The sequence below is a fragment of the Streptomyces sp. 4F14 genome, assembly GCF_048159485.1.
Classification (GTDB): Bacteria; Actinomycetota; Actinomycetes; order Streptomycetales; family Streptomycetaceae; genus Streptomyces.
Genome location: NZ_JBLRVY010000052.1, coordinates 1 through 51,058 on the forward strand (window position 1 = coordinate 1; position 51,058 = coordinate 51,058).

General features: G+C 71.9%; 43 protein-coding genes and 1 pseudogene. 12 read left to right on the forward strand and 32 right to left on the reverse strand.

Annotated elements, in window-relative coordinates:
• Positions 1–298: 298 nt before the first annotated feature.
• Positions 299–1,984 (reverse strand): ribonuclease J, encoded by a 1,686-nt coding sequence (locus ACLZOT_RS48260; RefSeq protein WP_416975678.1) that lies wholly within the window; start codon positions 1,982–1,984, stop codon positions 299–301.
• 149 nt (positions 1,985–2,133) lie between these two features.
• On the reverse strand, positions 2,134–3,033 hold the full coding sequence (gene dapA, locus ACLZOT_RS48265) for a 4-hydroxy-tetrahydrodipicolinate synthase (protein ID WP_416975679.1): 900 nt from the start codon (positions 3,031–3,033) through the stop codon (positions 2,134–2,136).
• Positions 3,034–3,313: 280 nt separating this feature from the next.
• On the opposite strand from dapA, the gene ACLZOT_RS48270 reads away from it, so the two are divergent.
• On the forward strand, positions 3,314–3,559 hold the full coding sequence (locus ACLZOT_RS48270) for a hypothetical protein (protein WP_416975680.1): 246 nt from the start codon (positions 3,314–3,316) through the stop codon (positions 3,557–3,559).
• Positions 3,560–3,646: 87 nt separating this feature from the next.
• On the forward strand, positions 3,647–4,186 hold the full coding sequence (locus ACLZOT_RS48275; RefSeq protein ID WP_416975681.1) for a hypothetical protein: 540 nt from the start codon (positions 3,647–3,649) through the stop codon (positions 4,184–4,186).
• On the opposite strand, the gene ACLZOT_RS48280 is transcribed toward ACLZOT_RS48275, so the two are convergent.
• From ACLZOT_RS48280 to rpsO, 5 genes are all read right to left on the reverse strand, one after another.
• A complete protein-coding gene (locus ACLZOT_RS48280; RefSeq protein WP_416975682.1) occupies positions 4,187–4,627 on the reverse strand; it encodes a hypothetical protein in 441 nt (146 codons plus the stop codon).
• Between the two features lies 1 nt (position 4,628).
• On the reverse strand, positions 4,629–5,381 hold the full coding sequence (gene dapB / locus ACLZOT_RS48285) for a 4-hydroxy-tetrahydrodipicolinate reductase (RefSeq protein ID WP_416975683.1): 753 nt from the start codon (positions 5,379–5,381) through the stop codon (positions 4,629–4,631).
• 26 nt (positions 5,382–5,407) lie between these two features.
• Complete coding sequence (locus ACLZOT_RS48290; protein ID WP_416975684.1) at positions 5,408–6,787, reverse strand: M16 family metallopeptidase; 1,380 nt, start codon at positions 6,785–6,787, stop codon at positions 5,408–5,410.
• Positions 6,784–9,003 carry a polyribonucleotide nucleotidyltransferase gene (locus tag ACLZOT_RS48295; protein ID WP_416975714.1) on the reverse strand — a complete coding sequence of 740 codons (2,220 nt, stop codon included), beginning with the start codon at positions 9,001–9,003 and terminating at the stop codon, positions 6,784–6,786. Before ACLZOT_RS48295 ends, ACLZOT_RS48290 begins: the two co-directional genes overlap by 4 nt.
• A 297-nt stretch (positions 9,004–9,300) precedes the next feature.
• Positions 9,301–9,591: a 30S ribosomal protein S15 gene (gene rpsO / locus ACLZOT_RS48300; RefSeq protein WP_187746869.1), complete on the reverse strand. Its 291-nt coding sequence runs from the start codon at positions 9,589–9,591 to the stop codon at positions 9,301–9,303.
• A gap of 269 nt (positions 9,592–9,860) precedes the next feature.
• On the opposite strand from rpsO, the gene ACLZOT_RS48305 reads away from it, so the two are divergent.
• A complete protein-coding gene (locus tag ACLZOT_RS48305) occupies positions 9,861–10,160 on the forward strand; it encodes a DUF397 domain-containing protein (RefSeq protein WP_050369391.1) in 300 nt (99 codons plus the stop codon).
• A gap of 56 nt (positions 10,161–10,216) precedes the next feature.
• Here the strand turns inward: ACLZOT_RS48305 and eccD are convergent, their stop codons facing one another.
• Positions 10,217–11,704, reverse strand: coding sequence for a type VII secretion integral membrane protein EccD (gene eccD, locus ACLZOT_RS48310; protein ID WP_416975685.1), 1,488 nt, complete (start codon positions 11,702–11,704; stop codon positions 10,217–10,219).
• A gap of 274 nt (positions 11,705–11,978) precedes the next feature.
• Here eccD and eccCa point away from each other — a divergent pair, with 274 nt between their 5' ends.
• A complete protein-coding gene (gene eccCa / locus ACLZOT_RS48315; RefSeq protein WP_416975686.1) occupies positions 11,979–15,950 on the forward strand; it encodes a type VII secretion protein EccCa in 3,972 nt (1,323 codons plus the stop codon).
• A gap of 186 nt (positions 15,951–16,136) precedes the next feature.
• Here the strand turns inward: eccCa and ACLZOT_RS48320 are convergent, their stop codons facing one another.
• The 8 genes from ACLZOT_RS48320 to eccB all read right to left on the reverse strand — a co-directional run bounded on the left by ACLZOT_RS48320 (position 16,137) and on the right by eccB (position 22,611).
• Positions 16,137–16,436: a WXG100 family type VII secretion target gene (locus ACLZOT_RS48320; RefSeq protein WP_319735344.1), complete on the reverse strand. Its 300-nt coding sequence runs from the start codon at positions 16,434–16,436 to the stop codon at positions 16,137–16,139.
• 34 nt (positions 16,437–16,470) lie between these two features.
• Positions 16,471–16,809 (reverse strand): WXG100 family type VII secretion target, encoded by a 339-nt coding sequence (locus tag ACLZOT_RS48325; RefSeq protein WP_416975687.1) that lies wholly within the window; start codon positions 16,807–16,809, stop codon positions 16,471–16,473.
• Between the two features lie 376 nt (positions 16,810–17,185).
• Positions 17,186–17,722: a hypothetical protein gene (locus ACLZOT_RS48330; RefSeq protein WP_416975688.1), complete on the reverse strand. Its 537-nt coding sequence runs from the start codon at positions 17,720–17,722 to the stop codon at positions 17,186–17,188.
• Positions 17,700–18,974 (reverse strand): WXG100 family type VII secretion target, encoded by a 1,275-nt coding sequence (locus tag ACLZOT_RS48335; RefSeq protein WP_416975689.1) that lies wholly within the window; start codon positions 18,972–18,974, stop codon positions 17,700–17,702. The genes ACLZOT_RS48330 and ACLZOT_RS48335 overlap by 23 nt, the downstream gene beginning before the upstream one ends.
• Positions 18,974–19,270: a DUF6317 family protein gene (locus ACLZOT_RS48340; protein WP_416975690.1), complete on the reverse strand. Its 297-nt coding sequence runs from the start codon at positions 19,268–19,270 to the stop codon at positions 18,974–18,976. Before ACLZOT_RS48340 ends, ACLZOT_RS48335 begins: the two co-directional genes overlap by 1 nt.
• The gene (locus ACLZOT_RS48345) at positions 19,270–19,689 is read right to left on the reverse strand and encodes an SAV_915 family protein (RefSeq protein ID WP_416975691.1); all 420 of its coding nucleotides are present in this window, start codon (positions 19,687–19,689) and stop codon (positions 19,270–19,272) included. Before ACLZOT_RS48345 ends, ACLZOT_RS48340 begins: the two co-directional genes overlap by 1 nt.
• A 166-nt stretch (positions 19,690–19,855) precedes the next feature.
• Positions 19,856–21,088, reverse strand: a complete 1,233-nt coding sequence (gene mycP, locus ACLZOT_RS48350) for a type VII secretion-associated serine protease mycosin (RefSeq protein WP_416975692.1) — start codon at positions 21,086–21,088, stop codon at positions 19,856–19,858.
• Positions 21,089–21,093: 5 nt separating this feature from the next.
• The gene (gene eccB, locus ACLZOT_RS48355; RefSeq protein ID WP_416975693.1) at positions 21,094–22,611 is read right to left on the reverse strand and encodes a type VII secretion protein EccB; all 1,518 of its coding nucleotides are present in this window, start codon (positions 22,609–22,611) and stop codon (positions 21,094–21,096) included.
• Positions 22,612–22,839: 228 nt separating this feature from the next.
• On the opposite strand from eccB, the gene eccE reads away from it, so the two are divergent.
• The 4 genes and pseudogenes from eccE to ACLZOT_RS48375 all read left to right on the forward strand — a co-directional run bounded on the left by eccE (position 22,840) and on the right by ACLZOT_RS48375 (position 28,877).
• Positions 22,840–24,102, forward strand: a complete 1,263-nt coding sequence (gene eccE, locus ACLZOT_RS48360; protein WP_416975694.1) for a type VII secretion protein EccE — start codon at positions 22,840–22,842, stop codon at positions 24,100–24,102.
• Positions 24,099–24,833 carry a hypothetical protein gene (locus ACLZOT_RS48365; RefSeq protein WP_416975695.1) on the forward strand — a complete coding sequence of 245 codons (735 nt, stop codon included), beginning with the start codon at positions 24,099–24,101 and terminating at the stop codon, positions 24,831–24,833. The genes eccE and ACLZOT_RS48365 overlap by 4 nt, the downstream gene beginning before the upstream one ends.
• A gap of 459 nt (positions 24,834–25,292) precedes the next feature.
• Positions 25,293–25,421, forward strand: a pseudogene (locus tag ACLZOT_RS48370) (SCO5717 family growth-regulating ATPase); the annotation flags it as partial.
• Positions 25,422–26,195: 774 nt separating this feature from the next.
• On the forward strand, positions 26,196–28,877 hold the full coding sequence (locus ACLZOT_RS48375) for an AAA family ATPase (RefSeq protein ID WP_416975715.1): 2,682 nt from the start codon (positions 26,196–26,198) through the stop codon (positions 28,875–28,877).
• A gap of 62 nt (positions 28,878–28,939) precedes the next feature.
• Here ACLZOT_RS48375 and ACLZOT_RS48380 read toward each other — a convergent pair whose 3' ends face one another.
• From ACLZOT_RS48380 to rimP, 9 genes are all read right to left on the reverse strand, one after another.
• Complete coding sequence (locus ACLZOT_RS48380) at positions 28,940–29,893, reverse strand: bifunctional riboflavin kinase/FAD synthetase (RefSeq protein WP_416975696.1); 954 nt, start codon at positions 29,891–29,893, stop codon at positions 28,940–28,942.
• Between the two features lie 119 nt (positions 29,894–30,012).
• Positions 30,013–34,587 (reverse strand): hypothetical protein, encoded by a 4,575-nt coding sequence (locus ACLZOT_RS48385; RefSeq protein WP_416975697.1) that lies wholly within the window; start codon positions 34,585–34,587, stop codon positions 30,013–30,015.
• 295 nt (positions 34,588–34,882) lie between these two features.
• Positions 34,883–35,788: a tRNA pseudouridine(55) synthase TruB gene (gene truB / locus ACLZOT_RS48390; protein ID WP_416975698.1), complete on the reverse strand. Its 906-nt coding sequence runs from the start codon at positions 35,786–35,788 to the stop codon at positions 34,883–34,885.
• Positions 35,785–36,231 carry a 30S ribosome-binding factor RbfA gene (gene rbfA / locus ACLZOT_RS48395; RefSeq protein ID WP_416975699.1) on the reverse strand — a complete coding sequence of 149 codons (447 nt, stop codon included), beginning with the start codon at positions 36,229–36,231 and terminating at the stop codon, positions 35,785–35,787. Before rbfA ends, truB begins: the two co-directional genes overlap by 4 nt.
• Before the next feature lie 48 nt (positions 36,232–36,279).
• The gene (locus ACLZOT_RS48400) at positions 36,280–36,573 is read right to left on the reverse strand and encodes a DUF503 domain-containing protein (protein ID WP_355883534.1); all 294 of its coding nucleotides are present in this window, start codon (positions 36,571–36,573) and stop codon (positions 36,280–36,282) included.
• Between the two features lie 133 nt (positions 36,574–36,706).
• The gene (gene infB, locus ACLZOT_RS48405; protein WP_416975700.1) at positions 36,707–39,820 is read right to left on the reverse strand and encodes a translation initiation factor IF-2; all 3,114 of its coding nucleotides are present in this window, start codon (positions 39,818–39,820) and stop codon (positions 36,707–36,709) included.
• Positions 39,821–39,967: 147 nt separating this feature from the next.
• Entirely contained in the window at positions 39,968–40,264 is a 297-nt protein-coding gene (locus ACLZOT_RS48410) for a YlxR family protein (RefSeq protein WP_416975701.1), read from the reverse strand.
• A 100-nt stretch (positions 40,265–40,364) separates the two neighbouring features.
• Complete coding sequence (gene nusA, locus ACLZOT_RS48415; protein WP_416975702.1) at positions 40,365–41,363, reverse strand: transcription termination factor NusA; 999 nt, start codon at positions 41,361–41,363, stop codon at positions 40,365–40,367.
• A 2-nt stretch (positions 41,364–41,365) separates the two neighbouring features.
• Positions 41,366–41,875: a ribosome maturation factor RimP gene (gene rimP / locus ACLZOT_RS48420; RefSeq protein WP_416975703.1), complete on the reverse strand. Its 510-nt coding sequence runs from the start codon at positions 41,873–41,875 to the stop codon at positions 41,366–41,368.
• A 196-nt stretch (positions 41,876–42,071) separates the two neighbouring features.
• Between rimP and ACLZOT_RS48425 the strand changes: the two genes are divergently transcribed.
• From ACLZOT_RS48425 to ACLZOT_RS48435, 3 genes are all read left to right on the forward strand, one after another.
• Positions 42,072–42,611, forward strand: coding sequence for a hypothetical protein (locus tag ACLZOT_RS48425; RefSeq protein ID WP_416975704.1), 540 nt, complete (start codon positions 42,072–42,074; stop codon positions 42,609–42,611).
• Positions 42,608–43,066, forward strand: coding sequence for a ferritin-like domain-containing protein (locus ACLZOT_RS48430; RefSeq protein WP_416975705.1), 459 nt, complete (start codon positions 42,608–42,610; stop codon positions 43,064–43,066). Before ACLZOT_RS48425 ends, ACLZOT_RS48430 begins: the two co-directional genes overlap by 4 nt.
• Positions 43,067–43,173: 107 nt before the next feature.
• Positions 43,174–44,070: an aminoglycoside phosphotransferase family protein gene (locus tag ACLZOT_RS48435; RefSeq protein ID WP_416975706.1), complete on the forward strand. Its 897-nt coding sequence runs from the start codon at positions 43,174–43,176 to the stop codon at positions 44,068–44,070.
• 81 nt (positions 44,071–44,151) lie between these two features.
• On the opposite strand, the gene ACLZOT_RS48440 is transcribed toward ACLZOT_RS48435, so the two are convergent.
• The 4 genes from ACLZOT_RS48440 to ACLZOT_RS48455 are packed head-to-tail and all read right to left on the reverse strand — an operon-like array spanning position 44,152 to position 47,139.
• Entirely contained in the window at positions 44,152–44,361 is a 210-nt protein-coding gene (locus tag ACLZOT_RS48440) for a ferredoxin (protein ID WP_416975707.1), read from the reverse strand.
• Positions 44,361–45,551 (reverse strand): NADH-ubiquinone oxidoreductase-F iron-sulfur binding region domain-containing protein, encoded by a 1,191-nt coding sequence (locus ACLZOT_RS48445; protein WP_416975708.1) that lies wholly within the window; start codon positions 45,549–45,551, stop codon positions 44,361–44,363. The genes ACLZOT_RS48440 and ACLZOT_RS48445 overlap by 1 nt, the downstream gene beginning before the upstream one ends.
• Positions 45,548–46,123 (reverse strand): ferric reductase-like transmembrane domain-containing protein, encoded by a 576-nt coding sequence (locus tag ACLZOT_RS48450; RefSeq protein ID WP_416975709.1) that lies wholly within the window; start codon positions 46,121–46,123, stop codon positions 45,548–45,550. The genes ACLZOT_RS48445 and ACLZOT_RS48450 overlap by 4 nt, the downstream gene beginning before the upstream one ends.
• Complete coding sequence (locus ACLZOT_RS48455; RefSeq protein ID WP_416975710.1) at positions 46,120–47,139, reverse strand: FAD:protein FMN transferase; 1,020 nt, start codon at positions 47,137–47,139, stop codon at positions 46,120–46,122. The genes ACLZOT_RS48450 and ACLZOT_RS48455 overlap by 4 nt, the downstream gene beginning before the upstream one ends.
• A 12-nt stretch (positions 47,140–47,151) precedes the next feature.
• Here ACLZOT_RS48455 and ACLZOT_RS48460 point away from each other — a divergent pair, with 12 nt between their 5' ends.
• Positions 47,152–47,565, forward strand: coding sequence for a hypothetical protein (locus ACLZOT_RS48460; protein ID WP_416975711.1), 414 nt, complete (start codon positions 47,152–47,154; stop codon positions 47,563–47,565).
• Between the two features lie 40 nt (positions 47,566–47,605).
• Here the strand turns inward: ACLZOT_RS48460 and ACLZOT_RS48465 are convergent, their stop codons facing one another.
• The 3 genes from ACLZOT_RS48465 to ACLZOT_RS48475 are packed head-to-tail and all read right to left on the reverse strand — an operon-like array spanning position 47,606 to position 50,795.
• Entirely contained in the window at positions 47,606–49,306 is a 1,701-nt protein-coding gene (locus tag ACLZOT_RS48465) for a proline--tRNA ligase (RefSeq protein ID WP_416975712.1), read from the reverse strand.
• A gap of 41 nt (positions 49,307–49,347) precedes the next feature.
• On the reverse strand, positions 49,348–49,914 hold the full coding sequence (locus ACLZOT_RS48470) for a GNAT family N-acetyltransferase (RefSeq protein WP_416975713.1): 567 nt from the start codon (positions 49,912–49,914) through the stop codon (positions 49,348–49,350).
• 32 nt (positions 49,915–49,946) lie between these two features.
• Entirely contained in the window at positions 49,947–50,795 is an 849-nt protein-coding gene (locus tag ACLZOT_RS48475; protein ID WP_416975716.1) for a GNAT family N-acetyltransferase, read from the reverse strand.
• Positions 50,796–51,058 lie beyond the last annotated feature (263 nt).

Consider the following 51,058-nt stretch of genomic DNA (forward strand, 5'->3'; position numbering starts at 1 on the left):
AGTTCTCAAGGAACGGACGCTTCCTTTGTACTCACCCTCTCGGGCTTTCCTCCGGGCTTTTCCCTTCGGTCTTGCGTCTCCGACTCTATCAGATCTTTTTCCGATCCGATTTCCTCGGCGCTTTCCAGGTTTTCGCTTTCGCGTTTCCCTTTCCGGCGGTTCCGACTTTATCAGAAGTTCTGAGCCGGATTTCCCACCCCCTCGGGACCCAGGCGGGTTCCCTGCGAGGCGGAGTCGTAAACGTACTGGAGCGGGGCGCCCCGATGCAAATCGAGGTGCCCCGCTCCCAGTTCGGTCCTCAGACCTCGACCACGACCGGAAGGATCATGGGCCTGCGCCGGTAGTTGTCGGAGACCCACTTGCCCAGCGTCCGGCGGATGAGCTGCTGGAGTTGGTGGGGTTCGACCACCCCGTCCTGGGCCGAGCGCTCCAGGACCTCGTTGATCTTCGGGAGGACCCCGTCGAACGCCGAGTCGTCGATGCCGGAGCCCCGTGCCTGGATGTGCGGACCGGCGGTGATCTTGCCGGTGGACGCGTCGACGACCACGAAGACAGAGATGATGCCCTCGTCGCCGAGGATCTTGCGGTCCTTCAGCGCCGGTTCGCCGACCCCGCCGACGGAGAGGCCGTCGACGTAGACGTATCCCGCCTGGACCTTGCCGGAGATCTTGGCCTTGCCCTCGATGAGGTCGACGGCGACGCCGTCCTCGGCGATGACGATGCGGTCGTGGGGGACGCCGGTCATGGCGCCCAGTTCCGCGTTGGCGCGCAGGTGGCGCCATTCGCCGTGGACCGGCATCAGGTTCTTCGGGCGGCAGATGTTGTAGAAGTACAGCAGCTCGCCGGCCGAGGCGTGGCCCGAGACGTGGACCTTGGCGTTGCCCTTGTGGACGACGTTGGCGCCCCAGCGGGTCAGGCCGTTGATCACGCGGTAGACCGCGTTCTCGTTGCCGGGGATGAGCGACGAGGCCAGGATGACCGTGTCGCCGTCGACGATGCGGATCTGGTGGTCGCGGTTGGCCATCCGGGAGAGGGCGGCCATCGGTTCGCCCTGGGAGCCCGTGCAGACCAGGACCACCTGGTGGTCCGGCAGGTCGTCGAGGGTCTTGACGTCGACGACCAGGCCCGGGGGGACCTTCAGGTAGCCGAGGTCGCGGGCGATGCCCATGTTGCGGACCATCGAGCGGCCGACGAAGGCGACCCGGCGGCCGTACTCGTGGGCCGCGTCCAGGATCTGCTGGATGCGGTGGACGTGGCTGGCGAAGCTCGCCACGATGATCCGCTTGCCGGCGTTCGCGAAGACCTGGCGCAGGACGTTGGAGATGTCCTTCTCGGGCGGGACGAAGCCCGGCACCTCGGCGTTCGTGGAGTCGGCGAGGAGCAGGTCGATGCCCTCCTCGCTGAGCCGCGCGAAGGCGTGCAGGTCGGTGAGGCGGCCGTCCAGCGGGAGCTGGTCCATCTTGAAGTCGCCGGTGTGGACGACCATGCCCGCCGGGGTGCGGATGGCGACGGCCAGCGCGTCCGGGATGGAGTGGTTGACGGCGACGAACTCGCAGTCGAAGGGGCCGATGCGTTCGCGGTTCCCCTCGGCCACCTCAAGGGTGTACGGGCGGATGCGGTGCTCCTGGAGCTTGGCCTCGATGAGGGCGAGGGTCAGCTTGGAGCCGATCAGCGGGATGTCCGGCTTCTCCCGCAGGAGGAAGGGGACGCCGCCGATGTGGTCCTCGTGGCCATGCGTCAGGACGATGCCCTCGATGTCGTCGAGGCGGTCCCTGATGGACGAGAAGTCCGGCAGGATCAGGTCGATCCCGGGCTGCTCCTCCTCGGGGAAGAGCACTCCGCAGTCGACGATCAGCAGTCGGCCGCCGTACTCGAAGACGGTCATGTTCCGGCCGATCTCGCCGAGGCCGCCCAGCGGGGTGACGCGCAGGCCGCCCTTCGCGAGCGGCGGGGGCGAGCCCAGTTCGGGATGCGGATGACTCAAAAGACTCTCCTCACCACGACACGCCACGTGCCAGGGGCACGTGGCGCGTGTGACGTTCGTGCTTTCGCGGTTTTCGGGGATGACGGTGGGCTCTCGTGGCCCGTTCCGTTTTCTGTTCGGTTATGAGGATTCAGTTGTGAAGTCCGTTGTCAGAGCTGTACCCCGCCCGCGGCAAGATCGATCTTGAGCTGGGCGATCTCTTCGGGCGAGCACTCGACCATGGGCGGGCGCAGACCTCCGGCGGGCAGGCCCTGGAGGGCGAGCGCGGCCTTCGTGGTCATGACGCCCTGGGTGCGGAAGACCCCCGTGAAGACGGGGAGCAGGCGGTGGTGGATCTCGGCCGCCTTCTGGACGTCGCCCGCGGTGTACGCGTCGACGAGCGCGCGCAGTTCGGGGGTGACGAGGTGGCCGACGACGGAGACGAAGCCGACGGCGCCCACGGAGAGCAGGGGGAGGTTGAGCATGTCGTCGCCGGAGTACCAGGCGAGGCCGGAGCGGGCGATGGCCCAGCTCGCGGCGGCGAGGTCGCCCTTGGCGTCCTTGTTGGCGACGATCCGGGGGTGCTCGGCGAGTCTGACCAGGGTGTCCGTGCTGATGGGGACGCCGCTGCGGCCGGGGATGTCGTAGAGCATGACCGGCAGGCCGGTCGTGTCCGCCACGGTGGTGAAGTGGCGGTAGAGGCCCTCCTGCGGGGGCTTGTTGTAGTACGGGGTGACGACGAGGAGGCCGTGGGCGCCGGTCTTCTCGGCGGCCCGGGCCAGTTCGGCGCTGTGGTGGGTGTCGTTGGTGCCGACGCCGGCGATGACGTGGGCGCGGTCTCCGACGGCCTCCAGGACGACTCGTACCAGCTCCGATTTCTCCGCGTCCGACGTGGTCGGGGACTCGCCGGTGGTGCCGTTGACGACCAGGCCGTCGTTGCCGGCGTCCACCAGGTGGGTCGCGAGTCGCTGCGCGCCGTCGAGGTCGATCGCGCCGTCCGCCGCGAAGGGCGTGACCATGGCGGTGAGGACCCTCCCGAAGGGGGTCTGCGGAGTGGAGGTCGGAGCCATGGGTTACACGCTACTCGGTGTACATCGCGTGGTCTGCCCTCGGTCCGGGGAAAAGTCATGACAAAGGTGGAGCCCGGCACTGCCTGCTCGGGGGTTCAAGCAGTGCCGGGTCCGTTTGATCAGGCTAGATGAACTTCGCTAAATGCCGCAATACGGACACTTCGCTCGGCTGATCCGCACATCTGTGCCCGCGTGCGTCAAGAGGGCACCTTTCGGGCGTCCCACGCGTCCTACTTGATGACGGGAGTTCCGTCCCGAACCAGGAAGGAGCCGTACCACCATGGTCCGCCGGAGTGAGTCCGTACCGTTCGCCTTCGTCGCCGAGGCCGAGCGCTTCCGCAGCGATGTCACTCCCCCGCCCAGGCGTCGCGCGTCCGTGAGCGAGGTGGCCGGGCGCTGGCTGCTGGGGGTCACGATCGTCGCCGCTCTCGTGGGGTCGCTCGTCATCGGGATGCCGGCGCTGACGCTCGATCACTCCGCCCCCGCGCAGCAGTCGCAGGCGTCCGAGGTGTCCCAGGGGGAGTGACGCGCGCGGGCCGATGGTGGTGGGCGGGGAGCGCTGCGGATAGCCTCACCGGCACAGCCCCCTGTGCACAGCGAGTGAGGACCAGTCGTGCCCCTGCCCTTCCTGACGGCCGACCGCACCTACGACCTGGTCGAGGAGCCGCTGCCCTTCGTCGACCGGGAGCGGTGGCGGCGGCCCTACCGTCCCGGGCCCTGGCGGGTCGGGGTGGCCGCGGTGTGGCTGCTCGTCGCGTCGTTCGTGCTGTTCTCGGCGGTGCTCATCGCGCTCACCGGGTCCGTGTCCGAGGCCGGCGCGGTGTTCGCCACCGCCGCGGTCGTCGTGCTGTGCGCGCTGAGGCTGCTGCGGATGGGGGTGTGGGTGAGCGCGCGGGGGCTGCGGCACGTCGGGTTCCTCGTCACCCGGACCGTCGCGTGGAGTGACGTGAGCGAGGTGCGGACCGTGCAGCAGCCGGTGCGGTGGCTGGGAGTGCCGCGGACCGTTCAGGGGCAGGCACTGGTGTTGTCGCGGCAGGGGGGCGAGGCCGAGACGGTGTTGCTGACCAGCCACAACGCCGACTTCCTGGCGCGTCCGGAGGCGTTCGAGCGGGCCGCGGACACGGTGGAGGCGTGGGCGGCGGAGAACCGCTAGTCACGCCGCGTCGTGCAGGGCTATCGCCCGCTGCATCGCCTTCCTCGCCCTCGGGGTGTCGCGCGCGTCGTGGTACGCCACCGCCAGGCGGAACCACGTACGCCAGTCCTGCGGCGCCGCCTCGGTCTCCGCCTTGCGTTTCTCGAAGACCTCGTCCGCGGAGTCGCGGTCGATACGGCCGGACGGGGTGCGCTTGAGTTCGTCGACCGGGAGGCCGCCCTCCGCCTCCAGTTTCGCCGCCAGGGCGTTGGCCTTGCGGACGAACTGGGTGTTCTTCCACAGGAACCAGACGCCGATGACCGGCAGGATCAGCACGGCCACGCCGAAGGTGACCGTCAGGAGGGTGCCGGTCTGGATGAGCATGACGCCACGGCTGCCGACCAGCGCGAAGTAGAAGAGCAGGACGGCGGCCGTGACGGCGTAGGAGAGTTTGGCGCGCATGTCAGCCGAGGTCCAGGAAGTGCTCCAGGCCGAAGGTGAGGCCCGGTGTCGACACCACCCGGCGGGCGCCCAGCAGGATGCCCGGCATGAAGCTGCTGTGGTGGAGGGAGTCGTGGCGGACCGTCAGGGTCTCCCCCTCACCGCCGAGCAGGACCTCCTGGTGCGCGAGCAGGCCGCGCAGCCGCACCGAGTGGACGGGTACGCCGTCGACGCTGGCGCCGCGCGCGCCGTCCAGGGCCGTCACCGTGGCGTCGGGCGCCGGGGCCGTACCCGCCTGGGCGCGGGCCTCGGCGATGAGCTGGGCCGTGCGGGCGGCGGTGCCGGAGGGAGCGTCGACCTTGTTCGGGTGGTGAAGCTCGATCACCTCCACCGACTCGAAGTACGGCGCCGCGAGCTGGGCGAACTTCATGGTGAGGACCGCGCCGATGGAGAAGTTCGGGGCGATCAGGACACCGGTCTGCGGGGACTGGGCGAGCCAGGTGCCGAGCTGTGCGAGGCGGTCGTCGGTCCAGCCCGTCGTACCGACGACGGCGTGGATGCCGTGCCGGACGCAGAAGTCGAGGTTGCCCATCACCGAGGCGGGGGTGGTGAGTTCGACGGCGACCTGGGCGCCGGTCTCGGCCAGCGTCTCCAGCTTGTCGCCGCGGGCGAGGGTGGCCACCAGCTCCATGTCGTCGGCGGCCTCGACGGCCTTGACGGCCTCGGAGCCGATGCGGCCACCGGAGCCGAGGACCGCCACGCGCAGCTTGCTCATGTTCTTGCTTCCTTCAGCCGGGAGGGTTATGCGACGGCGTCGTGCAGACGGGCCGCCTGTTTGTCCTTCAGCGGGCCGATGACCGACAGCGACGGGCGCTGTCCCAGGATGTCGCGGGCGACCGCGCGGACGTCGTCCGGGGTGACCGACGCGATGCGGTTCAGCATGTCGTCGACGGACATCTGGTCGCCCCAGCACAGCTCGCTCTTGCCGATACGGTTCATCAGCGCGCCGGTGTCCTCCAGGCCGAGGACGGTGGAGCCGCGGAGCTGGCCGATCGCGCGGGTGATCTCGTCGTCCGTGAGACCGTCGCGCGCGACCAGGTCGAGCTCGTCGCGGCAGATCTTCAGGACGTCGTGGACCTGCGAGGGCCGGCAGCCCGCGTACACGCCGAACAGTCCGCAGTCGGCGAACCCGGAGGTGTACGAGTAGACGCTGTACGCAAGGCCCCGCTTCTCGCGGACCTCCTGGAAGAGGCGCGAGGACATGCCGCCGCCGAGGGCCGTGTTGAGGACGCCGAGCGCCCAGCGGCGGTCGTCGGTGCGGGCGAGGCCCGGCATGCCGAGGACGATGTGGGCCTGCTCGGTCTTGCGGCCGACCAGTTCGACGCGTCCGGCGGTGCGGATCGTGCGCTTCCCGTCCCGCGGGTCGATCGGCGTGGCGTCCGGGTTCCTGAGGGCGCCCGCCTTCTCGAAGGCCGAGCGGACCTGCCGTACGACCTTGTCGTGGTCGATGTTGCCGGCGGCGGCGACGACCAGGTGGGTGGGGTCGTAGTGCTTCTTGTAGAAGCGGCGGATGCGGTCGGCGGTGAGGGCGTTGACCGTGTCGACCGTGCCGAGGACGGGGCGGCCGAGGGGGGTGTCGCCGAACATCGTGTGGGCGAAGAGGTCGTGGACGCAGTCGCCGGGGTCGTCCTCGGTCATCGCGATCTCTTCGAGGATGGCGCCGCGTTCGACGTCGACGTCCTCCTCACGGATCAGGGAGCCGGTCAGCATGTCGCAGACGACGTCGATGGCGAGGGGGAGGTCGGTGTCGAGCACGCGTGCGTAGTAGCACGTGTACTCCTTCGCCGTGAACGCGTTCATCTCGCCGCCGACCGCGTCGAGCGCGGCGGAGATGTCGAGGGCGCTGCGCGTCGTCGTGCCCTTGAAGAGGAGGTGTTCGAGGTAGTGCGTGGCGCCGTTCAGGGCCGGGGTCTCGTCGCGGGAGCCGACGTGCGCCCAGATGCCGAAGGTCGCGGAGCGGACCGAGGGGAGGGTCTCGGTGACGATGCGCAGGCCGCCCGGGAGGGTGGTCTTGCGGACCGTGCCGATGCCGTTCTCCCCGGTGATCAGGGTTTGGGTACGGGCGACGGCCCGCGCCTTCGAGGAGGCGCGGGCCGTCGTCGCTGAACTGCTCGACGTCACTTGTCGGTGTCGTCCTTCGTGTCTTCGGAGGCGTCTTCGCCCTCGATCACGGGGATGAGGGAGAGCTTGCCGCGGGAGTCGATCTCGGCGATCTCGACCTGGACCTTGGCGCCGACGCCGAGGACGTCCTCGACGTTCTCCACGCGCTTGCCGCCGGCGAGCTTGCGGATCTGCGAGATGTGCAGCAGGCCGTCCTTGCCGGGGAGCAGGGAGACGAACGCGCCGAAGGTGGTCGTCTTGACGACCGTGCCCAGGTAGCGCTCGCCGACCTCCGGCATGGTCGGGTTGGCGATCGAGTTGATCGTGGTGCGGGCGGCCTCGGCGGCCGGGCCGTCGGAGGCACCGATGTAGATGGTGCCGTCGTCCTCGATCGTGATCTCGGCGCCGGTGTCCTCCTGGATCTGGTTGATCATCTTGCCCTTCGGGCCGATGACCTCGCCGATCTTGTCCACGGGGATCTTGACGGTGATGATCCGCGGGGCGTTGGGGGACATCTCGTCCGGCGTGTCGATCGCTTCCATCATCACGTCGAGGATGTGGAGGCGGGCGTCACGGGCCTGCTTGAGGGCGGCGGCCAGGACGGAGGCGGGGATGCCGTCGAGCTTCGTGTCGAGTTGGAGGGCCGTCACGAACTCCTTGGTGCCGGCGACCTTGAAGTCCATGTCGCCGAAGGCGTCCTCCGCACCGAGGATGTCGGTGAGGGTGACGTAGTGCGTCTCGCCGTCGATGTCCTGGGAGATGAGGCCCATGGCGATGCCGGCGACCGGGGCCTTGAGGGGCACACCGGCGTTCAGCAGGGACATCGTGGACGCGCAGACCGAGCCCATGGACGTCGAGCCGTTGGAGCTGAGCGCCTCGGAGACCTGGCGGATCGCGTAGGGGAACTCCTCGCGGGTCGGCAGGACCGGGACGAGGGCGCGCTCGGCGAGGGCGCCGTGGCCGATCTCGCGGCGCTTGGGGGAGCCGACACGGCCGGTCTCGCCGGTGGAGTACGGCGGGAAGTTGTAGTTGTGCATGTAGCGCTTGCGGGTCACCGGGGAGAGGGTGTCCAGCTGCTGCTCCATGCGGAGCATGTTGAGGGTGGTGACGCCCAGGATCTGGGTCTCGCCACGCTCGAACACCGCGGAGCCGTGCACGCGCGGGATGGCCTCGACCTCGGCGGCCAGCGTACGGATGTCCGTGAGGCCACGGCCGTCGATGCGCTTCTTGTCCTTGATCACGCGCTCGCGGACGAGCTGCTTGGTCAGGGAGCGGTAGGCGGCGGAGATCTCCTTCTCGCGGCCCTCGAACTGCGGGAGCAGCTTCTCGGCGGCGAGGCCCTTGACGCGGTCCAGCTCGGCTTCGCGCTCCTGCTTGCCGGCGATGGTGAGCGCGGCGGCGAGCTCGGAGCGGACGGCGGCGGAGAGCGCCTCCAGGACGTCGTCCTGGTAGTCCAGGAAGATCGGGAACTCGCCGGTCGGCTTGGCGGCCTTGGCGGCGAGGTCGGCCTGCGCCTTGCACAGGACCTTGATGAACGGCTTCGAGGCTTCGAGGCCGGCCGCGACGACCTCCTCGGTGGGGGCCTCGACACCGCCCTTGACCAGCTGGATGGTCTTCTCGGTGGCCTCGGCCTCGACCATCATGATCGCGACGTCGCCGTCCTCCAGGGTGCGGCCCGCGACGACCATGTCGAAGACGGCGTCCTCAAGCTCGGTGTGCGTCGGGAACGCGACCCACTGGCCGCGGATCAGCGCGACGCGGACGCCGCCGATCGGGCCGGAGAAGGGGAGACCGGCGAGCTGCGTGGACGCGGAGGCGGCGTTGATCGCCACGACGTCGTACAGGTGGTCGGGGTTGAGGGCCATGATCGTCGCGACGACCTGGATCTCGTTGCGCAGGCCCTTCTTGAAGGACGGGCGCAGCGGGCGGTCGATCAGGCGGCAGGTGAGGATGGCGTCCTCGGAGGGGCGGCCCTCGCGGCGGAAGAAGCTGCCGGGGATCTTGCCGGCGGCGTACATCCGCTCCTCGACGTCCACCGTGAGGGGGAAGAAGTCGAGCTGGTCCTTGGGGTTCTTGGAGGCGGTGGTGGCCGACAGCACCATGGTGTCGTCGTCCAGGTACGCCACCGCGGAGCCGGCGGCCTGCTTGGCGAGGCGGCCGGTCTCGAAGCGGATGGTGCGGGTGCCGAAGGCGCCGTTGTCGATGACGGCCTCGGCGTAGTGGGTCTCGTTCTCCACTAGCGTTTTCTCCATTTACTCGTCTGTTTTTCGTCTTTTGTCCCCGGCTGTCCGTGTGACAGGGGGACGGGCGGAGAAGCGCGCCGTGCGGGCCGGTCTTCGATCGAAGCCTCCGGGTCGTGTACCCGGGGGCCACTACCGAGGACCGGCGGCGTCGAGGGTGCGCTTCTCCTCGTATGTGCTGCGTTGTGCTACCACACTACAAAGGGGTGGTGACACTCCGCACGTTTCCGTCTCTACGTACAGCAAAAGGAGCGGCTCCCGATGTTCACGGGAACCGCTCCCCAGTGCGACGTCCTACTTCGCGCCACCGGCCGCACCGCGGCGGATGCCGAGGCGGTCGACCAGCGTACGGAAGCGCTGGATGTCCTTCTTCGCCAGGTACTGGAGAAGGCGGCGGCGCTGACCGACGAGGATCAGCAGGCCACGGCGGGAGTGGTGGTCGTGCTTGTGGGTCTTGAGGTGCTCCGTCAGGTCGGAGATCCGACGGGAGAGCAGCGCGACCTGGACCTCGGGGGAGCCGGTGTCGCCCTCCTTGGTACCGAACTCGGAGATGATCTGCTTCTTCACTGCGGCGTCGAGCGACACGCTGTACTCCTCAATACTGAGTGGTGCCCGCGAGTGCCCCCGGTCGGAATCTCGGGGGAGCTTCGGTTACTCGCCTGGGCGGGTCCGCCGGGGGCACCGGTGAGGGTGCGTGCACGCGACGGCCGAGGGCAAGGTTACCAGGGTACGGGCCTTGCCCCGTCCGGATTTCCCTGGGGCGCCTGACCTGGAGGAACCTTCTACCAGGGGGATTCACCGCAAGTAGGGTGTCCGTGACGCCCGTTGGACCGAAGGAGAGGACCCGAGCCGCCATGGCCGAGACCGAAGAGGAACGCAAGGCCCGCAAGGACCGGGAGCGGGACGAGTTGTACGCCCTCGACATCTCCGGCGTCGAGTGGCACAGCGCGCCGGGCACCGAGGAGCACGAGGAGCGCGTGGAGATCGCGTACCTGCCGGACGGCGCCGTCGCGATGCGGTCGTCCCTCGACCACGACACGGTGCTGCGGTACACGGAGGCCGAGTGGACGGCGTTCGTGCTGGGGGCCCGGGACGGGGAGTTCGACCTGGAGCCGACCGAGCAGAACGGCGGGCTGGCCGCGCAGGAGGGCTGAAGCCGTAGGAGTAAGGGGGCCGGTACGGGTTCGTACCGGCCCCCTCTCTCATGCGTTCAGCTCGTCAGTGCGCGGACCCTCGCGTACACGTCGAAGACCGCGAGCGCGAGCGGGACCAGGGTCAGCAGGACGAAGCCCTCGGCGATCTCCAGGAAGCGGCCCCAGAACGGGGTGAGGCCGCCGCGGGAGACGAGGAGGCCGACCGCGGTGACGAGGGCGATGGCGACGCCGACCGCCGCGACGAGCCAGATCGTGCGGACCTCGAAGCCGGAGAGGTCGCCGTTCAGGGCGGAGCGCCGGACGGACTCCGGGGGGTTGAGGGCGAGACCGATGCCGAGCAGGACGAGGGACGCGAGGCCGGCGGCGACGACCGGGGCGACCTGGGCGGTGTAGCGGAAGAGGTGGGCGCGCATCAGGAGGGCGACGCCGGTGGCGAGGGCGAGGAGCTGGGCCCAGAGGTCGGAGGAGAAGCCGAGGACGGCGGCGGAGCCGACGGCGACGGCCGCGCAGCCGCCGACGAGGCCGACGAGGAGTTCGTGGCCGCGGCGGGCGCGGGCGGCGACGCGTTCGGCGTCGACGGGTTCGGGTGCGGGCGCCTCGGTGTCGTAGCGGCTGCGGGCGGCGCTGCTCGGGGCGTCGAAGCCGATCGGCAGGCGGGCGAAGCGCATGGACAGGCCGGGCAGGAAGGCGAGGCCGACGACGGCGACGGGCGCGCACAGGGCGGCGGTCTCGGACGGCGTCCAGTCCTCGGCGAGGAGGGCCGCGAACACGGCGAGCAGGCCGATGGCCGAGGCGAGGACGAAGGCGACGAAGGGGCCGTCGCCGCCGGGCGAGCAGACGGTGAGGACGACCGCGGCGAGCAGGACGGCCGCGCAGGCCAGCAGGAACTGGAGTTTGCCGATGCCCTCGCCGCCGGTGAGCGGGAGGAGTCCGGAGCCGGCGACGCCGAGGTTGGGCAGGGCGCCGAGGCCGAGCGCGATCGCCGAGGCGCGGTCGTCGTAGACGCGGGCGCGGACGCAGGCGAGGACGAGCAGGAGGAGCCCGGCGACGCCGGCGAGGATGCCGGCCAGGCCGTGCATGTCGTGGCGGGGGTCCCCGGACCAGGCGACGAAGGCGAGCAGCGCGGACAGGACGCCGGCGCCGGCGAGTCCGGCGGCGCGGGTGAGGTCGCCGTCCCACAGGGTGCGTTCGCTGGTGACGGCGGAGGCGACGGCTTCGGAGACGTCGTCGAACACGGCCGGGGGCAGCGACTCGGCGAAGGGGCGCAAGGTGAGGAGTTCGCCGTCGAGGAGGCGCTGGGCGGCGAAGGAGCGGGAGCTGTCGAGGACGGTGCCGTCGCGGCGTACGAGGTGGTAGCCGACGGGGGCGCCCTCGGCGGGGCTCTGCTGAGCCAGGCGCAGGACCTCGGGGTAGAGGTCGGCGACGGGGACGTCGTCGGGCAGGGCGACGTCGATGCGGCTGTCGGGGGCGACGATCGTGACACGGCAGTAGCCGAGCCCCGTGCCCGTGCCGGCTCCTGTCGCGCCGGGTGCCGTGATGCTCACCTGCTGATCCCCCTCGGTGATGATTGCGCGCCTGTGCTGTGAAGGTTCCGCGCCCGGTTTCGCGCGGTGGCGCGGAATGCGGCCGCACATGTGCGTTCGCGCGGTCCACAGGGCCGTACGCCGCCCGGATTGCCGGGAAAACGCGGTTTCTCCGGCCCCGGTTCGTGTGTGCTCACGCGAACATCCGGCACCCTACCGCCCTCCCGTCACGGGCGAGGTCAGTAGGATCGCGCGGCGGCCCGACGCAGGCCGGCCAGTGATTCTTGGGGGAGCAGTGAGCCACATCGTCGTACGGCGCCCGCCCCGGGTGCTGCCGTCCGAGGTGCCCACGCAGGAGGTCGTGCTTCAGCCGCCGCCGGAGCTGCCACGCGGGCCGCAGGAGAGCGTGCTGATGCAGTTGCTGCCGACGCTCGGCATGGGCGGTTCGGTGGTCTTCTTCTTCACGAGCGCCCAGCCGTTCATGAGGATCATGGGCATGGTCATGATCGCCTCGACGATCGCCATGTCGGTGGCGATGGTGGTGCGCTTCCGGCGCGGCTCGCAGGGGCAGCTCGCGGACATGCGCCGCGACTACCTGAGCTACCTGTCGCAGACCCGGCGCGCGGCGCAGGGCACCGCGAAGGCGCAGCGGGACGCCCAGTACTTCCTGAACCCCTCCCCCGAGCAGCTGTGGGCGCTGGTCGCCGAGGGCAGCCGGGTGTGGGAGCGGCGCCCCGGTGACGAGGACTTCGCGCAGGTGCGGGTCGGGCTCGGCGCGCAGGGGCTGTCGACGGCGCTGGTGGCGCCCGAGACCGCGCCCGTCGAGCAGCTGGAGCCGCTCACCGCGGGTGCCCTGCAGCGGTTCATCGCCGTGCACAGCACGCTGGAGGACCTGCCGATGGCGGTGTCCCTGCGCGCCTTCTACCACGTCACCGTCAGCGGCGACCCGCGCTGCGTACGGTCCTCCGCGCGCGCGATGGCCGGTTCGCTGGCCGCGCTGCACTCCCCCGAGGACCTGGTCCTCGTCGTCGCGGCGGGCCGCGAGGAGCTGGCGCAGTGGGAGTGGGCCAAGTGGCTGCCCCACACGCAGGCGCCCGGCGCGGTGGACGGCGCGGGCAGCCGCCGGCTCATCGGCACGGACGTGACCGAGCTGGAGGACCTGCTCGGCGACCGCCTGACGGGCCGGCCGCGCTTCCACCCGAACGCGGCTCCGCTGCCCGACCTCCCCCACCTGGTCGTCGTCCTCGACGGCGTCTCCCTGCCGCCCGGCTCCGTCCTCGCGAGCCCCGAGGGGCTCCAGGGGGTGACGGTCGTCGAGGTCGTCGCCGGGGAGCTGACCGGGACCGGCGGCGAGCTGGACATCGTCGTACGGCCGGACACGCTGCGGCTGGAGTCAGGGCCTGGCGGGCTGGTGTACGAGGGGACGCCCGACGCGCTGTCGCAGGAGTCCGCCGAGGCGCTCGCCCGGCAGCTCGCGCCGCTGCGGATGGCGTCCGGCGGGGACGACGACGAGCCGCTGCTCGCCAACCTGGAGTTCACCGACCTGCTGAACCTCGGCGACGCGGCCTCCGTCGACACCAAGCGGACCTGGCGTGCGCGCTCGCTCGCCGAGCGGCTGCGGGTGCCGATCGGGGTCGGCGAGGACGGGCGGCCCGTCATGCTCGACCTGAAGGAGGCCGCGCAGGAGGGCATGGGCCCGCACGGGCTGTGCGTCGGCGCCACCGGGTCCGGCAAGTCGGAGCTGCTGCGCACGCTGGTCCTCGGGCTCGCCGTCACGCACTCCTCGGAGACCCTGAACTTCGTCCTCGCCGACTTCAAGGGCGGGGCGACCTTCGCCGGGATGGCGCAGATGCCGCACGTCGCGGCCGTCATCACCAACCTCGCCGACGACCTCACGCTCGTCGACCGCATGCGGGACTCCATCAGCGGGGAGCTGAACCGCCGGCAGGAGATGCTGCGCGACGCGGGCAACTACGCCAACATCCACGACTACGAGAAGGCGCGGGCGGCAGGCGCCGCGCTCCAGCCGATCCCCACGCTCGTCCTGGTGATCGACGAGTTCAGCGAACTGCTCTCCGCGAAGCCGGACTTCATCGAGATGTTCGTGCAGATCGGGCGCATCGGCCGCTCGCTCGGCGTGCATCTGCTGCTGGCCTCGCAGCGCCTGGAGGAAGGGCGGCTGCGCGGGCTGGACACGTATCTGTCGTACCGGATCGGGCTGCGGACCTTCTCCGCCGCCGAGTCGCGGGCCGCGCTCGGGGTGCCCGACGCGTACGAGCTGCCGAACGTGCCCGGGTCCGGGTTCCTGAAGTTCGGTACCGACGAAATGCTGCGGTTCAAGGCGGCGTACGTGTCCGGGGTGTACCGGTCCGGGCCGCAGCGGGCGGCCGTCGCCGGGGGGCCGATGCTCGTCGACCGGCGGCCCGTGCTGTTCACCGCCGCCGAGGTGCCGGTCAGCTATGTGCAGGTGGCGCAGCGGCGGACGGCGGCCGCGCCCGAGGTGGACGACGCGCTCGCCGACACCGTGCTCGACGTGATCGTGCGCCGTCTTGAGGCGCAGGGGCCCGCCGCGCACCAGGTGTGGCTGCCGCCGCTGGACTCTCCGCCGCCGCTGGACTCGCTGCTGCCGGGGCTCACGGCCGTGCCGGGGCGGGGGCTCACACAGCCGGGGTACGAGGGGGCCGGACGGCTCGTCGTACCCGTCGGGCTCGTCGACAAACCCTTCGAGCAGCGGCGGGATCCGCTGTGGCTCGACTTCTCCGGGGCCGCCGGGCACATGCAGATCGTGGGCGGGCCGCAGTCCGGGAAGTCGACGCTGCTGCGGGCGATCATCTCGTCGTTCGCGCTCACCCACACGCCGCACGAAGTGCAGTTCTACGGCCTCGACTTCGGCGGTGGCGGCATGTCGGCCGTCGAGGGGCTGCCGCATGTCGGTGGCGTCGCGTCGCGGCTCGATCCCGAGCGGGTACGGCGGACCGTCGCCGAGGTGTACGGGGTGCTGACCCGGCGCGAGGAGTACTTCCGCGCCGCCGGGATCCCCTCCATCGCCGACTTCCGCACCCGGCGGGCGCGCGGGGACATCTCCGTCGCCGACCAGCCGTGGGGGGACGTGTTCCTCGTCATCGACGGGTGGGGGAGCTTCCGTACGGAGTACGAGGCGCTGGATGCCGTTGTGCTGGACATCGCGGCGCGCGGGCTCGGGTACGGCATCCACGTGATCCTCACGGCGTCGCGGTCCATGGAGGTGCGGTCGTCGCTCAAGGACCACCTCATGAACCGGCTCGAACTGCGGCTCGGCGACACGATGGACTCCGAGCTGGACCGGAAGGTCGCCGCGAACGTGCCCACCGGGGTGCCGGGGCGGGGGCAGACGCCGGGCAAGCTGCACTTCATGGGGGCCGTGCCGCGGATCGACGGGCTGACGTCCGACACGGAGCTCTCCGACGCCACGCAGGCGCTGGCCACCGAGGTCGGTCGGCACTGGGGGGCCTCGCCCGCGCCCGAAGTGCGGCTGCTGCCGCGGGAGTTCCCCGCGAAGGAGCTGCCCGCCGGGGATCGGTTCCCGCGGCGCGGGGTCGCCTTCGCGCTCGACGAGGACAACCTCGAACCCGTCTTCGTCGACTTCGAGCAGGACCCCTTCTTCCTCGTCTTCGGGGAGAGCGAGTCCGGGAAGTCCAACCTGCTGCGGCTGCTCATCAAGCAGATCACCCAGCGGTACACCGGGGACGAGTGCAAGCTGTTCGTCGTCGACAACCGGCGGTCCCTCCTCGACGTCACGCCCGCCTCGCATCTCGCCGAGTACATCCCGATGTCCAACAACATGGACCATCACATGGCCGCGCTCGCCGACCTGATGACCCGGCGGACGCCGACCGCCGACGTGACCGCCCAGCAGCTGCGCGACCGCAGTTGGTGGCGGGGGCCCACGGTGTACGTCGTCATCGACGACTACGACCTGGTCTCCACGTCCAGCGGGAACCCGCTCGCCGGGCTGACCGAGCTGCTGCCCTTCGCCCGTGATGTGGGCGTGCGGTTCATCATCGCCCGGTCCACCGCCGGGGCCGGGCGGGCCGCCTACGAGCCCTTCATGCAGCGGATGAAGGAACTCGGGGCTCAGGGGATGGTGCTGGCGGGCGACCCCACGGAGGGGGACCTGCTCGCGGGGGTGCGGCCTCGGGCCATGCCCGCCGGGCGGGGGGTGTTCGTGTCCCGGCGGCGGGGGAAGCCGCTGGCTCAGGTGGGGTGGTTGCCGGAGGGGGCTTACTGAGCCTCGGGGGCGGCCCCGGTGTCGGACTCGGTCCGGCGCCGGGGCCGCTTGTTCGTCGGCATGGTTCTTTGAGCGTGGGGCGTGCGGTGGTTCCGTCATCGCCCTCGCCGCGAGGCAGGACGCACGAAGGGTGGGCACCTCCCGTGTGTGCCCACCCTTGTGTGCCGGAACTTGCCGGGGTGCTGCTTAGAAGTAGCTCGCTGCCTTCAGGTCGCTGCCCCGGTAGTCGCCGCTCGCGTCCGAGACCTTGTGGCCGATGCTCACCAGGGCCGCGTGGATGTTCGCCGCGTTGGTGTCCCATTCCTTCATCTTCTGGCCGAAGGCGTTCGCGGCCTCGCCCTCCCAGCCGGCTGCGGCGCGCAGGACGGCGGACTTGAGGGCGGTGAGGTCCTCCTCCAGCTTGGCCGCCTGGGCGCCCAGCTCGGTGGTGATCGCGTCGAGGCCGCCGTACTTGACCGCCATCTCGCCGTCGTGGACGTTAACCATGCCGGTTCCTCATCTCTGTGTCAGGGGGGTGGGGTCAGTAGCTGCTGAGGGCGGACTTCGACGCGCCGTACTGGACGTCGATGCTCTGCACGGACGCGTGGACCGCGTCGTCCGTCTTGCCGGAGAGCTTGCGCGTCTCGTTGATGTTCTCCAGGAACCAGGTGAGCAGGGCGCCGATGTTCTTGACGCCCTCGTTGATCTCGATCTGCTTCTTGTTGAAGGCGTTGGCGCCGATGCCGCGCCAGTTGGCCTCCATGGTGTCCAGGGTGCCCTGGAGACGGCTCAGCTGGCCGCGGATCGACTCGTACCGGTCGACCATTTCCTTCTCGAGCGCGATGACTTGCTGGTCATTGAGCTTCTGCCCAGCCACCATTGGCGGATTTCCCTTCGTGAACTGCCCTGAGGGCCTGGTGTGTGACAGGTGCGTGAGAGTTCGAGGGCGTACCCGGGCACGGTGGCCTCTCGGCAGGCATGGTGGCCTTCCCTCCCCGTTCCCCGTTCGCGGTCGCACCGGCACCGAACGGCATGTGGCCTGTGCGGCACACTCGACGACCACTGTAGTCTTTGTGGTTTTCGCGGCCAACCGAACTTCGTGTTGCCTCAGTTACGAAGTTGTCGAGATGTGGGGTATGTGTCCGGGGGCCGCAAGGACGGGGGCGGGGGGTCTTGAGGTCCCTGGCGACAGTGCGGCGTTGTATGCGTCAGCCCCCACAGGGTGGTGCCCAGGCCGGGGAGGGACGGTGTCGCCGTCATGCGGGGTTCTCCGGCCCTGAACGCTGCTCCTCCAGCCAGCGGCGGGCGCCGAGCTCGCTCGGGTACTCGCGGACCGTGAGCCACGCCGCGATCCAGCCGTCGTAGTACGCGAAGAAGGCCGGGGCGACCGGGGCCGCGAGGATGATGAAGCCGCCTCGGCCCGAGAGGGCGATGCGGGGCGCTCGGCGGTTGTGCTCGTGTTTGGCGGTCCAGGTCTCTTCCGGGGTAGGCGGGGTGAGGAGGGCCTTGCGGTGGTCTCGGCGTTGGTTGGTCCAGCCCCAGACGAAGGCCACGCAGGCGGCGGCGATCTGGACGCAGTTGCAGACCAGGCGCACGGTCGCCGGCAACTCGCTGGTGAACCCCAGGTAGAGCGCGACGCCGAAGAAGGAGACCGCACCCATGGTGAGGAGTTGACCGAGGGTCGTGCGGGTGCGGGACAGCCAGTAACGCGGGCCGCGTTCGTACCAGGAGGTGCCCAGCCTGGGGAGTGCGGGAATCCCGGAGCGGACCTTAAAAGATGCTGGTGACGCCATGCCACACATCCTTTCCGAGCCTTACGACGTCGTCGCCCGTCTCGCTGAGGACATGTCCCGCCCCGACCAGGCTGCCCTCGACGACCCCGTGGTCGTGGATGTCCTCGCTCCAGTGTTCGTGGAAGGCGTGGTCCAGGGCGCTCGTCGCGAGGACCGTGGCGCCCACGCCGATCGCGGCGACCGCGGCGGCGCCTTCGACGGGGGCCGCGAGGACCGCGGCCGCGCCGACGGCCAGTCCCCCGAGCGCCACGCCCCCGTCGACGACCGCGGAGTGTTCCCAGGACCAGCCCTTGTCGTGGTCCTCCTTCGCCTCGATGGCGCCGGCGGCGGCCGCGGCGGCTACGTCGAGGACCGGGAGTTCGCGGAGGAACTCGGGGAGTTCGGCGATGCCCCGGCCGAGGCGGAGGGCGTCGGCCGCGTCGCCGAGTTTGAGGTTGAGGACGCGGTCGTAGGGGAGGGCGCTGCTGCCTCGGTCGGCTCGGGCTATGGCTTCTTCCAGGGAGTCGACCTTCATCACGGCGTCGCTGTAGGCGGACTTCGCGGGGAAGTCGGCGGGGAGGTGGCGGCCCGCCTTCTGGAATGCCTTGCGTTCCGCGCGGAGGTCCTTTTTCGCCGCGTCGGCGTCCGCCTTGGCCTGGTCGATGTCCTTCTTGGCGTCGCGGCCCTTGGCGCGGGCGTCTTCCGCGTCGTAGGCGTAGAGGCCGCGCAGGGAGTCGGCGAGGGTGATCTTGTCGATGGGGCCGACGGGTTCGGTGACTTCGGCGCAGAGGGCGGTGAGCTGGTCGGCGGCGACGAGGCGGGCGTGCTGGGCCGTGTGCAGGATCTCCGTGCGGGCCGTGTTGTATTCCGTGAGGGCGGAGACGGCCTTCTGGTCGGCGGCGGACGGGGGGTTGGCCGTGGTCAGGGGGAGGGGGGCGCCCTTGGGGTCCGTCGCCACGCCCTGCTTGGTCGCCGTGTGCTGCGCGTTCTGGAGGGCCGTTTCGCAGGACGAGAGCTGGTCGGCGAGGGTTTCCAGGATGCCGCCGACCGCTTCGACGAGGCCGCCGAACGCGCCTGCCGTCAGGGCGTCCTCGCCCCAGGTCGCGCGGAACTTCTCCGCCGCCTCGCCTTTCCAGCCGGTGTCCTTGACGAGGGCTTCGACCTGGTCCGACACCGGGGTGATCGCGGCTTCCAGGGAGGGCTTGGCCGATTTGTACGACGTACCCATCGCGCGCAGTCCGCCGATGTCGCCGCCGATCCAGCTGTCGGACATCAGTCGCCGTCCTTCATGAGGTCCTCGAAGAGGCCGTGTACGTCGATGTCGTGGCGGTGGAAGGAGTCGCGGGCGTAGGCGACCTTGTCGCCGTGGTCGTCCATGCGGTCGGCGAAGAGGGTGTGGAGGCCGGAGATGAGGTGGGCGGCCTCGGAGATGGCGTGGTCGAGGCCGGGGTCGCCGCCGGCGGCGACGGGTGGGGTGACCTGGGTGTGGAGGGCGCGGTAGTTGGTGGCCTCGGTGTGGAGGGTGGAGGCCATGGAGGTGAGGTCGCCGAGGACGACGTTGAAGTCCATCAGCGCACCGCCTCCGCGTACGTCGCGAGGCCGGCCGGGGTCCAGTTGCGGGCACCGGGGTCGACCGAGGGGTCGAGGCGGACCGTCACGCCGTGCGCGCGCATCCCGGTGGCGAGGACGCCGAGGGAGGTGGCGACCCAGGGCTGGGCCTCGCCGAGGGCGGCGACGAGTTTCCGGGGGGTGGTGAAGGCGAGGGCGACCGTGCCGCCGTCCGCGTGGCCGAAGAGTTCGTAGACGATGTACGGCACGTCATCGGCGTACCGCGGATGCGCGGGGACGAACACCGGGGTGTGGTACGGCGGGAGGGGCGGCGCGGGGAGGTCGTAGTCCTGGAAGCACGACCTGCCCGGAGGGGTCGGTCCGGGGCCCGTCGGGGCGTCCAGGTAGTCGAGAAGGCGTGACGTGTTCGCTGCCCCCACCACCGTCTCCTTCTGCGTGTGCGGTTGTTACGGCGCACTCACAGTAGCCAGCGGGCAAGGGGGCGAATACGGACATGTCAGGTTCGCAGAGGTGAACACATACCGTGCTCATACGGCGGTTTGGGGACCCCCCGGGCAACGCTTGACCTCGCCATGACCAGCCCGCTCAGACAGCTCCCCGTACCCGTTCCCGCCGCCTGCGCGCGTCGCGGATGGCCACCGCTCCCCCGCTGATCCCGGCGACGAGGACGGCCGCTCCGACGGCGACGTACGTCGCGAGGCGGGCGTTGCGTTCGGAGGGGGTCTCGCCGAGGTGGAACTTCGCCGGGGTCGGCGCCTCGGCCTGGGCGAGGCCCTGGTCGGGGTCGGGGGACTCGATGGGGCGGTCGTCCTCGGTGAGCGCGCGGACGGGGTCGACGACGCCCCAGCCGACGAGGCGGTCGTGCCCGGCGATGGTGCGTTCCGCGGTCTGCTCGATCTGGGCGACGACCTGACGGGCCGTCCACTTGGGGTGCTTGGCCTTGATGAGCGCGGCGACGCCCGCGACGTACGGCGCCGAGAAGCTCGTGCCGTTGTCGGAGCAGTGGCCGCCCGCCGGGACGGTGGAGATCATGTCGACGCCGGGGGCGGCGACGCCCACGAAGTCGCCGGACTGGGAGAAGGCGGCGCGTTCGTTGTTGCGGTCGGAGGAGGCGACGGCGAGGACGCCGTGGTAGGAGGCGGGGTAGGTCTTCTTGACGTTGCCGCCGGTGCCGTCGTTGCCCGCGGAGGCGACGACCACGACGCCCTGGGACAGCGCCGATTCCACGGCCTGCCGGAGGCGGTCGGAGGGCTTCTTCGCGCCGGTCGTGTCCTGGGAGATGTTGATGACGTCGGCGCCCTTGCCGACGGCGTAGGTGATCGCGTCGGCCAGCGTGTCCGGGGTCCCGTGGCCCTCCGCGTCGTTCTGCTTGAGCGGGATGATCGTCGCCTCGGGGGCGAGGCCGACGAAGCCGGTGCCGTCGGCGGGGCGGGCCGCGATGATGCCGGCGACCTTCGTGCCGTGGCCGACGGTGTCGGTGGTGCCGTCGGCGGCGCCCCAGTCGAGGGGGTCGCCGTTGTCGTCCTTGGCGCCGGGCGGCTTGAACGTACGGCCGTCCTTCGCGTCCACGGCCCCTTTGAGCTGCGGGTTCTTCGTGTCGACGCCGGTGTCGATGACGGCGACCTGCACGCCCTCGCCCTTGGACTGGGACCACAGCTCGTCCAGCATGACGCGCTGGAGGGACCAGGGGCGGCCGGGGTACTTGCCGTTGGGGAAGGAGCACTGCTCGGAGTAGGGCCGGTCGGCGGCGGAGGCGGTGGGGGCGAGGGTCAGGAGCGTGAGGCCCGCGAGGAGCGCGGCCGGCAGCGGCGTACGCATCGGCCTCACGACCCCTGCGGCTGGCGGGCCGCGGCCGTCGAGAGGCGGGGGCCCGTCGGCAGGAACTCCGACCACGCGGCCGGGATCGGCGTGGGGTCGACGGTCGCGTAGCCCAGCAGGGTCTGCGCCTGCTTCGCCTCCTGCGCCTGCTGCTTCAGCTTCTCCGGGGTCGTGCCGATCCCGGCGTCGTCGGTGGCGCTGTCGGAGTTGGACTGCAGGACGTAGCGCAGGCCGGTGTCGGTGACGAGGAAGACGGGGCCCGCCTTGGTCTCGGTGCCCTGGAACTGGCGGTAGAGCTGGCCGGAGCCGGGGGTGACGTACGCGCTGGAGGAGCCGGTGGCGAGGCTCTCGGGGAAGTCGGTGCCGGCCCAGGTGCTGAGGGTGGTCGCGCCGGTGCCGGCGTCCACGGAGCGCAGGACGTTGCAGACGGTGCTGCGCGAACCGGCGTCGGCGGAGGGGTCGTTGACGGGCTGGGGCTGCTCGGTGGGCCAGGTGTTCTCGGTGGCGAAGGGCTTGCCGGGGACGATCGCGCCCGGGCTCATCGGCTTGGCCTTGCCGGCCTGCCCGAGGTCATTCAACTCCTTGCTGAACAGCAGGAGTTGGGCGACAAAGGCAGAGACCGGCGCGACCCTGCCGGGCAGGACGACGTAGTACTGGTCCTTGTTGAGGTCGGACGACTTGAGGACCATGCCGACCCTGTTCGTCGCCTTGTCGAGCTCGCCGGGAGCACCTGCGGGGTCGCCTACTGCGCTGATCGTGGGGAAGGTGATCGCGGTCCCCGTGTGGAGCGTCGTCAGCCACTCCTTGGACACCTTCTGGGCCTGCCGTCCGGAGCCGACGACCGCGCGCAGGAGGAGTTCGTCGGACTTGCCGATGGGGTACGCGCGTCCGCTCGCGTCGACGACGTACCGCTGGCCCTCGGGGTCCTGGACGTACAGGAGTTCGCCGCCGGTGAGCCTGCCCGTGCCCTCGGTGGCCTTCATGTCGCGGGAGGCGAGGACGAGTGCCGCGCGCTGGATGGACTCGCCGCCCGCGCTGGGGCGTTCGCAGACCGCCCAGCGCTTGGCCTTCTTCGCCTCGGTGTCGCTGGGGAGGCGGTCGGGGGCGTACGGGATGCCGATGGTGACGCCGTGCTTAATCTTGCCGCTGTCGAGGACGGACTCGGCGACGGTGACGAAGTCGTTCTGGCCCGCGTCGAGGAGCAGCTTCGCGGAGGCCATGTTGAGGACCGGGTGCAGCTGCTTCTGGCCGTCGGTGGTGAGGACGACGTACCGGGTGGTCGACTTGTCCGCGACGATCACCTTCGCGCCGGGCTTGTCCCAGCCCTTCGGGGCGGTCGGCTTGAACATGCCCCACGCGCCGAACACGGCCATGACGACGACGCCGACGATCACGCCGGGGAGCACCCCGCGCAGCGGTTTCGGAGCGCCCTCCTCCGAGCCGGGCGACGACTGCACGAAGGCCGCGAGCATGCGGCGCTTCGCAAAGGTGTAGGCATTGAGCTCGTCACGGCGGGATGCCATCGGTGCCTGTCTCCCCCTAGGTCGCACAGATAGGTCGCACGGAACGCTCCGGCGGGTCCCGGGGCCGTCGGACGGACGGCCGGCCCGCGATGTCAGAGCGGCCCCCTACTATGCCTGGTATCCGCCGGGACGTGGGGCGCGGGTAGGTTGTCCGGGCACCGCAGGGCCTCGTGAGAGCCCGTGCGGCGCGGCGGAACCGGCGAGTTGTGAGGAGAACGGGGGGATGGAGTGAGGGCTTCCAGGACGCGGGGCAGCGCGCCCGCGGAGGCGAGCGCGCTGCGCCTCAAGTCACGTTCGGGACAGGCCGGGGCATTCCGGTTGCAACGACTGGTCCTGCTGGAGATAGCGGCCGCCGCGCTGGTCGTCGGCTGGGCGATCGGCCCGGTGGCGCTGGCCGCCGCGGGCGTCCTCGCCGTCTGCCTGGTCCTGGTCGCGTTCGTCCGCCGCCGGGGGCGCACCCTGCCCGAGTGGGTGGCCACCGCGTGGGCCCTGCGTACGCGCCGGCGCCGGGCCGCGAGCACCCCGCTCCCGGCGGGTACGGAACCGGGTCTCGCCCCGGCCGTCGAGTGCGACCCGACCCTGCGGACGTACACGTACGCCGGCCGCGACCGCCGCCCGGTCGGCATCGTCGGCGACGGCACGTTCGTCACCGCCGTCCTCCAGGTCGAGGCCGACTCCACGGCCCTGCGCGTGGAGCGCGACCGCCACCCCCTGCCGCTGCGCCTGGTGTACGACGCCCTGGAGGTCGACGGCATCCGGCTGGAGTCCGCGCAGGTGGTCCTGCACACGCAGCCCGCGCCCGCGCTGCACCTGCCCCAGCAGTCCGTGGCCATCGCCAACTACGCGCCGCTCCAGGAGCAGACCGGCGCCCCGGCCGTCCGGATCACCTGGATCGCGCTGAAACTGGACCCCGAGCTGTGCCCCGAGGCGGTCGCCGCGCGCGGGGGCGGGCTGACCGGCGCACAGAAGTGCGTGGTCCGGGCCGCCGACCAGCTCGCGAGCCGCCTCACCGGCGCCGGGTTCCGGGCGTCCCTCCTCGACGAGGAGGAGCTGACCTCCGCCATCGCCACGTCCGCGCACGCGAACCCGCTGGTGACGGCCGAGGCCGGCCGCACGGAGGCGCGCGAGCGGCGCACCGAGGAGTCCGGCCGCGGCTGGCGCTGCGACAACCGCCGGCACACCACGTACTGGGTACGGCGGTGGCCCGCGCTCGGCGGGAGCCGCGCGCCGTCGCTGCCGCAGCTCATCGCCCTCGTGACGGCCGTCCCTGCGCTCGCGACGACCTTCAGCATCGGCCTGACGCGCGGGGAGCGGCAGGACGTGTCCCTCGCCGGGTACCTGCGGGTCACCGGGCGCAGCGACGCCGAACTCGTCGCCGCGCGGCGGGCGTTGCAGGGGGCCGCGCGGCACACCGGGATGGGGCTCGTGCGCCTCGACCGGGAGCAGGTGCCGGGGATGCTCGCCACTATGCCGCTCGGAGGGGTCCGTTGAGCGCCACCGCTGTTTCCGCCGCCCGTGAACTGCTGCGTACGGGGCTGGGGCTGATCGGGCCCCGGCACGCGCGGCACTCCGTCTCCGTCGAGCAGCTCGACGCGCTGTCGCTGCCCATCGGGGACGACGGGGTCGTCATCGGCGTCGATCCCGAGGGGCGGCCGTCCGTCCTCGGGCTCAACCGGCCCACGTCCTACGACGTGACGCTCATCGGGGGGCTGTGGACCGCGCAGGTCATCGCGTTGCGGGCCGCCGCGACCGGGGCTCGGGTCGCCGTCGAGACGGGGCGGCCGCAAGCCTGGATGCAGATGGTCCACGCGATGGGGGGCGGGCAGAACGGGCTCGCCGTCCACGATGTCGGGCGGGTGCCGCCGCAGGGGACGTCGCCGGGGACGCCGGTGCTCGTCGTGCGGGACTGTGGGATGCAGCCGCCTCGGGGGCGGGTGGCTTCCGGGCCGTGGCAGTCCGTGCTGACGCTGCTGCCGTATCTCAGCCCCGTCGCGCCTCGGTTGATCCGGCAGGCTCGGTTGGTGGGGGTGCAGCGGATCTCGCCCGACGAGGCGGGGGAGTTGAGCCGGGCCATGCCGTTGCCCGAGGCGGACCGGGAGGCGTTGCCCACGCTGCCTGACGGGGTGACCTTGTGGTGTGGGGACCGGGATCGGCAGTACGTGATGACGCAGCCCACGGAGGCGGAGATCGGGTTGTTGGGGATGCCTCGGCGGATGGACTGAGGGCGGGGGCGGGGGGGCTTTCGGGGGTGGTTTCTTTCGGGGGCGGGCGGGGTGCGGTTCTCTCGCTCGCTTTCGCACGACCTTCACTCCTCGCCCCGAGATCCTTACTCGGGGGCATCTCCCGCTATGGGGCGGTTTGTTCGGGTCGGTGGTGTGCAGGGGGCGTGCCGGGTGAACGCCCAGAGGCGGACGGGCCTGCCGGGGTGGGGCTTGTGGTGATTAGGCTGGTACCGGGCGCGGCGCCCGGGCCGGTGGGTCGGGGGTCGTCGGCCCAGGGGGAACACCGGCGGACAGGGGCGGGCCACTGTCCTCGTCCTCGGGTGAACCCTCGCCGATCCCGACCGGACCCCGGCGGCCGGTCGGCACGGTCGGCTTCGACCACTTCGGACGACCAGAGACAACACGAAAACGGTCGCCCCTGGTGCGGAATCAGGGGGTTCGGCCACCTCAGGAGGAACTGTGAGCAGCGATCGGGACGGGACGCGCGGGGGCTGGGCCACGCCCGGCGATGACCAGCCCGACGCGGATTCCGGGGTCGATGTGACGGGTGAGTTCACGATCGACTATGCGCCGCCGGCCTGGTACACGCAGAACTCGGGTGGGGGGAGCGGGGGGTCTTCGGCGGGGGTTCCGGGGATGCCGCCGGCTCCGCCGACGGGGGGTGCTGTGCCGGGGGTTCCCGGGATGCCGGGGGTGCCTGAGGCGCCGGGGCCTGTGATGCCTGGAGCGCCGGGGCCTGTGATGCCTGGAGTGCCTGGGGCTGCTGGGGTTTCTGGTGTGGGTCGGTTTTCTGGTGGGGTGGAGGGGGCTGGTGTGCATCCCGGGGCCGTTGCTCCTGGGGGGCCTTTCGGGGCTGTGCCTCAGCTGCCCGACGGGGGTGGGTTTGAGCTTCAGGCGCCGGTTCAGCCTGGGAACGGGGATCTGGACAGTCCGGCGACCATGCGGATCTCTTCTGCCGCCTTGAAGAGGGAGATCGCTGAGCGGGATGGGGAGGCGGGGGTCGAGGGGGCCGGGGGTGTTGTCCCCTCCGTCGGTTCGGAGGTGGTTTCCGGCGTTGGGGGTCAGAGCATTCAGGGGCTGAGTGGGGGGTTGGACACCGAGGCCGGGGGTGTGGGGGGCGAGGTCGCGGCAGATGGTGAGGCGGCGCGGAGTGGTTCGGCCGGGGTTGAGGCCGGGGGTGCCGGGGGCTTGGCCGGGGGTGCCGGGGGTGGTGCGGAAGGGGGTGCCCAGGTTGAGGGCTCCGGTTCCGCCGGTGCGGAGGCTGGGGCGCCGGGTGTTGTGTCGGGGGGCGCGGGTGTCGTGCCTGGCGGCGCGGGTGTCGTGTCGGGGGGTGCGGGTGTCGTGTCGGGGGGTGCGGGTGTCGTGTTCGGTGGCTCGGGTGGAGTTTCGGGTGCCCAGGCCGACGCCGCCGAAGCTGGTATCTCCGGTTCCGCCGAAGTCGGTACGCCGGGCTCCGCCGAGGCTCGCGTCCTTGGCGCCGCTGAGGCTGGCGTTTCCTCCGGCTCCGCCGAGGCCGGTGTCCCCGGCACCGCCAGCACTGGCATCCCCCTCGGCTCCACCGAACCTGGCGTTCCCAGCGCCACCCAAGCCGGTACCTCCTCCGGCCCCGCCGAGGCCGGTGTCCCCGGCACCGCCAGCACTGGCATCCCCGTCGGCTCCACCGAACCTGGGGCTCCCGGCGCCACCCCGGCCGGTACCTCCTCCGGCTCCACCGGGACAGGCGTCCCCTCCGGCACCGCCGAGGCAGGCGCCTCCAGCTCCGCCGAAACCGGCGTCGCCGACCCCGAAGCCGGTCCCCTGTCCGACGCGAGCGCCCCCGGCGCCGGAGACACCAGTGCCGTACCTGGCGCCGATGCCCCCGCACCCCCGACCGGCGCTCAGGCCGACGCCTCCCATGCTCAGTCTTCCGGCAACGAGCCTCAGTCTCAGACCCCCGGTTCCGCTCCCGGTTCGGAGCCCTCCGCGCAGGGTGCCGATGCCGCCGACCCCCGCACCGGCATCCCCGCGGCCGACGCCGGCCCCGGCGACTCCGCTGCGGGAACCGCCGGCACGGAAGACCCCGGCGCAGTCGACACGGACGTACCCACCCCGGCTCCCGAGGCCGCTCCCGGCTCCCCGGACGGTTCCTGGACGCTTCCGGCGCCCCAGCAAGCTCCCGTCCCCCCGCTCCCTCCGCTGCCACCGTCGTACGAACCGGCCGCCCCAACCGCCGCAGCCCAGTGGCCGGCCCAACCGCAGCCCCCGTCCGACGCGCAGGCTGCCGCCGCACAACCGCCGCAGCACCCGCAGGGCACGCCCCCGGGCTGGCCCCCGGCCCAGCCGGGTCACGGCTTCCCGCAACCCCCCGCGAACCAACCCCCGGGCACCCCTCCGGCGGGCCACGGCTTCCCGCAGCCTCCCGCCGCCCCGGCGAACCCCCAGCAGCCGACGCCCCCTGCGGGCTACGGCTTCCCGAACCCCGCCCAGCCGGGCACCCCGCCCGCCCCGCCCACCGGATACGGCTTCCCGCAGACCGCCGCGGCCCCGACGCCGCCCGCCCAGCCGACGGGCTACGGCTTCCCCCAGCCGACGGCCGACCCCGCGAACCCCACGCCTCCGGCTCCGCCTGCGGGCTACGGCTTCCCCCAGCCGGGCGCAGCCCCGACGCCGCCTGCCCAACCGGCGGGCTACGGCTTCCCGCAGCCCCCGGCCGCCCCCACGCCTCCGGCCCCGCCCGCGGGCTACGGCTTCCCCCACCCCGGCGCAGCCCCGTTGCCCCCCGCCCAGCCGGCAGGCCCCGGCTTCCCGCAACCCCCCGCCGACCCCGCGAACCCGGCAGCCACCCCGCCCGGTTTCCCGCAGCACCCGGCGGATCCCTCAGTGCCCCCCATCGATCCCCGTACGGGTATGGCCTGGCCGCAGCCGGTGCAGCATGATCAGCGGCAGCCGGTGAATCCGGGGGCCGCTCCGCTCGGGTACACCGCCGCTGTCGAGCTCTCCTCGGACCGGCTGCTCAACAACAAGAAGCAGAAGGCGAAGAGCAGCAGGCCGGGAGCGGGTGGGTCGCGGTTCAAGTTGGGAGGGAAGAAGGAGGAGGCCGAGCGGCAGCGGAAGCTGGAGCTGATCCGGACGCCCGTGCTGTCGTGCTATCGGATCGCGGTGATCAGTCTCAAGGGTGGAGTGGGGAAGACCACGACCACCACCGCGCTGGGCTCGACCCTCGCCACCGAGCGCCAGGACAAGATCCTCGCGATCGACGCGAACCCGGACGCGGGCACGCTGGGCCGCAGGGTCCGGCGGGAGACGGGTGCGACGATCCGGGACCTCGTGCAGGCGATCCCGTACCTCAACTCGTACATGGACATCCGCCGGTTCACGTCGCAGGCGCCGTCGGGTCTGGAGATCATCGCGAACGACGTGGACCCGGCCGTGTCGACGACGTTCAACGACGAGGACTACCGCCGGGCCATCGACGTGCTGGGCAACCAGTACCCGATCATCCTGACCGACTCCGGTACGGGCCTGCTGTACAGCGCGATGCGCGGCGTCCTGGACCTCGCCGACCAGCTGATCATCATCTCGACGCCGTCGGTGGACGGCGCGTCCAGCGCGAGCACCACCCTGGACTGGCTCTCGGCGCACGGCTACGCCGACCTCGTCGCCCGGTCCCTCACGGTCATCTCCGGGGTCCGCGAGACCGGCAAGATGATCAAGGTGGAGGACATCGTCAGCCACTTCGAGACCCGCTGCCGGGGCGTCGTGGTCGTCCCCTTCGACGAGCACCTCGCGGCCGGCGCGGAGGTCGACCTCGACATGATGCGCCCCAAGGTCCGCGAGGCGTACTTCCACCTGGCGTCGCTGGTCGCCGAGGACTTCGTACGCCACCAGCAGTCCCACGGCCTGTGGACGAGCGACGGCAACCCCCCGCCGGTGGCGGCGCCCCCGATGCCGGGCTACCAGCAGATGCCGGGCCAGCAGATGCCGTACCCGGGGCAGCCGATGCCGGGCCAGCAGCCGTATCCGGGCCAGCCCTACCCCGGCCAGCCGTACCCGCCGCAGCAGTAGAACGAGGGCGGCCGGTGCTCGAAAAAGCACCGGCCGCCCTCATCAGTCCCGTACGGAGCGGGTTACTTCTCCTCCGCCTCCGCGATCAGCTCGCGGCAGCGCTTCACGTCCAGCGCCATCTGTTCGAGCAGCGCCTCCAGCGAGTCGAACTTCGCCTGCCCGCGCACGTACGCGAGGAAGTCGACGGCGACGTGCAGCCCGTACAGATCGAGCCCGACGCGGTCGATCGCGTACGCCTCGACCGTCCGTGTCGTGCCGTCGAACTGGGGGTTCGTGCCGACGGAGATCGCGGCCGGCATGGCCTCGCCGTCCGCGTGCAGCCAGCCCGCGTACACGCCGTCGGCGGGGACGGCGGTGTGCGGCAGCGTCTCGACGTTGGCCGTGGGGAAGCCCAACTCCCGCCCCCGCTGGGCCCCGTGGACGACGATGCCCTCGACGCGGTGCGGGCGGCCGAGGATCTCGTTGGCCCCCTCGATGTCCCCCTCGGCGACGAGCCGCCGGGTCAGCGTGGACGAGAACGGCTCCCCGCCGCCCGCCTCACCGGCCACGTACAGGTCGACGACCTCGACCTCGAAGTCGTACACCGTGCCCTGCTCGGTGAGGAACGCGACGTTCCCCGCGGCCTTGTGGCCGAAACGGAAGTTGGGGCCCTCGACGACGGCCTTCGCGTGCAGCTTGTCGACGAGCACCTTGACCACGAACTCGGCCGGCGACAGCTTCGAGAACTCGGTGGTGAACGGCAGGACGAGGACCGCGTCCACACCCAGCTCGGCCATCAGGTCGGCGCGGCGGTGATGCGGCGCCAGCAGCGGGGGGTGGCTGCCCGGGCGGACGACCTCGCTGGGGTGCGGGTCGAACGTGACGACGACGGCCGGCACCCCCAGCTCCCGCGCCCGCTCCACCGCGTGCCGGACGATCAGCTGGTGGCCTCGGTGGACTCCGTCGTAGGAACCGATGGTGACGACGCTGCGCCCCCAGTCCTGGGGGATGTCCTCCAAGCCACGCCAGCGCTGCACTGTGACCGCTCCTCGAACCCTTGTCCGTACCGACTCTTACGACTTGCGCAGGTCTAAGGGTGCCATGTCCGGCGCCGCCCGCTCTCATCGGCATCAGCGCTGTGACGGGGCGCACGTGGTCACGCCAAGGCCCCCGCCCCCGCCAGGTTCTCGATCATGCGGCGCGCGCCGGGGCCGACGACCGTCGCCCACTCCTGCGGGGACTCGCCGATCCAGCGGGCGACCCGGGCGGCGAAGCCGGGGACGTGCCGGCCGAGGTCGACGAGCCCGCGGTCGAAACGGGTCGCGCCGTCGGGGGTGCGGACGAGGAGACGGCCCGTGCGGTGGACCAGCTCGCGGGAGCGGTGCAGGGCCGCCGCGTGCAGGAAGGAGGTCAGTACGGCGGGGTCCTGCTCGTGCGTGAGGAGGAACTCGCGCAGTTCCGTACGCACCGGGGAGGCGTCCGGGGTCGCGAGGACCCCGGCGAGCGCGGACCGCACCGGCTGCGGGGACGTCGTCAGGAGCGCGGTGACCAGCGGGTGCAGTACGCCTCTGGCGGGCGGGCCCTGCCGCAGCCGGTCGTCCACGTACGCGGCGACCGCCTCCGCCGTCTCCGGGCGGCGCTCCACCGTCTCCCGGACCATGATCGCGATACGGCGGGCGAGGGGGTGGGCGGTGACCTCGGCGAGGGCGCGCAGCGTGGTCGTCGGGTCCGTGTCGGGGCGGTTGAGGCGGGCGCGGAAGGCTTTCAGGACCGGTTCCGGGTGGGTCCTCAGCGCCGGGAGCAGGGCCGTCGGGGGGAGTTGGGGGTCCGCCGCCGTGAAGTGGGCCAGGGTCTGCGGGAGATGGGCCGCGCGGATCCGGGGGTCCTGGACGAGGAGTCCCAACGCGCCGCCCGCCAGGGGGAGTTCCGCCAGCAGTTCTTGCGCCGCGTAGCTGAGGAGGTCGCGGTCCGCGTCCGTCGTCACGTGCGGGGCCGCTCGCAGGCCGTACGACACCGCCGCGACCCGCCGGGCCGGGCGGGCGTCCCTCGCCCAGCGGTCGACCGCCCTGCACACCGCCGACGGCTCGTCCTCCGCGAGGGCGCCCAGCAGTTCGTCCGCCCTGCGGTGGCCGCAGCCGACCAGGACCTCCGTGAGGTCGTCCAGCGCGCGGTGGCGGTACGCGTACAGCAGTGCCTGCGCCGCCGCCGCGACCGTCGCCTCCGGGGCGCCCGGGAGGGGGCGGTCGTCCTCGAACCACAGGGCCAGGTGCGGTTGTACGGCCGCCGCGTCCGCCTCCAGCAGCGCCGCCACCGCGTCCAGGTAGCGGGGCGTCGGTGTCGTGCCCGGGGGTGGGTCCGCCCGTAGGAGGTGGCGCAGGAGCGTGAACAAAGGCGCCGGGGGGAGCGCCAGCGACGTCCAGAACTCCGGGAGGAACGTGGTGGGTTCCCGGTCGGGCGGCCTTGCCGCCACGTGGTCCGCGAGCGCGTGCAGGACGTCCAGGTACGGGGTCGCGTCCGGGAGCCTCGACAAGGTCTCCGTGAGGAGGCGCGACGGCCACCAGGCGTCCGGGGTCCGCGCCAGGGACTCGGTCAACTTCCTCAGGTGCGCTGCCAGTTCCGTCGGGCCCTGTTGTCTCGCCACGAGCAGGAGGGACTGGACCACCGGGCCGATACGGTGGTGCGGGACCGGGATGACGTCCGCGGCGCGCGGGGTGTGTGCCAGGGAATTCAGCGCCTCCTCCAGGTCCAGGTGCATGCCCTGGATCCAGTCCGCGAGTTCCTCGTGCGCGAAGCGGTAGCCCGTGCCGGCCGGGACGATCAGGCCCTCCGTCAGGACCGCCGAGGCCCAGCCCGTCACGCCGGGGTGGCCCGGTGGGGGCTGCGTCCAGGGGAACACCTCCTCGAACGCCACCCTGTCCAGCTCGCCCTGGCCCGGGCCCAGGCTGCGTCTCGCGGCTTCGTGGACCTGGCCGGAGACCCTTGCGGCGAGGCGCCTCACGGGGGTGCCGCGCAGGCCGCTCCCCGCGGCCAGCCGTACCGCGATCCTCAGGCACATCAGGTCCAGGTAGGCGGCGAAGATGTCGTCCCTGTCCGCGTTCACCGGGGGTGGGCTGTCGGGGAGGGCCGTCCTGACCTCGGAGAAGAGGCGGAGGGTGAGGGGGTGGCGGACGGCGGAGGGGGCGAGGGCGAAGGCGGGCACGCGGTAGCGGGCTCGGGCCGCTTCCGCTTCGCTCTGCGTGAACTCGCCGAGTTCGACGCAGGCCGGCAACAGACTCTCCTCGCCCCCGCCGCCCCTACCCGTCCCATCCCCGGGGGCTCCGCCCCCACACCCCCGCACCGGCCCTGAAGGGGCCTTGTCCTCAAACGCCGGACGGGCTGAGTGGGGTGGAGGAAGGGTGGGTGGGGGTGACAGAACGGGCCGAGAGGCAGGGAGGGGCGAAGGTCCGGGGGGAGGCGTGGAGGTGAGTGGGAGTTGGGGTTCGTGGGGGTCGGGGGCCGGGTGAATGGTGAGTGCGGTGCTGGTGGGTGGGCGGGTTTCGAACAGTGGGTGCCGTTCGGGTGCGTTCGGTTCGTCGGAGGGCGGGTGGGGTGTGGGGGCAGCGTTGGCGCCTGTGCTGGGCTGCGGCTGCGGGTGCCGTTCGGGTGCGTTCGGCTGAGACCAGGGGGATCCGGGAGCGGCGGCAGTGCGTGAATTGGGCTCCAGCAGCGGGTGCCCTTCAGGCGCAGTCGGCTCTACCGAGGACCGAGGAGGGGCAGGAGCAGCGTTGGCGCCTGTGCTGGGCTGCGGCTGGGGGTGCCGTTCGGGTGCGTTCGGTTGGGCCCATCTCGGGGGAGGTGCGGGAGCGGTGGCAGTGCGTGGGCTCGGTTCGGGTGGTGTGGTCCGTTTGGGTGAGGGCTTTGGCTTGGGGGTTTGTGTGGCATGCAGCATTTCTCTTGGGAAGGTCACGCCCGCTGCCTCCCAGTACTCCGCCCTGCATGCCACCACCAGTCGGGCGCCGGTTTCTCGGAGCCAGGTGATCGTGCCTTCGGTCCAGGACGATAGGCGGTGGGCCAGGACGGGGGGCATTTCCTCCGGGCCGTCCAGGAGGAGGAACAGGGGGCGGCCTGCCGCGAGGGCGATGCGGGAGAGGTCCGCGGGGGTGACCGTCCCGGGGTCGGGGGGTGCTGTCGGTGCCTGTGAGGTGGTGACGATCCTCGCGGCCCTGCGCAGCGCACGCCGCGCCGCGTCCGCGAGGGACTCGTCGTCGTCCCGCAGGTCCGCTCCCCTCAGCCACAGCGTCGGCGCCGGCTCGACCGCCCGGTGCCGCCGCGCGGCCAACGCCGCGAGTTCCGTCGTACGCCCGCTGCCGGGCGGCCCGACCAGCGCGAGCACGGAAGCGGAGCCGGTGGTGAACGCGGCGAACTCCCGCAGGGGCAGCGCCCGTTCGACCGGCAGGACGACACCGTTCCCCGAACTTCCCACCCAGGTCTTCCGATCGCCCTTGCCGCGACCGCTGTCGAACCAGCTTCCCCCGCCTGCCGTCGCCCCCTCACCGGCACGCCTGCTCCAAGCGGGCCGCACCACGTCCCCCTCACCGACACCGTCACCGTCATCCCAAGCCACCCCTCCGGCCCCACACTCGTCCGCACCCGCACCCGCACCCGCACCCGCACCCGAGACACCTAAACCGACACCCGTGCCCCACCCGTCCCTTGTCGCCCCGCCTCCGCCAACTCCCCCACCCCACCCGGACTCTTCAGCCCCTCCCTCACCAACACCCGCAGCCGAGCCACCCGCGCCCGTCGCCCCAACACCCGTACCCCAAGCGCCCCCTCCCGCCCCTCCCCCGCCAACCCCCGTACCCCCAGCCGCCTCCCCCACCCCGCTCACGCCAACACCCCTGCCCCAACCCCCTTTTGCCCCCTCCCCCTCACCGGCACCCGTCCCCCGAAGCCCCTCCGGCCACCCCCCGGCGTACCCCGCCAGTGCCCCCGGTGGTCCGTCCGAGCCCACCGATGTTGCTGTGAGTTCCAGGACGCCCGCCAAGTTGAGGTCCGGGCCGTAGGCCGGGACCGTTGCCGCGTTGTGGGTCAGGAGGGCTGTCAGGGCGGGGCTTCGGGCCGCTGCCGTGTGGAGGGGGATGGCGAAGCCGACGTCGCGGTGGTCGGACTGGAGGGCCGTGCCGAGGACGGCGACGACGGTGCCGGTGGCCGCATCGAGGACGGGGCCGCCCGCCGCGCCGCCGCCGAGGCGGAGGGCGTCGCGGCCGGTGGTGCCGATGGCGAGTTCGAGGGTGCCGGGCAGGAGGTGGAAGCGGTCGGTCGCGGTGTAGGTCGCGTGGGTGGTGGCGAGGACGCGGGCCTCTCGCCAGCAGCCGGCGGCGAGCCGGACGTACGTACCGGCCGCCACCTCGCGCCGGGCCGCGACGGGCAGGGGGTCCGTGGCGAGGCCGTCCGTGTGGACGAGGGCGAGGTCGAGTTCCGGGAGCGCGGTGACCGCGTCGGAGGTGACGACGCAGGTCCGGTCGCCGGCGCCGTACAGGACGATGCGGGGAAGGCCGTCGATCACCTCGTGGGCGGTGACGAGGGTGCCGTGGTGGTCGGCGAGGAAGCCGACGCCTCGGGGGCGGCCGGCGAGGTCCCGGATGCGGACGACGACGTCCGGGAGGGAGAGGTCCCTGCCATGGCCCCCGTCCCCGCCATGGGCCCCGTCCCTGCCACAGCCCCCGTCCCCGCCATCCCCCTCGTCCATGCCGTCGCCCCCGGAAGGAGCCCCCATCCGTCCTACCTCCCCACCGCGCGCCTGCCCTTCCTCGAACGGTAGGGCGGCGGTGATCGGCGGGACAGATCGCGAGACGAACGCGCCCCCGCACGCTCCCTCGGTTCACTCCGAGCGCCCGCCCGGACGGGTGAACAGACGGCCCCGGATGGATAACCCTTGGAGGCGGGGGAACCGAGGGGGGTCCGTGGAGCGGCGAAGGCACACCCCGTGCTCGCCGCTCCACGGGAAACCGCACACTCCACGGGAACCCCCGCGGAACGACGGGTCAGCCGAAGACCGCCAGGCTCTTCGCCTTCCCCTTCTCCGACTCGACCAGCGCGAGGAAGCGCCCCTCGGGGTCGAAGACCGCGACCGCGCCGGCGTCCGTGTACTCGTCGGGCATGTCGAGGCGGACCCCGTTCAGCAGGAGCCGGGCGCGCTTGGCGTCGACGTCCCAGCGGCGGAAGGCCGCGGTGGCCGCGTCCGCGACCGGCATGACCGTCAGCTCCTCCTGGAGCTGGTCGAGGGTGCGCGCGGAGTCCAGCTTGTAGGGGCCGACGCGGGTGCGGCGCAGCGCCGTGAGGTGGCCGCCGACGCCGAGGTCCGTGCCGAGGTCGCGGGCGAGGGCGCGGATGTAGGTGCCGGAGGAGCAGACGACGGAGACGACCAGGTCGACGACGGGGGTGCCGTCCTCGGCGACGGCCTCGCGGACGTCGTACACCTGGAAGGAGGAGATCTTCACCGGGCGGGCCGGGATCTCGAAGTCCTCGCCGTCGCGGGCCCGCTTGTAGGAGCGGACGCCGTCGATCTTGATGGCGCTGACCTTGGAGGGGACCTGCATGATGTCGCCGGTGAGCTTGGCGACGCCCGCGTCGACCTGCTCGCGCGTCACCTTCGACGCGTCGGCGGACGCCGTGATCTCGCCCTCCGCGTCGTCCGTGACCGTCGTCTGGCCGAGCCGGATCGTGCCGAGGTACTCCTTCTCGGTCAGCGCGAGGTGCCCGAGGAGTTTCGTGGCGCGCTCCACGCCGAGGACGAGGACGCCCGTCGCCATCGGGTCGAGCGTGCCGGCGTGGCCGACGCGGCGGGTGCGGGCGATGCCGCGCATCTTGGCGACCACGTCGTGGGAGGTGAAGCCCGACGGCTTGTCGACGATGACGAGGCCGTCGGGCGGGGTGGGCTTGCTGGTCATTCGGCGCTGTCGTCCGTCTCGTCGCCGGGCTTCTTGTACGGGTCGGCGCCGCCGGCGTAGTCCGCGCCGGCCGATGCCTCGCGGACCTTCTCGTCGGACAGCCGAGCCTTGTCGAGGAGGTCCTCGATGGTGCGGGCGTTGTCGGGGAGGGCGTCCGCGACGAAGGTCAGGGTCGGCGTGAACTTCACGCCGGCCGCCCGGCCCACCTCGGAGCGCAGGATGCCCTTGGCGCTCTCCAGGCCGGCCGCGGCCTCGGCCCGCTCCTCGTCACCGCCGTACACGGTGTAGAAGACGGTCGCCTCCCGCAGGTCGCCGGTGACCCGGGCGTCCGTGATGGTGACGTGCGTACCGAGCCTCGGGTCCTTGACGCCCCGCTGGAGCTTCTGGGCCACCACTTCTCGGATGAGGTCCGCCAGCCTCTTGGCGCGGGCGTTGTCGGCCACTGGTCCGTCTCCTTCGTCACTACTGACTTGCTGGGTTGCCGCTTCATTTCAGTCTTCGTCGCCGTGGAGCCTGCGTCGAACCGAGAGCAGCTCCACCTCCGGCCGCGCGGCGACGAGACGCTCACAGCGGTCGAGTACATCGGTCAGGTGTTCCACGTCCCCCGAGACCACCGCGAGCCCGATCTCGGCCCGGCGGTGCAGATCCTGGTTGCCGGTCTCGGCCACGCTCACCGCGTACTTGCGCTGGAGCTCGGCCACGATCGGACGGACGACGGAACGCTTCTCCTTCAGCGAGTGAACATCGCCGAGGAGGAGGTCGAAGGACAGAGTCCCCACGTACATGTGTGTGCCGGATGTCCCGCCGGTTCGGGGTACTGGCGCCGCGCTTGGGCGCCGATACGGGAACCGTACACGCAACGGCCGGGGCCGATCGACGGAAATTCCTCTCCGCCGACCGGCCCCGATCGCGTGCAGATCAGACGCGCGGCTTCTCGCGCATCTCGTACGTCGCGATGACGTCGTCGATCTTGATGTCGTTGAAGTTGCCGAGGTTGATACCGCCCTCGAACCCTTCGCGGATCTCGGTGACGTCGTCCTTGAAGCGCCGCAGACCCTCGATGTTGAGGTTCTCCGCGATGACCTTGCCGTCGCGGACGAGGCGGGCCTTCGTGTTGCGCTTGACCTCGCCGGAGCGGATGAGGACACCGGCGATGTTGCCCAGCTTGGACGACTTGAAGACCTCGCGGATCTCCGCCGTACCGAGCTCGACCTCCTCGTACTCCGGCTTCAGCATGCCCTTCAGGGCCGCCTCGATCTCCTCGATCGCCTGGTAGATGACCGAGTAGTACCGGACGTCGACACCTTCGCGCTCGGCCATCTGCGCCGCGCGGCCGGCCGCGCGGACGTTGAAGCCGATGACGATGGCGTCCGAGCCCATGGCCAGGTCGATGTCGGACTCCGTGACCGCACCGACGCCGCGGTGCAGGACCCGGATGTCGACCTCTTCGCCGACGTCGAGCTGGAGCAGGGAGGACTCCAGGGCCTCGACGGAACCAGAAGCGTCACCCTTGATGATGAGGTTGAGCTGCTGGATCTCGCCGGCCTTGAGCACCTTGTCCAGGTCTTCGAGGGAGACACGGCGGACACGCTTGGCGAACGCCGCGTTGCGCTCGCGAGCCGCGCGCTTCTCGGCGATCTGGCGGGCGGTGCGGTCCTCGTCGACGACGAGGAAGTTGTCGCCCGCGCCGGGGACGTTGGTGAGACCGAGCACCTGGACCGGGGTCGAGGGACCGGCTTCCGTCACGTTGTTGCCGTTGTCGTCGAGCATCGCCCGGACGCGGCCGTACGCGTCACCGACGACCATCGTGTCGCCGACCCGCAGGGTGCCTCGCTGGACGAGGACCGTGGAGACGGCACCGCGACCGCGGTCGAGGCGCGACTCGATGGAGATGCCCTGCGCGTCCTGGTTCGGGTTGGCCCGCAGGTCGAGCGAGGCGTCGGCGGTGAGGACGACGGCCTCCAGCAGGGAGTCGATGTGCAGACCCTGCTTGGCGGAGATGTCGACGAACATGGTGTCGCCGCCGTACTCCTCGGCCACCAGCCCGTACTCGGTGAGCTGGCCGCGCACCTTGGTCGGGTCGGCGCCCTCGACGTCGATCTTGTTGACCGCGACGACGATCGGGACGTCGGCCGCCTTGGCGTGGTTGAGCGCCTCGACCGTCTGCGGCATGACGCCGTCGTTGGCCGCGACGACCAGGATCGCGATGTCCGTCGACCGGGCACCACGGGCACGCATGGCGGTGAACGCCTCGTGACCCGGGGTGTCGATGAAGGTGATCGCGCGGTCCTCGCCGTTGACCTCGGTGGCCACCTGGTAGGCACCGATGTGCTGGGTGATGCCGCCGGCCTCGCCCGCGATGACGTTCGTCTTGCGGATCGCGTCGAGAAGACGCGTCTTGCCGTGGTCGACGTGACCCATGACGGTGACGACCGGCGGGCGGACCACGAGGTCCTCCTCGTCGCCCTCGTCCTCGCCGAACTCGATGTCGAACGAGCCGAGCAGCTCGCGGTCCTCCTCCTCCGGGCTGACGATCTGAACCGTGTAGTTCATCTCGCCGGCCAGGAGCTCCAGCGTCTCGTCGGAGACGGACTGGGTGGCGGTGACCATCTCGCCGAGGTTCATCATGACCGCGACGAGGGACGCCGGGTTGGCGTTGATCTTCTCCGCGAAGTCCGTGAGCGACGCGCCGCGGGAGAGACGGATGGTCTCGCCGTTGCCGCGCGGCAGCATCACGCCGCCGACGCTCGGGGCCTGCATGGCCTCGTACTCCTGGCGCCTCTGCCGCTTCGACTTGCGGCCACGGCGCGCGGGACCGCCGGGACGGCCGAAGGCGCCCTGCGTGCCACCACGGCCACCGGGACCGCCGGGACGGCCGCCGAAGCCGGGACGGCCACCGCCGCCACCGCCACCGGGGCCACCGCCGAAGCCGCCGCCACCGGGACGGGCGCCGAAGCCGCCGCCACCGCCGGGACGACCGGCACCGCCGCCGCCACCGCCGGGACGGGCGAAGCCGCCACCGCCGCCGGGACGACCGCCGCCGGCACCGCCGGGACGGCCGGGACCGCCACCGGGACCACGGCCACCGGGGCCGCCGCCGGGACGCGGGCCGGCAGCCGGACGCTGCGGCATCATGCCGGGGTTGGGACGCGGACCACCGGGACGCGGGCCACCGGCACCGGGACCCTGCGGACGCGGCATGCCGCCGGGCGTCGGACGGGCACCGCCCGGAGCCTGCGGACGAGGACCGCCGCCCTGCTGGGCACCGGGGCCCTGCGGACGGGGACCGGCGCCGGGAGCGCCGCCGGGGCCGGGACGCGGACCGCCGCCCTGCGGGCGCGCGCCCTGCGGACGGGGGGCGCCCATGCCGGCGTTGCCACCGGACGTGAACGGGTTGTTGCCCGGACGGGGACCCGCCGGACGGCCGCCCGGACGGGCGCCGGGGGCGCCACCGGGACGCGGGCCACGGTCACCGGCCGGACGCTGGCCGCGGTCGCCCTGGCCCTGCGGGGCCGGACGGGCACCGGGCTTGGGGGCCGGGCCGGGACGCGGGCCGCCGGGGCGGGGCGCCTGGGCCGCGGGCGTCTGCGGGGCCGGGGCCGACGGCGGAGCGGTGAACTCCGGGACGGCCGGGGCCGGACGCGGCGCGGGCTTGGGGCCCGGACGCGGACCGGCGGAGGGCGCCTGGGCCGCGGGGGCCGGCGCCGAGGGTGCCTGGGCGGCGGGCGCGGGGGTCACCGGCGCGGCCGGAGCCGCGGGTGCCTGCGCCGCCGGGGGCTTGGGGGCCGCCGGCTTCGGCGGACCGGGGCGTGCCGATGTCGCCGGGGAGGGCGCACCGGGCTTGGGGGCAGACTTGCGGGGGGCGGGCTTGCCGCCGCCCTGGAAGGCGTCCGTCAGCTTGCGGACGACGGGCGCTTCGATGGTCGAAGACGCCGAACGGACGAATTCACCGAGTTCCTGGAGCTTGGCCATGACGACCTTGCTCTCCACACCGAACTCCTTGGCGAGTTCGTATACCCGGACCTTAGCCACTTCGCTCCTTTGAGGTCCGGGTTCAGTCCGGACCGTCGCTACTTCATGGGCGTACTCATCGCGTGCTCATCGAGTGCTCATCGCAATCTCGACCTACTTCCAACTCGCGGGGTACCTGGCCACGCGGACGGTCCGCGCGCCACTTCCTTACGGTGTCGCCTCATCGGCAACGGTCGCCTGCTCGACGTACTGACGCAACGCCTTTGTGTCGAGCGCTCCCGGGGCTCGCAAGGCCCGTGTGAACGCCCGGCGGCGTACCGCCTGGTCGAGACAGCCGGGGACGGGATGCAGATACGCACCCCGGCCGGGCAGCGTACCGCGAGGGTCGGGGACGCATGCGCCCTCGGCCGCCACGATGCGCAGCAGGTGTGCCTTGGCCGTTCGCTCCCGGCACCCCACACAGGTGCGTTCAGGGCATGATCGGGCGTGCGTCCGGCCAGACACCGTTAAGTCTACCTCCCCGCGGCGACCTCACCCCTTTGGGTCAGGAGTCGAACACGTGCCGCGATATAACTGACGTGATCCAGCCGTTGACCGGCGTGATCTATTCCCCTGCCTGCGCGTCCTGCTGCTCGGTGTCCGGCCGGATGTCGATCCGCCAGCCGGTCAGCCGGGCGGCGAGGCGGGCGTTCTGGCCCTCCTTGCCGATCGCCAGCGACAGCTGGTAGTCCGGCACGGTCACCCGGGCCGAGCGGGCGGAGAGGTCGACGACCTCCACCTTCGACACCCGCGCGGGCGACAGGGCGTTGGCCACCATCTCCGCCGGGTCGTCCGACCAGTCGACGATGTCGATCTTCTCGCCGTTCAGCTCACCCATGACGTTGCGCACCCGGCCGCCCATCGGGCCGATGCAGGCGCCCTTGGCGTTCAGGCCGCTGCGGGTGGAGCGGACGGCGATCTTGGTGCGGTGGCCGGCCTCGCGGGCGATCGCGGCGATCTCGACGGAACCGTCGGCGATCTCCGGGACCTCCAGGGCGAACAGCTTCTTCACCAGGTTGGGGTGCGTACGGGAGAGGGTGACCGACGGGCCCCGGACGCCCTTGGCGACCCGGACGACGTACGAGCGCAGGCGCAGCCCGTGGGTGTACGTCTCGCCCGGGACCTGCTCCTGCACGGGCAGCATGGCCTCCATCTTGCCGATGTCGACCAGCACGTTCTTCGGGTCGCGGCCCTGCTGGACGACACCGGTGACGATGTCGCCCTCGCGGCCGGCGTACTCGCCGAGCGTCGCGTCGTCCTCCGCGTCCCGCAGGCGCTGGAGGATGACCTGCTTGGCGGTGGTCGCGGCGATCCGGCCGAAGTCCGACGGGGTGTCGTCGAACTCGCGCGGCTCCTGACCCTCCTCCAGGTCCTCCGGGTCCTCCTTCGCCCACACGGTCACATGCCCGCTCTCGCGGTCGAGCTTCACGCGCGCGCGGCGGCGGCTTCCCTCGGTGCGGTGGTAGGCGATGAGGAGGGCCGACTCGATCGCCTCGACCAGCAGGTCGAAGGAGATCTCCTTCTCCCGCACCAAGCCCCGCAGGGCACTCATGTCGATGTCCACGGCTACGCCTCCTCTTCCTTCACGTTGTCAGCTACGTCTTTACGGTTGAACTCGACCTGGACGCGGGCCTTGTCGATCTCGGTGAAGGCGAGCCTGCGGGCGGTGGCCTTGCGGCCCTTCACGCCGGGCACCTCCAGGTCGAGGCCCTCGTCGTCCACGGCGAGGATGCGGGCGGTGACCTCGCCGCCCTCGGTGAGCTGGAACTTCACCAGCCGGTCCAGCGCGCGCACGTAGTGCCGGTGCTCCTTGAGCGGGCGCTCCGCGCCGGGGGTGCCGACCTCCAGGTCGTACGCCGCGTCGCCCATCGCGTTCGTCTCGTCGAGCTTCGCCGAGAGCGCGCGGCTGACGTCGGCGACGGCGTCCAGATCGGCGCCGGTGTCCGCGTCCACGACGACCCGCAGCACCTTCTTGCGGCCCACGGTCTCCACCGCGATCTCTTCGAGGTCCAGCCCCTGGGAGGTGACGAGCGGTTCCAGGAGCTCTCGCAGCCTCTCGCTCTGGGTGGTGCTCATCCGGGTGACTCCTCGGCCGCGTGTGCTGTTGTGGGATGGTCGCGTGTCTGGTCAAAGGGTATCCGGTCGGCGAGGGTGTTGCCGTCCACCCGGCTGGGGGACAGTGCCTGCCGACACCGGGCGCCCGACCCGCCGGTACGGTGATCACCGTCGGGCCCGACCATCCCTTCGTACGACCATCCAGAGGACGTCTGACGTGCCGTACTCCCCGCCGCGCACCCCCTCGGGGCCGCGCCGAAGAACCCTTCTCGCCGCCGCGGCCCTGTTCGGCGCCGCCGGCTGCTCCTCCTCCGGGTCCACCACGGAGGAGACCGCCGCCAAGGCGCCCTCCGTCTCCCAGCGGGTGCGGGCCCGGGCGGTCCAGGACAGTCAGGCACTGCTGAAGCGGTACGACGCGGCGCTCGCCGCGCGGCCCGGCCTCGCGGGGGTACTGGCACCGCTGCGGGGGGAGGTCGTGCGGCATGTGGGGGCGTTCGGGGGGACGGTGTCGCCGTCCGCCTCGCCGTCCGTTTCGCCGTCGGGGACTCCGTCCGGGGCCGCCGCTCCCCCGGCTCCTGCCGCGCCTCCCGTCGACGACAAGACCGCCCTCACCGAACTCGCCGCCGCCGAGCGGGCGTTGGCCGATCGGCGGGCGGCCGATCTGCTGACGGTGCCCGGGGAGCTGGCGCGGTTGCTGGCGTCCGTGGCGGCCGCCGGGGCCGTGCACGCGTACGTACTGACGGAGGGGGCCCGATGAGCGCGGAGCTGGACGCCGTACAGGCGGCGCTGGCCGCCGAGCACGCGGCGGTGTACGGGTACGGGGTCGTCGGGGGCCAGATCGGAGAGGCTCGGCGCGCTGAGGCCCGCGCCGCGTGGGACGCCCACCGGGCCCGGCGGGACGCGCTCACCCGGGCCGTACGGGACCTGGGGGCCGAGCCGGTCGCGGCGGACGCCGGGTACGCGCTGCCGTTCCCCGTCGACGGGCCCTCCGCGGCCGTACGGCTCGCCGCCGGTCTTGAGGAGCGGATCGCCGGGGTGTACTCCGACCTCGTACGGGCCTCGTCCGGGGCGCGGCGCGGGGACGCGGCGGGCGCGCTGCGGGAGGCGTCGGTGCGGGCGGTGCGGTGGGGCGGCGGCAGCGTAGCCTTCCCTGGGCTCGCCGAGCGGGGTGGGGATACGGCCACGCCGGAGGGGGCCACGCCGTCGGCTTGACGCGGTCCGTCCGGTGCCGGAGCGTGTGTTCGGCCTTGTCCAGCCTTGTCCAGCCTTGTTCGGCCTTGTTCAGCCTTGTTCAGCAGGGAGAAGGGAACACCTCACGTATGCCGCACATCGAGCCGCCTCAGCGGTTGGTCCGGGCGCTCTCCGAGAGCGTGCCGGACGCCGCCGCCTGGCTGGAGGGGCTGCCTTCCGCCGTCGAGCGGGCCGCCGCCGCGCACGGGGTGAGTGTCGAGCGGGTGCAGGTGCCCGGGGGGCGCAGCGGTCTGGTCGTGCTGGTGCGGCTCGCCGACGGTGGTCCCGCCGTGCTGAAGGTCGCGCCCGAGCGGTTCCGGCCGGCGGCGGAGCTGGCCGCGCTGGAGCACTGGGGCGGGCTCGGGGCCGTCCAGGTGCTGGGCGGTGGGGACGGGGCGCTGCTGCTGGAGCGGCTGCGGACCGATGTCTCCGTGCGGACCCTGCCGGAGGCGAAGGCGACACTGGAGGCCGCCGGGGCGCTTCGACGGCTGTGGGTGGAGCCGCCGGAGGGGTTCGCGTTCGAGACCGTCGCCGAGCGGACGGGGCGGCAGGCCGAGGCGATGCGGTTCGCTGCGCGCGGCGATGCGGTCGTGGGTTCCCTGGTGGACGCGGCGCTCGGCGTGCGGGAGGAGCTGGTGGGGTCGGAGTCCGAGGTGCGGTTGCTGCACGGGACGTTCCGGCAGAGCAAGGTGCTCGCGGGTGAGCGGTCGCCGTGGCTCGCGGTGGGGCCGGATCCGGTGGTGGGTGAGTGCGCGTTCGATCTGGCGCGGCTGGTGCGGGACCGGGTGGAGGATCTCGTGGGGTCGCCTTCCGGGGCCGCGGTGGCCCGGCGGCGGGTGAAGAAGCTGGCGGAGGTGCTGGAGGTGGATCAGGAGAGGTTGCGGGGATGGGTGCTGTTCCGGGCGGTGGAGTCGGGGGTGCGGGCGATGCGGGTGGGGCGGACGGGGGATGCGGAGTTGTTGCTGGAATTTGCTGCGTGGCTTTAGAGGTGCGTCGTTGGGTGCGGGTGCTTCGTGGCTGATCGCGCCCACGCGGCGGTAGCCGCAGATCGATACAGCCCCGCGCCCCTAAAGAACGTGGCTGGTCTTGAGTTTCAGCGCTAGGGCTGGGCAGTCCCTTGCCGCTCTGTTCGCCCGCTTCGCCGTCCTCTCCGGCACCGGTACTCCGTTCACCAGCGGGTAACCCCACTCGTCCAACCTCACATGCTCCGGCAGGAGTTCCGCGCACAGCCCATGCGCCTGGCACGACGTCCAGTCGATCTCTATCCGCTGGTCCATCAGTTGTTCCCCTTCTCCGTGCAGTAGCCCCGCGCGTGCGCGTCCAGCTCCCCTGTGAACGTCGTCAGTGCGCTGCGCACCAGCCGGACCGTTCCGTCGGGGTGGTGGCAGGCCCCCCGCCCTTCCACCAGGCCCGCCCAACGGGTCAGGTCCGTACGGGCGTTGCCCTGTGGGCCCGGTGTCGCGAGGGTCTCGAAGGCCGCGGCCATACGGGGAAGGCCGTTGAGGCAAGGGCCGCACTGGCCGGCCGACTGGAGGGCCAAGTAGCGCAGGATGCCGGCCGTTTCCTTCACTCCGCAGCGGGTCACCGGGAGCGCCAGCAGGACGCCCGCTCCCAAGTGGTCGGCGTTCAGGGGGACTTGGGATGCTTCCGGCGCCGGGATCCAGGTGCCGTGGTAGCCGCCGACCAGGACCGCCGAGACGCCGTCCAGGGGAAGGAGGCGGCCGATCGGCATGCCGTACGGCGCCTCCACGACCCGGGGTTCCCGGCCGGGCGCGTGGACGGTGCACAGCGCGCTGCCCGGGTGGGCCGGCGTGCCCGCCGTACGGAACCAGTCCGCGCCGTAGCGGGCGATCAGGGCGAGGTGGGCCAGGGTCTCGACGTTCTGGACGAGGGTGGGGGCTCGGTGTACGCCTCTCTCCCTGACCGGCGGGTCCTGGTGGGCCGGGGTGGCGGGGCCGCCGGAGACGTAGCGGGCCAGCGCCGACGCCTGGCCGGAGAGGAAGGACTTGGGGAGGCGGACGACCTTGGTGGGCAGGGGGTCGTCCCGGCGGGCGGCGACCGCCGACTCCAGCCAGGTCGCGCCGTCCTCGACGGCGACGTACGCCTCCCCCGCACCCACCGCGTACGCCGCCAACTGGAGGCCGTCCAGGACGAGATGGGGCGAGAGCTGGAGCAGCGTACGGTCCTTGCGGCTCGCCGGCTCGCCCTCCGCGCCGTTCGCTATGACCACCGGCGGCTTGCTGGTGCGGCGGGCGTTCTCCCGTACGGCGACGAGTTTGCGGTACGCCGGGAACGCGGCGCCGCCTCTGCCCGTGAGGCCGGATTCCGCGAGCGTCCTGAGGACGGTCTCGGGGCCGTCGTAGCGCGCGGGGCCGTAGCGCTGGACGTGGGTGGGGAGGTCCGCCGGGGTGTGGCCGGGGGCCAGGAGGCGGGGGGACATGTGCAGGTCGGGGAAGGTGGCGGTCATGGGCTGACTCCCGTGCGCAGGAGGGTGGTTGGGGTGCGGCGGGATTCGCGGGCCGCCTGGGTGACGCGGATCGTGAAGGCCGCGAGCACGGTGGTGACGCAGGCGATCGTCAGCCAGGTCATCCAGTCGGTGCCGGTGTCCGTGCCGATGCCTATGCCGTGCGCGAGGGCGATCGGCCAGGATGCGTACGCCAGCCAGTGCAGGGTGCGCCAGGTTCTGTGGCCCAGGCGGGCGCGGAGGAGGCTCGTGATCAGGACGGCCAGCAGGAGGTCGAAGGCGACTGTGCCGAGGCCCAGCCAGAAGGGCTGGTAGTCGGAGAGGAAGGGGACGATCGCGTCGGTGAGGGTGATGTTGACGTACGTGTCGACGGTGGCTGCCGCTATGTGCAGGGCCAGGAAGGCGGTTGCGGAGAGGGAGAGGGTGCGGTGGAGGGTGATCGTGCCGAAGCGGGGGAGGCCGGGGAGGCGGGTCCTTAGGCGGACGGCGATGCCGAGGAGGACAACTGCGGTGAACAGCAGGAGAGTTACTGCACCGGTGGCTCTGTTGGCGTACCAGAGGGTTTCGGAGGTCATGCGGCTACCTCGCAGTTGGTGGCTGGTCGCGCCCCGCGGCGGAGCCGCAAATCGGCACAGTCCCGCGCCCCTAGGCGGTTTGGCCAGCCCTGCGTTGCAATGACCTCTCCGTCATGCCTTACCAGCCTTGCCGCCAGGCCCCGTTGAGCCAGCCAACGTTCCGCCCCCTCCCCCTTCACCAACGCCGCCGTGCTCGCCGCATTCGCCTCCGCGCAGGTCGCCGCCGCGACCGTGACCGTGCGCCAGGGGGAGCGGACCGGCAGTCCTGTGCGGGGGTTGACGATGTGGTGGAGGTCCTGGCTGCCCCGGCGCCAGCGGCGCGCGGTCGTGCCGGACGTGGCGAGGCCGCCGGAGGTTAGGCCGACCGTGTCGTACGAGCCGGGCGCAGGCGTCTCGTCCACCGGGCCCGTGATGTCCTGGACCCGGATCTGCCAGCCGCCCGTCGGGGGTTCGCCCGCTACCGCCGTGTCGCCGCCGAGGCTCACCAGCACCCCGCAACCCGCCGCCCGTGCAAGGGTGTTGGCGGCCTTGTCCGCCGCCCACGCCTTCGCCGTCGCGCCCAGGTCGAGGCGGACGCCCTCCGGGACGGTGACCGTGTCGCCGTCGAGGTGGATCGTGCGCCAGCCCGGTGTGCGGCGCAGGGTGAGGAGGATCGGGCGGTCGTCCTCGCGGACGAGGGTGAAGTCGCGGTCGTAGCCGAGGGCTCGCATGGCCGTGCCGACCGTGGGGTCGACCGCGCCGTCCGTGTCGCGGGCCGCCTTCAGGGCCACTGCGAGGGCCTCCGCGAGGAGGGGGCTCACGCGGACCGGGCGGCCGAACGTGCCGTCCAGGGACGTGAGTTCGGAGTCCTCGCGGAAGCGGCTGCACGCGGCGTCGACCTCGGCGAGGTGGCGGGCGAGGAGGAGGTCGCAGGGGTCCAGGAGGGCGGGGTCGGTGACGACCAGGCGGACCGTGGTGCCGAGGGCCCGCCACTCGGTGGCGGCGGTGAGGCGGGGTGCGAGCGGCGTGGTCGTCACGACGCCCCCGAGGTGGAGTCGGAGGAGGAGCCGCCGGAGGAGGAAGTGAGGCCGCTGGAGCCGGAGTTGGTGGTGGAGCTGCTGGAACTGTCCGAGTTCGAGGAGCTGTCCGTCGTAGAGCTGGAGCTGTCCGTCGTACCGGACGAGTCGCTCGTGCCGCTCGACGAACTCCCGCTGCTGCTCGACGAGTTGCTGCTCGAACCGGCCGTCGTGTCCGCGCCCGCCTGCATCGTGCCGACGAGCGCGAACATCCCCGCCGCCGCGGCCAGCGTCAGCGCCGCCGCGAGGGCCGCCGTGCGCCTCGCTCCTCTGCGGACCGCCGAAGCGGCGCCGCGTTCCTCTTCTCTGGTCGTCATGGCCGTTCCCCTCCGTGGTGACGTTCTGTCACGCACTACGGTCGGGGAACGGCCTGAGAGAAGCCTGTGAGCTTCCTTCAGGCTCCCAAAGACGTTTCTGAGGAGTTGGTTTACGCGCTCAGGCGGGCAATCGCCTCGTCGACCGTCAGCTCCTCGCGCTCACCGGTCCTGCGGTCCTTCAGCTCCAGGACGCCTTCGGCGGCGCGGCGGCCGGCGACCAGGATCTTCGGGACGCCGATCAGCTCGGAGTCGGTGAACTTGACGCCCGGGGAGACGCCCGCGCGGTCGTCGACGAGGACGCGCAGGCCCGCCTCGCGAAGCTTCTCCGAGACGTCCAGGGCCAGTTCGGTCTGGAGGGCCTTGCCGGCGGCGACGACGTGGACGTCGGCCGGGGCGACCTCGGCGGGCCAGCACAGGCCCTTGTCGTCGGCGGTCTGCTCGGCGAGCGCGGCGACGGCGCGGGAGACGCCGATGCCGTAGGAGCCCATGGTGACGCGGACCGGCTTGCCGTGCTGGCCGAGGACGTCGAGCTTGAGGGCGTCGGCGTACTTGCGGCCGAGCTGGAAGATGTGGCCGATCTCGATGGCGCGGTCCAGCTTGAGGCCGGTGCCGCAGGCGGGGCAGGGGTCGCCCTCCTGGACGACCACGACGTCGACGTACGCGTCGACGTCGAAGTCACGGCCCGCTACGACGTTCTTCGCGTGCGTCTGGTCCTTGTTGGCGCCGGTGATCCAGGCGGTGCCGGGGGCGACGCGCGGGTCGGCGATGTAGGTGAGCTTCTCCTGCCGGCCCTGGGGGCCGACGTAGCCGCGGACCAGGTCGGGGCGGCCGGTGAAGTCCTCGGCGGTGACCAGTTCGACGGTGGCGGGCGCGAAGTGGGCCTCGACCTTGCCGAGGTCGACCTCGCGGTCGCCGGGGACGCCGACGGCGACGATCTCGCCGTCCACCTTGACCAGCAGGTTCTTCAGGGTCGCGGAGGCGGGGACGCCGAGGGCGGCGGCCAGGGTCTCGATCGTCGGGGTGTCGGGGGTGGGGATCTCCTCCAGCGCGGGGGCGGTGGGCTCCTGCGGGGTCAGGGGGAAGTTCACCGCCTCCGTGTTCGCCGCGAAGTCGCAGTTCGGGCAGTCCGCGAAGGTGTCCTCGCCGGCCTCGGCGGGGGCGAGGAACTCCTCCGACTTGGAGCCGCCCATCGCGCCGGCGGTGGCCGCGCAGATGCGGTAGTCGAGGCCGAGGCGCGCGAAGACCTGCTGGTACGCCTGGCGGTGCAGGGCGTACGAGTGCGCGAGGCCCTCGTCCTCCGTGTCGAACGAGTACGAGTCCTTCATCAGGAACTCGCGGCCGCGCAGGATGCCGGCCCGGGGGCGGGCCTCGTCACGGTACTTGTGCTGGATCTGGTAGAGGATGACGGGCAGGTCCTTGTACGACGACGCCTGGTCCTTCACCAGCAGGGTGAAGATCTCCTCGTGGGTGGGGCCGAGGAGGTAGTCGCCGCCCTTGCGGTCCTGGAGGCGGAACAGCTCCGCCCCGTACTCGTCCCAACGGCCCGTCGCCTCGTAGGGTTCCCGGGGCAGCAGCGCCGGCAGCAGGACCTCCTGCGCGCCGATCGCGTCCATCTCCTCACGGACGATCCGCTCGACGTTCGCCAGGACCTTCTTGCCGAGCGGCAGCCAGGACCAGATGCCGGCCGCGGTGCGGCGTACGTATCCGGCGCGGACCAGGAGCTTGTGGCTGAGGACCTCGGCGTCGGCCGGGTCGTCGCGCAGTGTTTTCGCCATCAGCTGGGACATGCGCTGGACCGGTGCGTTCGCCATGGTTCTCGTACTCCTGCCGGATAAAGGTGATGGCTAGGAGATTAACCGTCGGCCCCGGATGGTCGGAAATCCGTCTGCCGTCGCCGGAGCGGCAGTGGGGCGCCCATCACCGCGTACGGGCGCGGGGCGCTCGGGAAGAGGACCCTGCGGGCCAGGTCGTGGTAGCCGAGCGAGTGGTACAGGGCCCTGGCCGGGCTGTCGGTGTCGATCGCCGAGAGGATCGAGCGGGGGTGCGGTACGTCGTCGGTGATCGCCGTGATCAGGGCCCGGCCCGCGCCCCGGTTCTGGTACGCCGGGTGCACGTGCAGTTCCGTGATCACGAAGGAGTCGTCCAGCCAGTGGGTGTTGCCGAGCGCCCTCAGGTACGGCTCGACGACGGTGGACCACCAGTGCGCGCGGTCGTTCGGCATGCCGTACACGAACCCCGCGAGGCGTCCCTCGGGCGTGGTGACGCCGAGCGCGCGGGCGCCGGGATTCGTCATGTGCCGCAGGACGATCTGCCGTCTGACCGCCACCTCGTCGGGGGCCAGGCCGAACGCGACCGCCTGGACCGACAGTGCCTCGTCCACGCGGGCGGAGAGGTCCAGGGGGCCGATCACCAGGTCCATGCGGGGAGCCTACAGGGGGGTTCCCGGAGGTTTCAGAAGAGGACGCTCATGAACGCGCCGACCTCCTGGAAGCCGACTCTTCGGTACGTCCTTCTCGCGGGGGTGTTGAAGTCGTTCACGTACAGGCTCACCACCGGGGCGACGTCCGCGAGGGCGTAGCGCAGGACCGCGGCCATGCCGGGGGCGGCGACTCCCCGGCCCCGGTACTCGGGGGCCACCCACACGCCCTGGATCTGGCAGGCGTCCCTCGTCGCGGCGCCGATCTCCGCCTTGAAGACGACCTGGCCCCTGTCGTCGAGCCGGGCGAAGGAGCGGCCCGTGCCGACCAGTTCGGCGACCCTCGCCTGGTAGAGGAGGCCGCCGTCGCCCGCCAGCGGGGAGACGCCCACCTCCTCCGTGAACATCGCCACGCACGCCGGCAGGATCGTTTCCATCTCGTCCTTGCGGATGCGGCGGACGTACGGGTCGGGGGTGATGTCGAGCGGCATGCGGTCCGTGACCATCAGCGGCTGCTGCGACCTGACCTCCCTCGCCGGGCCCCAGTGGGGTTCCAGCAGGCGCCACAGCGCCGCGGTGGGCTCCGCCGGGCCGACGATCGACGAACAGCGCCGGCCCGCTCTTCTCGCCCTGTCCGCGAAGGCCCGTACGGCTCGGGGGGTGGCGCAGATCGGCACCAGATTCGCCCCGGCGTAGCACAGGGACGTCAGCATCCCGCCCTCGTACCACCCCCACATCTCCCCTCCCAGCCGCCACGGATCCAACCCCGCGACCTGCACCCTCGACGTCACGAACGCGTTCGCGACCGGCTCCTTGCCGAGGATGGCCAGGGCCGCGTTCAGGTCACTCGGTTCGAGGACCCGGGAGGTGGTGTGGGTCAGCACGGGGCGGGGCCTCACGGTGGGGGTGTCTGATTTCCGCACTGTACCTGCGGAAGCTTGGCCGCGCCTCTCCCTGCCGGGGCTGGGCCGGTTCCGCGTGAGGGGGTGCCGCTTGGGGGTGTGGGGCGGGTGCGGGTCCGTTGTGGCCGATCGCGCAGTTCCCCGCGCCCCTGGAGAGACGTGGTGGCTGCGCGTTGTCGAGTGCGGCCGATCGCGCCCACGCGGCGGTAGCCGCAGACCAATACAGCCCCGCGCCCCTGAAGAGA

What these genes read in the sequence shown, in the direction of transcription:
- ACLZOT_RS48470 (WP_416975713.1), bottom strand. Translation starts at nt 49,914, where the DNA reads ATGGACCTGGTGATCGGCCCCCTGGACCTCTCCGCCCGCGTGGACGAG.
- ACLZOT_RS48280 (WP_416975682.1), bottom strand. Translation starts at nt 4,627, where the DNA reads ATGCGCGCCAAACTCTCCTACGCCGTCACGGCCGCCGTCCTGCTCTTC.
- ACLZOT_RS48445 (WP_416975708.1), bottom strand. Translation starts at nt 45,551, where the DNA reads ATGACCGCCACCTTCCCCGACCTGCACATGTCCCCCCGCCTCCTGGCC.
- ACLZOT_RS48435 (WP_416975706.1), top strand. Translation starts at nt 43,174, where the DNA reads ATGCCGCACATCGAGCCGCCTCAGCGGTTGGTCCGGGCGCTCTCCGAG.
- ACLZOT_RS48340 (WP_416975690.1), bottom strand. Translation starts at nt 19,270, where the DNA reads ATGGACTTCAACGTCGTCCTCGGCGACCTCACCTCCATGGCCTCCACC.
- ACLZOT_RS48450 (WP_416975709.1), bottom strand. Translation starts at nt 46,123, where the DNA reads ATGACCTCCGAAACCCTCTGGTACGCCAACAGAGCCACCGGTGCAGTA.
- ACLZOT_RS48325 (WP_416975687.1), bottom strand. Translation starts at nt 16,809, where the DNA reads ATGGTGGCTGGGCAGAAGCTCAATGACCAGCAAGTCATCGCGCTCGAG.
- ACLZOT_RS48320 (WP_319735344.1), bottom strand. Translation starts at nt 16,436, where the DNA reads ATGGTTAACGTCCACGACGGCGAGATGGCGGTCAAGTACGGCGGCCTC.
- rimP (WP_416975703.1), bottom strand. Translation starts at nt 41,875, where the DNA reads ATGAGCACCACCCAGAGCGAGAGGCTGCGAGAGCTCCTGGAACCGCTC.
- dapA (WP_416975679.1), bottom strand. Translation starts at nt 3,033, where the DNA reads ATGGCTCCGACCTCCACTCCGCAGACCCCCTTCGGGAGGGTCCTCACC.
- ACLZOT_RS48400 (WP_355883534.1), bottom strand. Translation starts at nt 36,573, where the DNA reads ATGTACGTGGGGACTCTGTCCTTCGACCTCCTCCTCGGCGATGTTCAC.
- truB (WP_416975698.1), bottom strand. Translation starts at nt 35,788, where the DNA reads ATGACCAGCAAGCCCACCCCGCCCGACGGCCTCGTCATCGTCGACAAG.
- ACLZOT_RS48270 (WP_416975680.1), top strand. Translation starts at nt 3,314, where the DNA reads ATGGTCCGCCGGAGTGAGTCCGTACCGTTCGCCTTCGTCGCCGAGGCC.
- ACLZOT_RS48465 (WP_416975712.1), bottom strand. Translation starts at nt 49,306, where the DNA reads ATGGCGAACGCACCGGTCCAGCGCATGTCCCAGCTGATGGCGAAAACA.
- ACLZOT_RS48330 (WP_416975688.1), bottom strand. Translation starts at nt 17,722, where the DNA reads ATGGCGTCACCAGCATCTTTTAAGGTCCGCTCCGGGATTCCCGCACTC.
- ACLZOT_RS48335 (WP_416975689.1), bottom strand. Translation starts at nt 18,974, where the DNA reads ATGTCCGACAGCTGGATCGGCGGCGACATCGGCGGACTGCGCGCGATG.
- dapB (WP_416975683.1), bottom strand. Translation starts at nt 5,381, where the DNA reads ATGAGCAAGCTGCGCGTGGCGGTCCTCGGCTCCGGTGGCCGCATCGGC.
- ACLZOT_RS48440 (WP_416975707.1), bottom strand. Translation starts at nt 44,361, where the DNA reads ATGGACCAGCGGATAGAGATCGACTGGACGTCGTGCCAGGCGCATGGG.
- eccB (WP_416975693.1), bottom strand. Translation starts at nt 22,611, where the DNA reads ATGGCATCCCGCCGTGACGAGCTCAATGCCTACACCTTTGCGAAGCGC.
- mycP (WP_416975692.1), bottom strand. Translation starts at nt 21,088, where the DNA reads ATGCGTACGCCGCTGCCGGCCGCGCTCCTCGCGGGCCTCACGCTCCTG.
- ACLZOT_RS48385 (WP_416975697.1), bottom strand. Translation starts at nt 34,587, where the DNA reads ATGGACGAGGGGGATGGCGGGGACGGGGGCTGTGGCAGGGACGGGGCC.
- ACLZOT_RS48305 (WP_050369391.1), top strand. Translation starts at nt 9,861, where the DNA reads ATGGCCGAGACCGAAGAGGAACGCAAGGCCCGCAAGGACCGGGAGCGG.
- ACLZOT_RS48430 (WP_416975705.1), top strand. Translation starts at nt 42,608, where the DNA reads ATGAGCGCGGAGCTGGACGCCGTACAGGCGGCGCTGGCCGCCGAGCAC.